Annotated in this window: 58 protein-coding genes and 1 rRNA gene (1 of these 59 running past the window's edge); 29 read left to right on the plus strand and 30 right to left on the minus strand. The window is 30.8% G+C overall.

The genetic code is table 11. The annotated features are described in order from the left end of the window. The first annotated feature begins 146 nt into the window (after nt 1–146). Together rrf and Q4Q39_RS14175 are read left to right on the plus strand one after the other, a co-directional pair. Nucleotides 147–254 (plus strand): 5S ribosomal RNA (gene rrf / locus Q4Q39_RS14170). 240 nt (nt 255–494) lie between these two features. Further along, nucleotides 495–989, plus strand: coding sequence for a DinB family protein (locus Q4Q39_RS14175; RefSeq protein WP_303283176.1), 495 nt, complete (start codon nt 495–497; stop codon nt 987–989). Here the strand turns inward: Q4Q39_RS14175 and Q4Q39_RS14180 are convergent. The 6 genes from Q4Q39_RS14180 to rplS form a co-directional block, all read right to left on the minus strand. After that, nucleotides 986–1222: a DUF6095 family protein gene (locus Q4Q39_RS14180; RefSeq protein WP_303283177.1), complete on the minus strand. Its 237-nt coding sequence runs from the start codon at nt 1220–1222 to the stop codon at nt 986–988. The genes Q4Q39_RS14175 and Q4Q39_RS14180 overlap by 4 nt on opposite strands. Further along, on the minus strand, nt 1212–2030 hold the full coding sequence (murQ, locus tag Q4Q39_RS14185) for an N-acetylmuramic acid 6-phosphate etherase (protein WP_303283178.1): 819 nt from the start codon (nt 2028–2030) through the stop codon (nt 1212–1214). Before murQ ends, Q4Q39_RS14180 begins: the two co-directional genes overlap by 11 nt. 162 nt (nt 2031–2192) lie before the next feature. Further along, nucleotides 2193–3011, minus strand: coding sequence for a DUF4249 family protein (locus Q4Q39_RS14190; RefSeq protein WP_303283179.1), 819 nt, complete (start codon nt 3009–3011; stop codon nt 2193–2195). 4 nt (nt 3012–3015) lie between these two features. Further along, nucleotides 3016–5391, minus strand: a complete 2376-nt coding sequence (locus Q4Q39_RS14195) for a TonB-dependent receptor (protein WP_303283180.1) — start codon at nt 5389–5391, stop codon at nt 3016–3018. A 77-nt stretch (nt 5392–5468) separates the two neighbouring features. Then, complete coding sequence (locus Q4Q39_RS14200; RefSeq protein ID WP_303283181.1) at nt 5469–7679, minus strand: NADP-dependent isocitrate dehydrogenase; 2211 nt, start codon at nt 7677–7679, stop codon at nt 5469–5471. Nucleotides 7680–8537: 858 nt separating this feature from the next. After that, nucleotides 8538–8888, minus strand: coding sequence for a 50S ribosomal protein L19 (rplS, locus tag Q4Q39_RS14205; RefSeq protein ID WP_303283182.1), 351 nt, complete (start codon nt 8886–8888; stop codon nt 8538–8540). A gap of 248 nt (nt 8889–9136) precedes the next feature. Here rplS and Q4Q39_RS14210 point away from each other — a divergent pair, with 248 nt between their 5' ends. Beyond that, a complete protein-coding gene (locus tag Q4Q39_RS14210) occupies nt 9137–9319 on the plus strand; it encodes a hypothetical protein (RefSeq protein WP_303283184.1) in 183 nt (60 codons plus the stop codon). Here the strand turns inward: Q4Q39_RS14210 and trmD are convergent. The 4 genes from trmD to Q4Q39_RS14230 all read right to left on the minus strand — a co-directional run bounded on the left by trmD (nt 9316) and on the right by Q4Q39_RS14230 (nt 13874). Beyond that, on the minus strand, nt 9316–9999 hold the full coding sequence (gene trmD / locus Q4Q39_RS14215; RefSeq protein WP_303283186.1) for a tRNA (guanosine(37)-N1)-methyltransferase TrmD: 684 nt from the start codon (nt 9997–9999) through the stop codon (nt 9316–9318). The two genes, Q4Q39_RS14210 and trmD, sit on opposite strands and share 4 nt — an antisense overlap. A gap of 142 nt (nt 10000–10141) precedes the next feature. After that, nucleotides 10142–10750: a tRNA (guanine-N1)-methyltransferase gene (locus Q4Q39_RS14220; protein ID WP_303283188.1), complete on the minus strand. Its 609-nt coding sequence runs from the start codon at nt 10748–10750 to the stop codon at nt 10142–10144. 130 nt (nt 10751–10880) lie between these two features. After that, a complete protein-coding gene (locus tag Q4Q39_RS14225; RefSeq protein WP_303283190.1) occupies nt 10881–12329 on the minus strand; it encodes a glyceraldehyde-3-phosphate dehydrogenase in 1449 nt (482 codons plus the stop codon). A gap of 135 nt (nt 12330–12464) precedes the next feature. Further along, complete coding sequence (locus Q4Q39_RS14230; protein WP_303283191.1) at nt 12465–13874, minus strand: trypsin-like peptidase domain-containing protein; 1410 nt, start codon at nt 13872–13874, stop codon at nt 12465–12467. A 148-nt stretch (nt 13875–14022) separates the two neighbouring features. On the opposite strand from Q4Q39_RS14230, the gene dapF reads away from it, so the two are divergent. The 5 genes from dapF to Q4Q39_RS14255 all read left to right on the plus strand — a co-directional run bounded on the left by dapF (nt 14023) and on the right by Q4Q39_RS14255 (nt 18034). Further along, nucleotides 14023–14796, plus strand: a complete 774-nt coding sequence (gene dapF / locus Q4Q39_RS14235) for a diaminopimelate epimerase (RefSeq protein WP_303283192.1) — start codon at nt 14023–14025, stop codon at nt 14794–14796. After that, a complete protein-coding gene (locus tag Q4Q39_RS14240; RefSeq protein WP_303283194.1) occupies nt 14793–15317 on the plus strand; it encodes a GNAT family N-acetyltransferase in 525 nt (174 codons plus the stop codon). Before dapF ends, Q4Q39_RS14240 begins: the two co-directional genes overlap by 4 nt. A gap of 1 nt (nt 15318) precedes the next feature. After that, nucleotides 15319–16362, plus strand: a complete 1044-nt coding sequence (gene mltG, locus Q4Q39_RS14245; protein WP_303283196.1) for an endolytic transglycosylase MltG — start codon at nt 15319–15321, stop codon at nt 16360–16362. Then, nucleotides 16362–17273, plus strand: a complete 912-nt coding sequence (locus Q4Q39_RS14250) for a DUF2279 domain-containing protein (RefSeq protein WP_303283198.1) — start codon at nt 16362–16364, stop codon at nt 17271–17273. The genes mltG and Q4Q39_RS14250 overlap by 1 nt, the downstream gene beginning before the upstream one ends. A 110-nt stretch (nt 17274–17383) precedes the next feature. Beyond that, a complete protein-coding gene (locus Q4Q39_RS14255; protein ID WP_303283200.1) occupies nt 17384–18034 on the plus strand; it encodes a lysozyme family protein in 651 nt (216 codons plus the stop codon). A gap of 6 nt (nt 18035–18040) precedes the next feature. Here the strand turns inward: Q4Q39_RS14255 and Q4Q39_RS14260 are convergent, their stop codons facing one another. Genes Q4Q39_RS14260 through dnaA form a run of 3 tightly spaced genes read right to left on the minus strand, consistent with a single transcriptional unit; the run spans nt 18041 to nt 20662 of the window. Continuing rightward, nucleotides 18041–18757, minus strand: a complete 717-nt coding sequence (locus Q4Q39_RS14260) for an SAM-dependent methyltransferase (protein ID WP_303283201.1) — start codon at nt 18755–18757, stop codon at nt 18041–18043. Nucleotides 18758–18769: 12 nt separating this feature from the next. Then, nucleotides 18770–19222 (minus strand): low molecular weight protein-tyrosine-phosphatase, encoded by a 453-nt coding sequence (locus Q4Q39_RS14265; RefSeq protein WP_303283202.1) that lies wholly within the window; start codon nt 19220–19222, stop codon nt 18770–18772. A 12-nt stretch (nt 19223–19234) separates the two neighbouring features. Further along, the gene (gene dnaA / locus Q4Q39_RS14270; protein WP_303283203.1) at nt 19235–20662 is read right to left on the minus strand and encodes a chromosomal replication initiator protein DnaA; all 1428 of its coding nucleotides are present in this window, start codon (nt 20660–20662) and stop codon (nt 19235–19237) included. Nucleotides 20663–20852: 190 nt separating this feature from the next. Between dnaA and Q4Q39_RS14275 the strand changes: the two genes are divergently transcribed. Continuing rightward, nucleotides 20853–21251 carry an acyl-CoA thioesterase gene (locus Q4Q39_RS14275; protein WP_303283204.1) on the plus strand — a complete coding sequence of 133 codons (399 nt, stop codon included), beginning with the start codon at nt 20853–20855 and terminating at the stop codon, nt 21249–21251. Here Q4Q39_RS14275 and Q4Q39_RS14280 read toward each other — a convergent pair. From Q4Q39_RS14280 to Q4Q39_RS14295, 4 genes are read right to left on the minus strand one after another with little or no spacing between them, the layout of a single operon-like run. Beyond that, nucleotides 21248–21859 (minus strand): IMPACT family protein, encoded by a 612-nt coding sequence (locus Q4Q39_RS14280; RefSeq protein WP_303283205.1) that lies wholly within the window; start codon nt 21857–21859, stop codon nt 21248–21250. The two genes, Q4Q39_RS14275 and Q4Q39_RS14280, sit on opposite strands and share 4 nt — an antisense overlap. Nucleotides 21860–21902: 43 nt before the next feature. Next, on the minus strand, nt 21903–22517 hold the full coding sequence (locus Q4Q39_RS14285; protein ID WP_303283207.1) for an HAD family hydrolase: 615 nt from the start codon (nt 22515–22517) through the stop codon (nt 21903–21905). Further along, entirely contained in the window at nt 22510–23514 is a 1005-nt protein-coding gene (gene ribD / locus Q4Q39_RS14290) for a bifunctional diaminohydroxyphosphoribosylaminopyrimidine deaminase/5-amino-6-(5-phosphoribosylamino)uracil reductase RibD (RefSeq protein WP_303283209.1), read from the minus strand. The genes Q4Q39_RS14285 and ribD overlap by 8 nt, the downstream gene beginning before the upstream one ends. Before the next feature lie 4 nt (nt 23515–23518). Further along, nucleotides 23519–23974 carry an LEA type 2 family protein gene (locus Q4Q39_RS14295; protein ID WP_303283210.1) on the minus strand — a complete coding sequence of 152 codons (456 nt, stop codon included), beginning with the start codon at nt 23972–23974 and terminating at the stop codon, nt 23519–23521. Between the two features lie 55 nt (nt 23975–24029). Here Q4Q39_RS14295 and Q4Q39_RS14300 point away from each other — a divergent pair, with 55 nt between their 5' ends. Both Q4Q39_RS14300 and prmC read left to right on the plus strand, forming a co-directional pair. Continuing rightward, on the plus strand, nt 24030–24521 hold the full coding sequence (locus Q4Q39_RS14300) for a GNAT family N-acetyltransferase (protein ID WP_303283211.1): 492 nt from the start codon (nt 24030–24032) through the stop codon (nt 24519–24521). Continuing rightward, a complete protein-coding gene (gene prmC / locus Q4Q39_RS14305) occupies nt 24518–25390 on the plus strand; it encodes a peptide chain release factor N(5)-glutamine methyltransferase (RefSeq protein WP_303283213.1) in 873 nt (290 codons plus the stop codon). The genes Q4Q39_RS14300 and prmC overlap by 4 nt, the downstream gene beginning before the upstream one ends. Here the strand turns inward: prmC and Q4Q39_RS14310 are convergent. Continuing rightward, on the minus strand, nt 25380–27845 hold the full coding sequence (locus tag Q4Q39_RS14310) for a beta-mannosidase (RefSeq protein ID WP_303283215.1): 2466 nt from the start codon (nt 27843–27845) through the stop codon (nt 25380–25382). The genes prmC and Q4Q39_RS14310 overlap by 11 nt on opposite strands. A 320-nt stretch (nt 27846–28165) precedes the next feature. Here Q4Q39_RS14310 and ligA point away from each other — a divergent pair, with 320 nt between their 5' ends. Then, on the plus strand, nt 28166–30163 hold the full coding sequence (gene ligA / locus Q4Q39_RS14315; RefSeq protein ID WP_303283217.1) for an NAD-dependent DNA ligase LigA: 1998 nt from the start codon (nt 28166–28168) through the stop codon (nt 30161–30163). A 108-nt stretch (nt 30164–30271) separates the two neighbouring features. Then, the gene (locus Q4Q39_RS14320; RefSeq protein WP_303283218.1) at nt 30272–31009 is read left to right on the plus strand and encodes a hypothetical protein; all 738 of its coding nucleotides are present in this window, start codon (nt 30272–30274) and stop codon (nt 31007–31009) included. Between the two features lie 7 nt (nt 31010–31016). Here Q4Q39_RS14320 and Q4Q39_RS14325 read toward each other — a convergent pair whose 3' ends face one another. Next, on the minus strand, nt 31017–31400 hold the full coding sequence (locus tag Q4Q39_RS14325; protein ID WP_303283220.1) for a DoxX family membrane protein: 384 nt from the start codon (nt 31398–31400) through the stop codon (nt 31017–31019). Between the two features lie 181 nt (nt 31401–31581). Here Q4Q39_RS14325 and Q4Q39_RS14330 point away from each other — a divergent pair, with 181 nt between their 5' ends. Beyond that, the gene (locus tag Q4Q39_RS14330) at nt 31582–32331 is read left to right on the plus strand and encodes a hypothetical protein (RefSeq protein ID WP_303283222.1); all 750 of its coding nucleotides are present in this window, start codon (nt 31582–31584) and stop codon (nt 32329–32331) included. On the opposite strand, the gene Q4Q39_RS14335 is transcribed toward Q4Q39_RS14330, so the two are convergent. After that, entirely contained in the window at nt 32328–33245 is a 918-nt protein-coding gene (locus Q4Q39_RS14335) for a bifunctional metallophosphatase/5'-nucleotidase (RefSeq protein WP_303283224.1), read from the minus strand. The genes Q4Q39_RS14330 and Q4Q39_RS14335 overlap by 4 nt on opposite strands. A gap of 118 nt (nt 33246–33363) precedes the next feature. Next, on the minus strand, nt 33364–34131 hold the full coding sequence (locus tag Q4Q39_RS14340; protein WP_303283226.1) for a 5'-nucleotidase C-terminal domain-containing protein: 768 nt from the start codon (nt 34129–34131) through the stop codon (nt 33364–33366). A 57-nt stretch (nt 34132–34188) separates the two neighbouring features. Between Q4Q39_RS14340 and Q4Q39_RS14345 the strand changes: the two genes are divergently transcribed. From Q4Q39_RS14345 to Q4Q39_RS14405, 13 genes are all read left to right on the plus strand, one after another. Next, the gene (locus tag Q4Q39_RS14345; RefSeq protein WP_303283228.1) at nt 34189–34707 is read left to right on the plus strand and encodes a DUF6913 domain-containing protein; all 519 of its coding nucleotides are present in this window, start codon (nt 34189–34191) and stop codon (nt 34705–34707) included. Nucleotide 34708: 1 nt separating this feature from the next. Next, nucleotides 34709–35587, plus strand: coding sequence for a 4-hydroxy-tetrahydrodipicolinate synthase (dapA, locus tag Q4Q39_RS14350; RefSeq protein WP_303283230.1), 879 nt, complete (start codon nt 34709–34711; stop codon nt 35585–35587). A gap of 208 nt (nt 35588–35795) precedes the next feature. Continuing rightward, the gene (locus Q4Q39_RS14355; protein WP_303283232.1) at nt 35796–36635 is read left to right on the plus strand and encodes an outer membrane protein assembly factor BamD; all 840 of its coding nucleotides are present in this window, start codon (nt 35796–35798) and stop codon (nt 36633–36635) included. A gap of 12 nt (nt 36636–36647) precedes the next feature. Continuing rightward, the gene (locus Q4Q39_RS14360) at nt 36648–36977 is read left to right on the plus strand and encodes a DNA-directed RNA polymerase subunit omega (RefSeq protein ID WP_303283233.1); all 330 of its coding nucleotides are present in this window, start codon (nt 36648–36650) and stop codon (nt 36975–36977) included. Between the two features lie 8 nt (nt 36978–36985). Continuing rightward, nucleotides 36986–38197 carry a bifunctional phosphopantothenoylcysteine decarboxylase/phosphopantothenate--cysteine ligase CoaBC gene (coaBC, locus tag Q4Q39_RS14365; RefSeq protein ID WP_303283234.1) on the plus strand — a complete coding sequence of 404 codons (1212 nt, stop codon included), beginning with the start codon at nt 36986–36988 and terminating at the stop codon, nt 38195–38197. Further along, nucleotides 38190–39077 carry a type IX secretion system protein PorD gene (gene porD / locus Q4Q39_RS14370; protein ID WP_303283235.1) on the plus strand — a complete coding sequence of 296 codons (888 nt, stop codon included), beginning with the start codon at nt 38190–38192 and terminating at the stop codon, nt 39075–39077. Before coaBC ends, porD begins: the two co-directional genes overlap by 8 nt. Nucleotides 39078–39144: 67 nt before the next feature. Continuing rightward, nucleotides 39145–40797 (plus strand): DNA repair protein RecN, encoded by a 1653-nt coding sequence (gene recN, locus Q4Q39_RS14375; RefSeq protein ID WP_303283236.1) that lies wholly within the window; start codon nt 39145–39147, stop codon nt 40795–40797. Between the two features lie 58 nt (nt 40798–40855). Beyond that, nucleotides 40856–41674, plus strand: coding sequence for an enoyl-ACP reductase FabI (locus Q4Q39_RS14380; RefSeq protein WP_303283237.1), 819 nt, complete (start codon nt 40856–40858; stop codon nt 41672–41674). 64 nt (nt 41675–41738) lie between these two features. Further along, entirely contained in the window at nt 41739–42746 is a 1008-nt protein-coding gene (locus Q4Q39_RS14385; RefSeq protein ID WP_303283239.1) for a glycosyltransferase family 2 protein, read from the plus strand. After that, nucleotides 42743–43702: a YbbR-like domain-containing protein gene (locus Q4Q39_RS14390; protein WP_303283240.1), complete on the plus strand. Its 960-nt coding sequence runs from the start codon at nt 42743–42745 to the stop codon at nt 43700–43702. Before Q4Q39_RS14385 ends, Q4Q39_RS14390 begins: the two co-directional genes overlap by 4 nt. Beyond that, on the plus strand, nt 43699–44283 hold the full coding sequence (coaE, locus tag Q4Q39_RS14395; RefSeq protein WP_303283241.1) for a dephospho-CoA kinase: 585 nt from the start codon (nt 43699–43701) through the stop codon (nt 44281–44283). The genes Q4Q39_RS14390 and coaE overlap by 4 nt, the downstream gene beginning before the upstream one ends. 116 nt (nt 44284–44399) lie before the next feature. Then, complete coding sequence (locus tag Q4Q39_RS14400) at nt 44400–45941, plus strand: sensor histidine kinase (RefSeq protein WP_303283242.1); 1542 nt, start codon at nt 44400–44402, stop codon at nt 45939–45941. A 3-nt stretch (nt 45942–45944) separates the two neighbouring features. After that, nucleotides 45945–46649 (plus strand): response regulator transcription factor, encoded by a 705-nt coding sequence (locus Q4Q39_RS14405; RefSeq protein WP_303283243.1) that lies wholly within the window; start codon nt 45945–45947, stop codon nt 46647–46649. A 53-nt stretch (nt 46650–46702) separates the two neighbouring features. Here the strand turns inward: Q4Q39_RS14405 and Q4Q39_RS14410 are convergent, their stop codons facing one another. The 6 genes from Q4Q39_RS14410 to Q4Q39_RS14435 all read right to left on the minus strand — a co-directional run bounded on the left by Q4Q39_RS14410 (nt 46703) and on the right by Q4Q39_RS14435 (nt 52837). Further along, nucleotides 46703–47227, minus strand: a complete 525-nt coding sequence (locus tag Q4Q39_RS14410) for a nuclear transport factor 2 family protein (RefSeq protein ID WP_303283244.1) — start codon at nt 47225–47227, stop codon at nt 46703–46705. 36 nt (nt 47228–47263) lie between these two features. Continuing rightward, nucleotides 47264–47917 carry an alpha/beta hydrolase gene (locus tag Q4Q39_RS14415; RefSeq protein WP_303283246.1) on the minus strand — a complete coding sequence of 218 codons (654 nt, stop codon included), beginning with the start codon at nt 47915–47917 and terminating at the stop codon, nt 47264–47266. Next, on the minus strand, nt 47918–48250 hold the full coding sequence (locus Q4Q39_RS14420) for a hypothetical protein (RefSeq protein ID WP_303283248.1): 333 nt from the start codon (nt 48248–48250) through the stop codon (nt 47918–47920). 6 nt (nt 48251–48256) lie between these two features. Then, nucleotides 48257–49513 (minus strand): dihydroorotase, encoded by a 1257-nt coding sequence (locus Q4Q39_RS14425; protein WP_303283250.1) that lies wholly within the window; start codon nt 49511–49513, stop codon nt 48257–48259. Further along, nucleotides 49510–51432 (minus strand): BatA domain-containing protein, encoded by a 1923-nt coding sequence (locus Q4Q39_RS14430; protein ID WP_303283252.1) that lies wholly within the window; start codon nt 51430–51432, stop codon nt 49510–49512. Before Q4Q39_RS14430 ends, Q4Q39_RS14425 begins: the two co-directional genes overlap by 4 nt. A 397-nt stretch (nt 51433–51829) precedes the next feature. Continuing rightward, complete coding sequence (locus Q4Q39_RS14435) at nt 51830–52837, minus strand: glycosyltransferase family 2 protein (protein ID WP_303283254.1); 1008 nt, start codon at nt 52835–52837, stop codon at nt 51830–51832. Between the two features lie 98 nt (nt 52838–52935). Here Q4Q39_RS14435 and Q4Q39_RS14440 point away from each other — a divergent pair, with 98 nt between their 5' ends. After that, complete coding sequence (locus Q4Q39_RS14440) at nt 52936–54828, plus strand: M61 family metallopeptidase (RefSeq protein ID WP_303283256.1); 1893 nt, start codon at nt 52936–52938, stop codon at nt 54826–54828. A gap of 133 nt (nt 54829–54961) precedes the next feature. On the opposite strand, the gene Q4Q39_RS14445 is transcribed toward Q4Q39_RS14440, so the two are convergent. From Q4Q39_RS14445 to Q4Q39_RS20635, 3 genes are all read right to left on the minus strand, one after another. After that, nucleotides 54962–55726: a TIGR02757 family protein gene (locus tag Q4Q39_RS14445; RefSeq protein WP_303283258.1), complete on the minus strand. Its 765-nt coding sequence runs from the start codon at nt 55724–55726 to the stop codon at nt 54962–54964. Between the two features lie 342 nt (nt 55727–56068). Continuing rightward, nucleotides 56069–56731, minus strand: a complete 663-nt coding sequence (locus Q4Q39_RS14450) for an ABC transporter ATP-binding protein (RefSeq protein WP_303283259.1) — start codon at nt 56729–56731, stop codon at nt 56069–56071. 53 nt (nt 56732–56784) lie between these two features. Then, nucleotides 56785–57027 (minus strand): DUF5916 domain-containing protein, encoded by a 243-nt coding sequence (locus Q4Q39_RS20635; RefSeq protein ID WP_367892719.1) that lies wholly within the window; start codon nt 57025–57027, stop codon nt 56785–56787. Nucleotides 57028–57230: 203 nt separating this feature from the next. Between Q4Q39_RS20635 and folE the strand changes: the two genes are divergently transcribed. Next, nucleotides 57231–57671, plus strand: partial view of a GTP cyclohydrolase I FolE gene (gene folE / locus Q4Q39_RS14455; RefSeq protein ID WP_303283260.1) — the 5' portion only. Its footprint extends 147 nt past the window's final position; 441 of the gene's 588 nt are visible here — the first part of the coding sequence; the start codon lies at nt 57231–57233; its stop codon lies beyond the right edge, outside the window.

Genomic DNA, 57671 nt, shown 5'->3' on the forward strand with positions numbered 1-57671 from the left:
TTATAGTTATTTATGTATCGGATGGCCTTCAAGGTCTTTTTTCAATATGTTAAGATATTTGCGCGCAGCGCAGTTGACAGTGTCCGGTCACAGTTTGCAGTATTAGGTTACTGAAAACTGATTACTGGGACTGCTAACTTAAAACTTAAGGTGGTTATAGCGATGGGGCTCACCTCTTACCATTCCGAACAGAGAAGTTAAGCCCATTAGCGCCGATGGTACTACATTCGTGGGAGAGTAGGTCGTTGCCTTTTTTAGAAACCCTTCATAGAAATATGAAGGGTTTTTTGTTTTTATACACGTTTGTTATTACTGCGAAACCGAGAATCTCAAACATTGTACTTATTTGATGAATTCACTACTGTCTAACACACTTCATTCATAAGGACGATTTGATATTTAGGATTTTTTATTTTTATATGTAAGGAATTGATGCTTTGAAGACTAATGGAAAATTATTCTTTATTACAGTTTATTTAACTATTTTAGTATCCATGGACATAATTATTAAATCGACCCTTAATACATTACAAAAATCTCAGTATTTATTAGATAAGTTAGACGATGCTATACTAAGTAATGCATCCGTGTCACCTTATAATTCAAGTATTGGGTCTCATTTAAGACATATTTTAGATTTTTATGACTGTATTCTAAATATAGAAGAGAACAGTGTAGATTTAACAGCTAGAAAAAGAGACACTAAAATTGAAACCTGCTGTAATTCTGCTAAAGATTATTTATTGAGCTTAATGGAAAACCTTAATGGTTTAAGAGGTGATCTCAATAACACTATTCGTGTAATTGATGATTTAGGTCTTGGAAAAATAGAAATAACATATACTTTATCTGCTTTATTAGCTCAAGCTAATAGCCATACCATACATCACTATGCTATTATAAATTATATTTTAGATAGATTGGGAATAGTAATTAACGATAGTGATTTTGGTTATAACCCAACAACACCAAAGGAAACAGCATATTAGTCTTGTTTTTTAAACATACTATCTAATATAGTATTTAGTCCTTTAAAAGCTAAATATACGGCTAATGCACAAATAATAATAGCTACAATTAGTATAGGAATGTATAAAGGCTTTTCTTGATTACTAAAAGCTATATGAAGGAGTATTGGACCTAAAAACATAGCTGCTAAAGAAGCTCCCATAGTTTTTAACCCTTTTACAAGGATATCCTTATTGGTTCTTTTAGTTTCCATTATTATAATTTTTGATAGCTAAACGTACACTACCATATTTTGTTAATAATTGCTGAGCTTCATTTTTTGAGATTTTTAATTCACTCATAATCATTTTTGCTCCTCTATCAACTAGCTTATTATTGCTTAATTGCATATCTACCATTTTGTTTCCTTTTATATGTCCAAGTTGAATCATGGTAGAAGTTGTGATCATATTAAGAACTAATTTTTGGGCTGTACCAGCTTTCATTCTAGAACTTCCCGTAACAAATTCTGGACCTACTATTACTTCTATTGGAAATTTTGCTGTTAGAGATAGTGGGCTATTAAGATTGCATGTAATACATCCAGTAACGATATTATTTTTATTACATGTATCCAGCGCAGCTATAACATATGGTGTTGTTCCAGAAGCAGCAATACCTATTACTACATCGTTTGAATTTACATTATGTTTTTGAAGATCGTCCCATCCTTCGGTAAGAGAGTCCTCTGCAAATTCTACAGCGTTTCTAATGGCTGTATCTCCACCTGCAATAAGACCGATGACTAAGTCGTGAGAAACCCCAAACGTTGGTGGACACTCTGATGCGTCTAAAATACCTAAACGTCCACTTGTACCTGCGCCTATGTAAAATAGTCGTCCACCTAATTTAAGTTTTTCTACTATCTGTTTTACTAATTTTTTAATTTGAGGTAGTGCTTTTTCAACAGCTAATGGTACTGCTTTATCTTCGTTATTTATATTGATAAGTAATTCATTAACACTCATCTTTTCCAGATGGTTGTAATGGGAATCCTGCTCTGTGGTTTTTGTAAAACTCATAGGATCAAAAATATGAATTAATCCCCAGTTTTAATCATAAAGAATATCTTCAACTTCAATTTTTTTATCATTTATAAAATCATAAAGAGTGAGTTGTCTTAAGATTACTATATCTTTTTTTAGAAATGCGTACCTTTTTGTTGCTACTTCTTTTTTACCAAATCACTCAATTATATAAGAGAAAACAGAGGTTTCTGAAACTCTAAAATAGCCAAAAGGATAGTTGTCTGGGTTTGTTTGATTTATACAATTTCCTCTTACAGTTGCAGGTTGGGTTTCAAATGGGTCGCCAGATTCATTATCAGTTTGTTGTAATAAAATATTTAGAAATTCGAAATTACGTTCAGATATCCCAGAACTCATAATTTTTAATTCATCACCTGTTTCGAGATCTTCACCTGAAAAAAATGCGAAAATTTGATTGCCATCAGTAAACTCATCATCATAAACTTCAAGGTTTATAGAGTTTTTTTTAATAATTAAAAATTCAAATAAATAAAAGTTTTTAATATTTGAAGGGTCATTGTAATATGCTTTTATTTCGGTTTCATCACCAGAAAAACCACCATCGTTTTTTTGTTCCACAAATTCTATTGGGGTTACGGGTATTAAAGTTTCAGTAGCTGTATACGTTTCATTATTATAAACAATCGTTAGATTGTAAGTGGTATTTAATATTGGTAGGAAATTATTATTTATGTAAATACCTGAATTTTCTATTTCATTAAAAACAAAAGTACTATTATTTGAATCTGTAACTGTTACTGTAGCTCCAGTTGCAGGGGGAACTATACTATCAAAAAATGGAGCTGTTAAACTTAATTTAATGGATTGATTTTTTCCATCTGTTCCTTTAACCCAACTTAAAGATGCATCGATGACTAATCTTGGTTCTGCAGTATTCAAATCTATATCCACGACGTCTTCACAGGATGCTAATGAAAACATATAAAAAATGAATAGGTACTTAATTTTTTTCATAATCTTAAAGTTTAAAATTATAAGATATTGATGGTATGATTCCAAAAATAGCCAATCGAGAAGCTTCATTTAATCCAGTTTCTGTATTTTGACCAAAGGATATTGAAGCGGCATTTCTACGGTTGTATATATTGTATATACCGAACACCCAATAACTTTGAAAGCGTTTACTTTTCTTAGGTTTTGGCGTATAGTTAAACGAAACATCTAATCTATTATAAGATGGTAATCTATCTGAATTTCTATCATTGTAATTAGGTACGGTAATACCATTGAATATATATTGTCCATTTGGAAACGTAGCAGGTTGACCGGTTTGGAATAAAAAGTTAGCATTTATTTTCCATTGATCACTCCATTTGTAGCTTCCTGTAAACGAAATATCATGAGTTTTATCAAAGGGTGTTTTGTACCAATTACCATTATTAATACCTAATTCGGATGCTGTTCTTCCTGGTGTTTGCTGTTCAGATTTTGAGAGTGTATATGCTAGCCAACCTTTAAATTTTCCTTCATTTTTACGAAGCAAGACTTCTAATCCATAGGCTCTTGATCGTCCATTTAATATAACTTGTTCAATAGCATTATTGGCAATTAAATCAGCACCATCTATATAATCTATTCTATTTTTTACTCTTTTATAAAAACTTTCCAATTCTAGAGAATACCTATTGTCTTTAAAGTTTTTAAAATAACCGATGGCGTATTGATCGAGTAATTGTGGTTTTATATACTTTCCACTAGGTGTCCAAATATCTAAAGGTGTGGGAGAGTTGGTATTTGATAATAAATGTAAGTATTGACTCATTCTATTATAACTCAATTTTATAGAGTTCTCAGAATTTAATTGATATGCTAGAGAAGCTCTGGGCTCTAAATTAAAAAAGCTAGCAATAACATCACTTCGCTTAAAGCTTTCTGTGCCTATTGGTGGCGCTTTTTCGTAAATCTGAAAATTTTCATTAAATACAACGGCATGATCGTTTTCATAAATATTAAGTTCATCTTGACCCAAACGGTGAAAAGAACTTAAGCGTAAACCATAAGATAACGCTAATTTGTCCGATAGTTTATGTTCTGCATCTAAGTAAATCGCATTTTCGAAAGCGTATTTATCAATTAATTTAAACGGGTTAACTCCAGAAGATTCTACAGTTGGATTTATATCTCCTGGGTTGAATGTATAATAAATACTATTCAAGCCATATTGTAGTTTTATTTTATCATTGATATAATGCTTGAAATCATATTTTAAATTAAAATTCTGAATACCAGAAACCCAATCAAATTCAACAAAATTTAATTTTAAATCATAGTAATAATCAGAGTAAATTAAGGATAGGTTAGAGAAAATTTTGTCTGAAAATAAATGATTCCATCTAAAATTTAAAACAGAGTTTCCATAAGTGTTTTCAAAAGTATCTTCAATTCTAAAAACATCTCGGCCAAAATATCCGGATAAGTAAATGTTATTTCTATTATTTAATTTATAACTTAATTTAGTGTTTAAGTCGTAAAAATATGCAATATTATCAATGTCAAAAAGGGGCAAAAATATGTGTGCATAACTTGATCTACCACCAAAAAGAAAAGATCCTTTTTCCTTTTTTATTGGACCTTCGGCTAATAGTCTACTAGAAACAATACCGATACCTCCATTCATATGGAATTCTTTATTATTCCCTTCTTTTTGATACATATCTAATACAGATGAAACTCTGCCGCCATACCTTGCAGGAATTCCTCCTTTATACAATCGAAGGTCTTTGATAGCATCTGGATTGAAAACAGAAAAGAAGCCAAATAAATGGGATGAATTATAAACGATGGCTTCGTCTAAGAGTATTAAATTTTGATCTGCCGAGCCTCCTCTAACATTGAACCCTGAAGATCCCTCTCCAGCATTAGTAACACCTGGGAGTAATGTAATGGCTTTAATAATATCTGCTTCCCCTAGAACTACGGGGATTTCTTTTATGGTACTTGATGTGAGTTTATTAACACTCATCTGGGGTGTTTTTATATTGAGTTTTTCAATATTTTCAGTAATAACGATCTCATCTAGGTTTTCTGAAGATTCTATTAGGCTGAAGTTTTTAGTAATATCTTCTGAAAGTATAATGGTTTCAGACTTTGCTGTAAAGCCTAAATAACTGATTATAATTTTATACTTCCCTTCTGGTAATGTAATGGAATAAAACCCATATTCATTTGTAGTAGTTCCTGATTGAATCTCAGGAAAGATAATATTAACACCAATTAGGGTTTCGTTACTTTTTTCTTCTGAAATAGTCCCACTCAGCGTAAACTTTTGTTGAGCTTCTGTTGATAGAATATTAAAACATAACGTGAAAATAAACCATAATAATAGGTGTTTCATGTAATAGCTTTTTTTTATAAAAGTATAAAAAAAAGCCCCTAAAAAGGAGCTTTTAAATATTCTTTATGATAATATGATTATTGCAAAATAGAATTTAATGTTTTGCTAGGTCTCATAACTTGATTAATAAGCGCTTCATTAGGCTCATAATAACCGCCTATGTCTGTAGCACTTCCTTGAATATCATTTAGCTCTTTTACAATGGTAGTTTCATTATCTGCTAATTGCTTTGCTATCGGCGTGAATTCTGTTTTTAATACATCATCTTTTGTTTGATTCGCTAATTCTTGTGCCCAATACATAGCTAAATAGAAGTGACTTCCTCTATTATCTAATTCACCAACTTTTCTAGAAGGCCCTTTTTTGTTTTCTAATAACTTTTCGGTAGCATCGTCTAAGGTTTCACCTAAAATTTTTGCTTTTGCGTTATCATTTACTTCGCTAAAATGCTCTAATGATACAGCCAAAGCTAAAAACTCACCTAAAGAATCCCAACGTAAGTGATTTTCTTCTAATAATTGTTGTACGTGTTTTGGAGCAGAACCACCAGCTCCGGTTTCAAATAAACCACCACCATTCATTAAAGGAACTATAGATAGCATTTTTGCACTTGTACCAACTTCTAATATTGGAAACAAGTCTGTTAAATAATCACGTAATACGTTACCAGATACAGAAATAGTATCTTTTCCTTCTATAATTCTTTCGCAAGTAAAGATTGTTGCATCAACAGGAGATAAGATTCTTAAATCTAATCCGTTTGTATCGTGATCTTTTAAATAACGATTTACTTTTTTAATTAATTGAGCATCATGCGCTCTATTTTCATTCAGCCAAAAAACGGCAGGTGTTTGTGATGCTCTAGCGCGAGTTACTGCTAATTTTACCCAGTCTTGAATAGGAGCGTCTTTAACTTGACACATTCTCCAGATATCTCCTTCTTCTACGGTATGCTCTAATAATGTGTTTCCTGAAGCATCAATAACACGAACAGTCCCTTCTGATTCTATTTCAAAGGTTTTATCATGAGATCCATACTCTTCAGCTTTTTGCGCCATAAGTCCAACATTAGGAACCGTTCCCATTGTAGTTGGATCAAAAGCGCCATGTTTTTTACAAAAATCGATGGTAGCTGCATAAATACCAGCGTAACTACTGTCTGGTATAACAGCTTTGGTGTCTTGAAGTTTGCCATCTGCATTCCACATTTGACCAGATGTACGAATCATTGCTGGCATAGAGGCATCAATAATAACATCACTAGGGACGTGTAAGTTTGTAATACCTTTATCACTATTTACCATAGCAATAGCAGGACCGTTTTGATAAACAGCAGCAATATCTCCTTCTATTTCTTTACGTTTGTCATCTGGAAGTTCTTCAATTCTACTTAAGAGATTACTAACTCCAGAATTTACATTAACATTTAACTCTTTTATTATATCACCATGCTTTTCAAATACACTTTTATAGTATGATCTCACAGCATGACCAAATATGATTGGATCACTAACCTTCATCATAGTCCCTTTCATATGTAAAGAAAAGAGCAGGTTATTATTTCTGGCATCAGCAATTTGTTCATCTAAAAATAAAACAAGAGCCTTTTTGTTCATAACCGTAGAATCGATTATTTCTTCTTCTAATAAAGCAATATTATCTTTTAAAATAGTAGTATTACCATTATTATCTGTATGCTGTATTTTTACACTTGTAGCTTCTGGTATGGTTACCGATTTTTCGTTATGTGCGAAATCTCCAGATTGCATTGTGGCTACATGCGTTTTAGAATCACTAGTCCATACGCCCATAGAATGTGGGTTCTTTTTAGCATAATTCTTTACAGCTTTAGGCGCACGTCTATCTGAATTTCCTTCACGAAGAACAGGATTAACGGCACTACCTTTAATTTTATCGTAACGAGATTTAATATCTTTTTCAGAATCGTTTTTTGGAGTATCCGGATAATTAGGAATATCAAAACCTTGCGACTGCAACTCTTTTATAGCTCCTTTTAATTGAGGAATGGATGCACTAATATTAGGTAATTTTATAATATTAGCTTCTGGTTTTTTAGCCAATTCTCCAAGAAAAGCAAGATCGTCTGAAACACGCTGATCTTCATTTAAAAAATCAGGAAAAACAGCTAAAATCCTGGCTGCTAAAGAAATATCTTTGGTTTCAATATTGATTCCTGAAGATTTAATAAAAGCTTTAACAATAGGTAAAAATGAGCGTGTTGCTAGAGCTGGTGCCTCATCTGTTTTGGTATAAATAATTTTGGACATTGGTGTCTTTTTTTTGAATTATTATAAAGCTAAAAACACGTATATAAGTAGATTCGTTTTTAGCCTTGCGAATATACGAAAATGCATGATTAAAAATGTTTAAATATTGTATGAAAAACAATTAAAAAGGAATAGTTTTAATGGAATTGTAAAAAAATATGCAGATAGTAAGGATTTAATAAAAAACAGGAGCTGAAGTTGTAAAATAACAAAAGCCATATCACGGAAGAATAAATCTTCTCTGACATGGCTTTCTTTGAAATAATATAACGTGACCTAATTAGTATTGCTACTAAATCAATTTAAATTTACATTTAAATTTTTTCAATTCAAGTGCTATTATTTCAACGAAACAGATTAGTAATTTCAATATGCATTGACCTATTACTAAGCATGTTTCTTTTAATTGTTTTTCTTGATCCTATTAACTATGCTTTTCGTTTTCACGTTAAGCTTGTTGATAGCATTGCCCATATTACAACATTCACTTTCGATTCTGTTGTTTTTTAAGCTTTCAATTACACTAGTTGCTAACTACTTTCGTATTTAGGACTTTTTGCAATATCATGGTTTTTAGCTTACACACGCATACACGTGGCTCTAAAAAACCTCAAAAAACAATTATATAATAAAGAACGTTACCTTATTAAGAATAATATAAATTTATGTTGCCACAAAACCAACCAAAGGTTGTTATTATTTCTATGTTGCTAATATAAGACCAGAAACTAAATAAACAAACTTTTCAAAGCATTAGATATCAACGATTTATGAACCATACTTATTAACTTTTGTTAATAAAAAAAGCCTTGATATAGATCAAGGCTTTTAAATAATTGCTTTTGCAATAAATCGTTATTAATGTCTACGCTCTTTAATTCTGGCTTTTTTACCAGTAAGGCCTCTAAAGTAGTAGATTCTTGCTCTACGTACTTGACCACGTTTGTTAACTTCTATTTTTTGTAATGCAGGTAAATTAATTGGGAAAATACGTTCAACGCCAATTGATCCTGACATTTTTCTAATGGTAAAAGTTTCTGATGTTCCAGATCCTCTTCTTTGTATTACAACACCTCTAAAAAACTGAGTTCTTGTTTTACTTCCTTCTTTAATTTCGTAATAAACAGTAATTGTATCACCAGCTGAAAATTCTGGTAAATCTTTTCTTGTTACAAATTCGTCTTGTACAAATTTTACTAAAGATTCCATATCTTTAAATTTAATTATAATTAAATCAGAACAACATTCACGATTCTCGCCAGAGGTTAACCCGAAATTGGCTGCAAAGATAGTTAATTATTAATAATGAACAATTAATAATTATATTTTTTATGTGATTCCTTTTATGCTTAAAAAGTTAAGCTATCCTCTCTCTTTTCTACTGCAAAATGATATTGTGAAGCTAGATAGTTATTGTTTTTTATTAATTATATTTATTTTACTAAAACTAAATTTATATGATGTTAATTCTTCTTGTATACAATCCAACTCTCGAAGAATGGCTTGTTCTTGGTGGAGGCGTTTTTTTTATTTTATTAATAGCTTATTTATTTACCAAGTATACCAAATATGGAGGAGGGAGTAATTATGGTATAACGGGAGAATTTGATGATGATTTTGATCATTTAAATGATGATTAGGATTCATCCTCCAATAAATCTGGTCGTTTATCTTTAGTTCGTTGATATGCCTGTTCTTCACGCCATTTTTCAATTTCAGGGAGGTTTCCACTAAATAATAATTCTGGGACTTTCCAACCTTTGTAATCGCGAGGTTTTGTATAGATAGGCGGCGCTAATAAATCATCTTGAAACGAATCCGTTAAGGCTGAAGTTTCATTTCCTAGTACCCCAGGAATTAATCGTATTACAGCATCACAAAGTACGGCTGCCCCTAATTCACCACCAGATAGTACGTAATCACCAATAGAAATTTCTCTAGTTATAAGATGGTCGCGTACACGTTGGTCTACTCCTTTATAATGACCACATAGAATAATTATATTTTCTTTTAAAGATATTTGGTTAGCAATACCTTGTTTTAATGTTTCGCCGTCTGGCGTCATATAAATAATCTCGTCATATTCTCTTTCTGCTTTAAGGGCAGAAATACATGTATCTATAGGTTCTACCATCATTACCATACCAGCACCGCCACCAAATTGCGTATCATCAATAGATTTGTAATTATCTGTAGTATAATCTCGTAAATTATGAAAATGAACTTCTACCAGACCAGCTTGAATAGCGCGTTTTAAAATTGAGGCTTCAAAAGGGCTTTTAAGTAATTCTGGTAAAACAGTAATAATATCTATACGCATAGGGTTGTCTTAAGAATTGCAAAGATAATTTAATTGTTTGTTATTTTGGATTGTCTTTTTACGAGCCATTTGTTAAACCATAACCAAAAAAAAATCTGTAAGTTTAATTACAGATTTTTAAGTTTATTCTTAGAAAGAATTTTTACAACCCTTTTTGTTTGTTTATTTCATCTTGTAGCTGACGTCTTACTTTTTGTTCGCGTTCCAATGCTGTTTTACGATGTTCTTCAAATTCTTCTTCAATCTCAGCTAGTGCATGTTTAGCACCTTTAGTAATAGCATTACTATTTTTGAATTTATAAATAAAGAAAAGTAGAAGTGCTAATAAACCAGCAATAATACTCCACATAAGCACGTTATAACCAGTTTTACTCATTTGCATACCAAACAGCGCCATATTGTCTTTCTCTGTATTGGTTTTGTCTAAGTCGCTTTGTGTATTATTAAGATTTAATTTTAAATCCGAAATCTCTTTATCTTGTTTTTTAACAATAAGTCTGGTATCCACAAGATCTTTACGTACAGCTTTCAAAGAATCAAGTGTATGTGCTTTAAGTGTGTATAACCAATTTTTCTTTACAACCTTATAGTCTTGATATTTATTAGACTTTCTTATTACAAATTCAAACTGACTATCTATTGTTCCGCTATTTAAAGAAAGATTGTCTGTTTCTTTTTTTATTTGAGAAAATGAGGCTGATGAGAAAATAAAAAATACTACTATAAGAGAGACTTGCTTAAAGGAATTCATTTACGATTGGTTTAAATAGTTTACGAAGTTATAAAATATTGTTTATATACGGTTATAAATAAGTAAAAAGCCTCATTTAATGAGGCTAATTTATATACGATTAAAAATTCAATTTAGATGCTCATTAATATTAATAATATGTATAACGTCTTACTTTAGCAATATATTTTGCAAGTCTAATAACTTGGTGACTATATCCATACTCGTTATCATACCATATATACATTACAATATTTTTACCGTCTTTACGCACTATAGTGGCTTTACTATCGTAAATAGAAGGTGCTGAGCATCCAACAATATCACTAGATACTAACTCATCACTTAGTTCAAATTTAATTTGTTCTACTAAATCACCTTCTAAAGCATATTTCTTTAAAATAGTATTGACACTATTTAAGGTTGTCTTGGTTTTTAATTCTAAATTTAAAATTGCCAAAGATCCGTTAGGAACTGGTACACGAATAGCGTTTGATGTAAGTTTTCCTTCTAAACTAGGTAAAGCTTTAGCAACAGCGCTTCCTGCTCCAGTTTCTGTAATAACCATATTAAGACCTGCGGCACGTCCACGACGGTATTTGCTATGAAAATTATCTACTAAATTCTGATCGTTTGTATAGGCGTGAATTGTTTCTAAGTGACCAGATTTTACACCAAATGAATCTTCGATGGCTTTTAAAACTGGTGTGATAGCATTTGTAGTACAAGATGCTGCAGAAAAAATATTAACTTTATCAGGGTTGTTTTCTGTATGGTTTACACCATAAACAATATTTGGGATTTCTTTTCCAGGAGCAGTTAGTAATACTTTATCAACTCCTTTAGATTTTAAATGCCTGCTTAAAGCTTTTTTATCTCTAAAAGCGCCAGTATTATCAATTACTAAAGCTCCTTTTATTTTGTACTTAGTATAATCAATATCTTCTGGAGCATTTGCAGAAATAATATTAACAGTGGTTCCATTAATAATTAAAGCGCTGTTTTTTACATCAACAGAAACGGTTCCTGAAAAGTCACCATGTACAGAATCGTTACGCAATAAAGACGCTCGTTTTTCAAGTATTTTTTCATTAATCTCACCACGAGTTACGATGGCTCTTAATCGCAGTTGGCTTCCTTTGCCCGTACGTGTCATAAGTTCACGAGCGACTAAACGTCCAATTCTACCAAAACCATAAAGAATAACATCTTTAGGAAGAATGTCTCCATTTTTACTAGCATCTTTTAATTTTCTAGCAACAAAAGCGGTCGCATTATTATGCTTGTTTTCCTCTAAATGAAATTCATAAGTAAGTTTTCCAATATCCAATTTAGCAGGAGGAACATCAAGCGTTTTAATAGCTTGTGCAATTTCTACTGAATCAAAAATGGAGATAGGTTTTTGTACAAATTTACCAGCATATTCATGTAGGTTTAAAATTTGACTCACATTTCTATCGATAAGTTGATTTCTAAAAATTACTAGTTCTATGGACTTATCGTACCAAAGATCACTTATAATTTTAATAAATTCTACGGTAGCTCTTCGACGATCTGCTTGAAAGGCTAACTCATTTTCATAAGCTTTGTTAAAAGACATTGTAAAATAGTTTAGTTAAATTTTTGGCAAAAGTATCATATTTCAAACGTTTTCGTAGCGTATTTTGATAAAAAAATAACCCTTCAAAAAATCATTGTTTTTTTGAAGGGTTTAAATACCGAGGTAATACTTTATTTATCTGAAGTTGTAGCGTTCTTTTTCCCCCTTAGAATTTATAAGCTCAATTCTTAAGGATCCCAAAGATTTATCTTGTAAAGCGTTTTGCACATCGTCAACTGAGTTTACTTTTATATCATTAATAGATGTAATAATAGAACCTTCACTTACACCATTATTCTTCCAATACTCAGCGTATTCTTGGTCAAGCTCAATTATTTTCACACCATTAGGTGTATTGAATTTCTTTAAATCTTCTTGTTTAGCATTTTTTATACGCCCTACTAAAGGCATTTTGAATGTTTCATTCTTAATTAGAGTTACAGGAACTGTTCTTAACGTACCATTTCTTGAAAGTGTTAAGTTTACTACATCGTTAGCTCTTTTTGCACTAATATGACCAATTAAATCTGAAAACTTGGAAACTTTAACATTATCAATCTCTTTTATAATGTCTCCTTTTTTAACTCCGGATTTTTCAGCTCCAGAATCTTCAACAATACTACCTACATAAACACCTTGTGTATCATCAATACCTAATTGTTCAGCAAATTCACTATTTAAAGTGCGGCCACTTATACCTAAAATACCATTTTGCACATTTCCATACTCCATAATATCCTCAATAACTCTACGAGCAATATTACTTGGTACGGCAAAGGAGTAACCAACATAAGAGCCAGTTTGTGAAGATATAGCAGTGTTAATACCAATAAGTTCGCCATTAGTATTAACTAGGGCACCACCGGAATTACCAGGATTTACTGCAGCATCGGTTTGTAGAAACGATTGCGTATAACGTCCAGAAGGATCTAAATTTCTGGATTTCGCACTAATAATTCCAGCTGTAACCGTAGATGTTAAATTAAATGGATTCCCAACAGCTAGAACCCATTCACCAATTTTAACTTCATCCGAATCAGCAAATGTTACATAAGGTAAATCTTCATCTGTATCAATTTTTAAAAGTGCTATATCTGTTTTTGGGTCTGTACCAACCAATTTGGCTTCATAAGTTTTATTATTATTCATTGTTACCGATAATTCATGTGCATTTTTAATAACATGATTATTTGTTATAATATAACCGTTAGCATTGATTATAACACCAGAGCCTGTACCTAATTGAGGACGCTGGGAACGTCTGCCAAAAAATAAATCCTCAAAAGTCATCTGTCCAGAGCTAATCGATACATTTTTTACGTGTACCACAGCATTAACTGTGTTTTCGGCAGCAGTTATAAAATCTGAATTTTCATAGGCTTTTAATGGGCTATTAATGTTTCCCGTTGGTAAAAAGGTAGGAATAGAGTCTGTAGCAGTTACTACTATATTTTTGTTTTCTTTTTCTAAAAATAGTTTATAAGCACCAAGGGTTAAAACACCTCCTAATGCAGAAACCAATACTAATGATAAAAACTTTTTCATAAATGTTAAATTTAATTACAATGTATTAACGACTAAAATTAATTATTTATTGAATGGCTAATTTCGTTTTAACGATTTTTAACGCCTATTTTAACGACTATTTAACAATCAAAAATACCGTTTAATATTTATATCTTTGTGCTTTATTATGCAACAGACTTTTTATAAATATCAAGGAACAGGAAACGATTTTGTGATGATTGATAATCGTCAACAAACTTTCGACAAAAATAATACCAAACTAGTAGCGACACTTTGTGACAGACGTTTTGGCATAGGAGCTGACGGACTTATTCTATTAGAAGACCATAGCGATTTAGACTTTAAAATGGTTTATTATAATGCCGATGGAAATGAAAGCTCTATGTGTGGTAATGGTGGACGTTGTTTAGTTGCATTTGCCAAACAGTTAGGAATTATAGAAAACATGGCAGTTTTTGAAGCGATTGATGGATTACATCACGCCACTATAGATGGTGATATTGTAAAGCTTCAAATGGTAGATGTTGATAGAGTTGAAAAGCATGAAAATCATGTCTTTTTAGATACAGGGTCGCCACATCACGTGCAATTTGAAAATAAAATAGATGCCTTTGATATTAAAACAGAAGGATCTAAAATTAGATATGGTGAACCATATAATGAAGCAGGTAGCAATGTGAATTTCGTAAAGAAAGTTAGTGATCAAATTTTTACAGTTAGAACTTATGAGCGAGGTGTAGAAGATGAAACATTATCGTGTGGTACGGGTGCTACTGCCGTTGCTTTAGCAATGCATGCTATTTATGAAACAACAGATAACCTTATAACACTTCAAGTACCAGGAGGAGAGTTAAAAGTGTCTTTTGAAGTTGATAATGGACTCTATAAAAATGTATGGTTAATCGGGGCTGCTAAACTTGTTTTTAAAGGGACTATATGATTACTTTAAAAGGCGAAAATATATACTTACGCGCTTTAGAACCAGAAGATTTAGAATTTATTCATATTATTGAAAATGATGAGTCTATATGGGAAATAAGTAATACAATTACACCGTATTCTAAATATTTAATAAAACAGTATTTAGAACAAGCTCATAAAGATATTTTTGAAGTTAAACAATTACGTCTGGTTATTTCGAGTTATAAAGAGGAGTCATTAGGAATGATTGATTTATTTGATTTTGATTTTAAAAACGGTAGAGCCGGCGTTGGTATTTTAGTTAAAGAGATAGGTGATAGAGGAAAAGGCTATGGTTATGAAGCTCTTAAACTATTAATAGATTATAGTTTTACACATTTAGGTTTACATCAGTTATATTGTAATATTTCTGAAGATAATGAAACAAGTATAAAACTTTTTACAAATCAGGGATTTAAAAAAATAGGACTTAAAAAAGATTGGATTCATACCAATGGTTCTTATAAAAACGAATATTTATTTCAGCTTATAAATAATTAACATGTACATTAAAAAGATACTTATTACAATTGTTATTATTGGATTGGTAGTTGCTGCGTTTTTTGCAAATTTTGTATATAAAGCCATGCTAAAACCAAATACGAAGTTTAATAATGAAATGGCATACATCTTTATTCCTTCTAATGCAGTTTATGAAGATGTTAGAAACCAGTTAATACCCTTATTGGATGATATAGATTCTTTTGATGATTTAGCAGAGCAAAAGAAATATACAGTTAATATTAAAGCTGGAAAATTTGCCATTAAAAATGGAATGAGTAATAATGATATTATTAATTCTATTCGTAGCAAGAACATACCAATTAAAGTATCTTTTAATAATCAAGAAACTCTTGAAAAGTTAGCAGGGCGTATAGCAGTTCAAGTTGAAGCAGATAGTGTCTCTTTGTTAAATGCAATGAAAGACCAAACATTTTTAAAAGAAAACAATTTTAATGGAGCAACAGCTCTTGGGATGTACTTGCCTAATAGTTATGAGCTTTTCTGGAATACTTCTGCCGAATCATTTAGAAATCGTATGCTTAAAGAGTATAACCGTTTTTGGAATGATTCGAGAAAAAATAAAGCAAAAGATATAGATTTGTCCCAAGATGAAGTAATTGCATTGGCTTCCATAGTCTATGAAGAGTCTAAACAGACTTCAGAACAGCCTAGGATAGCTGGTGTTTATGTTAATAGATTAAAAAGAGGAATACCGTTACAAGCAGACCCTACGCTTAAATTTGCGGCTTATAAATTGCCAAAATATAAGAATACTATTATTAAACGTGTTTTAAATGTACATATGGAGATTGATTCTCCTTATAATACATATATGTATGCTGGGCTACCTCCAGGTTTAATTGCTATGCCTGATATTTCGGCAATTGATGCGGTTTTAAATCATGAAAAACATAAATACATATATTTCGCTGCAGATGCGAAACGTCTTGGTTTTCATAAATTTGCTAGAACTTTAGCACAGCATAACGCGAATGCCAGAGAATATCACCGTTACTTATCATCTCAAGGCATTAATAAATAGTGAAGCGTTTTATTATAAACCATATTCTGTTACTCACATTATTGTCTTCGCTGTCTTATTCACAATCTAAGCTAGATAATTTTTTAACACCTAGTGACACACTTAATAAGCCCAGAAGAAACGCTGTTGTTATTTCAGAGGCTTCTATAGCGAGTTTAAGTTTATTAGGATTAAATCAACTTTGGTATGCTGATTTTGATCGTTCAAAGTTCCACACTGTTAACGATAATAATGAATGGCTTCAAATGGATAAAATTGGTCACGCTTTTACAGCCTATCAGATGGGAAGGCATGGCGCACAGTTATTAAATTGGAGCGGTGTAAGTAAAAAAGATCAGCTAATTTATGGGGCAACTTTAGGCTTTGGTTTTTTAACAGCTGTTGAAGTGTTAGATGGATATTCGCAAGAATGGGGTTTTTCATGGGGTGATATTGCGGCAAACGGAGCAGGAGCTGGTTTGTATATTGGACAAGAATTGCTGTGGAATGAGCAGAGAATTGCCTTAAAATATTCTTTTCATCAAACTAGGTATGCGAAATTAAACCCAGAGAAGCTTGGCGAAAACTTTTTAGAAGAAATATTAAAAGACTATAACGGACAAACCTATTGGTTAAGTGCTAATCTACATTCTTTTTTTAAAGAAAGTAAAATCCCAAAATGGTTAAACCTGGCGGTAGGTTATGGAGCCGACGGGATGCTTTATGGGTCGAAAGATATTGACAATCAAGTGTTAACAACTAATCATAGGGTGCGTCAATACTATTTAAGTTTTGATGTAAATTTGAATGCGATTAGGACAAATTCAAAATTTTTGAGAGCAGTTTTAGACGTTTTTAGTATGGTTAAGTTACCATTCCCTACATTAGAAATCAATAAAAATAAGTGTGTATTTCATCTATTCTACAACTAAAAAATGCACATAATCGATTAATTTTGAAATAATTAAAAAAAAGCCTAATTTTGCACGCTGAAATTTGAAGGGGTATTTTACATTAAAATACACTGAAAAAATTTAAAATTATGGTAAAGAATATTGCAAGTTTTATTACCCTCGCACTTACAATATGTTTTATATTAAGTGTATCGTTTTCATCCGATGAAACGATTGATTTAAGTAAGTATTCTACAAAGGGATTAGACTTAAATTATACGGTACGTGATAATACAAGTAAAGACTTTAGTTTGTTAGCATCAAACGAATCGTTCTCTCCTTACTTAGGTAAGTCGTTTGTAGGATTTAAAGAAGCCTTAGCTTTTAAAGAATCTGGAGGTGATTATTTTTCTGTGAACACATATGGTTACTTAGGCAAGTATCAGTTTGGGAAATCTACTTTAAGAATGATTGGAATTAAGAATTCCGATAAATTTTTAAAGAGTCCTAAGCTGCAAGAGCGAGCTTTTATTGCTAATGCTGAGCGTAATAAATGGATTTTAAGGCGTGATATTAAGAATTTTGTTGGAAAACGAATTAATGGTATTATAGTGACAGAATCTGGTATTCTAGCTGCAGCGCATTTAGCGGGTCCAGGAAATGTGAAGAAATATTTGAGAAGTTATGGTTTAGATAACTTTGCAGATGGTTATGGTACGACTGTGCATGAATACATGAAGCGTTTTTCTGGATATGATACTTCTTTTGTGAAGCCAAATAAAGAAGCAAAAGCTATTTAATAAGTATTAGCTTTTATGAATAATAAATATTGTAGGTCTCTTATGTAGGTCTACAATATTTTTTTTCCATTCATTTGCGGTTTGCGTTTTTATAAATTCTGTACTTAAGGTAATATCACATGCTACAGATATGTCTGTGTTTTTTTCTAACGTATGGCACAAGTCTTCTAGCATCTTATTGTTTCTGTATGGCGTTTCTATAAATAGTTGAGATTGATTATGCTCGAAAGAAAGTCTTTCTAATCGTTTAATCTCACTTTTTCGTTCACCTTTGTCAATAGGTAAATAACCATTAAAGGCAAAGCTTTGACCATTCATGCCAGAACTCATCATAGCCATTAAGATTGATGAAGGTCCAACCAGAGGTACTACTTTAATGTTTTTTTGATGTGCTAATTTTACAATGTCTGCACCGGGGTCTGCAATACCAGGGCACCCAGCTTCAGATAAAAGCCCAATATTAGTACCGTTTAAGCAAGGAGATAAAAAACTAGGTAGTTCATTTGCATCTGTAAATTTGTTTAAATGAAACATATTTAAGGATGGTTGCGATTTATCAGGAGTTATTTTTTTTATAAAGCGCCTAGCTGTCTTTTCATTTTCAACAATATAGGTGTCAATTTGTTTAATTAAATACTTGACTGATGCAGGTAAAACTTCTAAAGGATCATTATCCCCTAAAGTTGTTGGGATTAAATATAATTTACCTTTAGCTGTGCTCATAAAAAATTTTATTTAAGTCAGAGTTTTTTTTGCGATTATATCACAAGCTTCATCTAGCATTTTGTATACATTTTCAAAACCATCTTCACCTCCGTAATAAGGATCTGGCACATCATAATTTTGATTTGGATATACTTCATTTAAAATGAATTTTACTTTCGCACGGTCTTCATCATTTCTAGCTAACGAAATAACATTTCTGAAGTTTGATTCATCCATCACATAAATTAAATCGAACAAATCAAAATCTGAAGTTTTAAATTGTCTGCCTTTTAAGTGAGAAATATCCAATCCGTATTTTCTAGCAACAGCAATAGAACGCTTGTCTGGAGAACTACCTGCATGATAATTAGCCGTGCCAGCTGAGTCTATGTGAAAATCACTTGAAAGTTTAGATTTTAAAATACCTTCGGCTAAGGGAGAACGGCAAATGTTTCCCAAACATACCATCAGAATGTTAGTCATTGGATGTAAATTTTAAACAGAAAGCTTCTTAGAGATGTCTTCAACATATTTTCTAAACTGTTTATCTGTTGAAGATAAATTATCAACCGTTTTGCAAGCATGTAAAACAGTTGCATGGTCGCGTTTGCCTATTTGAGAACCAATACTTGCTAAGGAAGCTTTAGTGAATTTTTTTGCGAAAAACATAGCTAATTGACGTGCTTGAACGATATGTCGCTTCCTAGTTTTAGATTGTAGTGTGTCAACATCCATTTGGAAATAATCTGATACTACTTTTTGTATATAATCTATTGAAACTTCACGTTTAGTGTTCTTTACAAATTTCTCAACTATAACTCTAGCCAAGTCAATCGTAATTTCTTTTTTATTGAATGAAGACTGTGCTATTAATGAGATTATAGCCCCTTCTAATTCTCTAACATTAGTTTTAATATTTTTGGCTACGTATTCAATAATATCTTCTGGCATTTCAACACCATCTCGATATAATTTATTTTTAAGAATAGAAACTCTGGTTTCAAAGTCAGGTGTTTGTAATTCAGCAGAAAGTCCCCATTTAAAACGAGATAATAAACGTTGCTCTATATCTTGCATATCAACAGGAGCTTTATCGCTAGTTAAGATGACTTGCTTTCCATTTTGATGCAAATGATTAAATATATGGAAAAAGACATCCTGTGTTCCTGTTTTGCCAGAAAAGAATTGAACATCATCAATAATTAATACATCAATAATTTGATAAAAATGAATGAAGTCATTTCTGTTATTTTTCTTGACAGCGTCTATATATTGTTGTGTAAATTTCTCTGCAGAAATATATAAAACCGTTTTTTCAGGATATTTATCTTTTATATCGACACCGATAGCATGTGCTAAATGTGTTTTACCTAGACCAACACCTCCAAAAACTAAAAGAGGATTAAAAGAGGTGCCTCCTGGTTTTGCAGAAACTGCTAATCCAGCACTACGCGCTAAACGGTTGGAATCTCCTTCTAGAAAGTTTTCAAAACTATAATTAGGATTAAGTTGAGATTCAATCTTAACATTTCTAATGCCAGGAATAACAAAAGGATTTCTTAGTTCTGGACTTTTATTATTAAAAGGAATGTCAACGTCTTGAGACTTTACCGAGCTTCTATTTGAACTAGGGATTTTTTCAGTAAAAGGTTGTTTATTGCCATACGTGTTTTCCATTTTTATAATGTAAACAAGTTTAGCAGTCTCTCCTAATTCCTTTGTAAGTGAAACCTTAAGGATTTTTACATAATGCTCTTCAAGCCATTCGTAAAAGAACTTACTAGGGACTTGAATGCTCAATGCATTATCTGTAAGCTTAACGGCTATGATAGGTTCAAACCAAGTTTTGTATGCTTGCGGTTGAATGTTATCCTTTATAAAATCTAGACAATTATCCCATACCGATTGCGCAGTTACACCCATTAGTTTACTAGTCGTTATTTATTAGTTAGTTTTATAATAGAGAGAGTGAATTTCCCCCTGACCCAATTTACTTGCGGCAAATATGTGAACAAAATTCTTAAAAAAAAAATGATTTACTATTGAATTTCTAGAAATTTTTCCCCATGTTTAAGCTTATGCCGAAACTACGAAAAAAAAATTAATTATCCCTATGAAAATCGACGAAATACAAATAAGAGTGAGATATGGTGAAACTGACCAAATGGGAGTCGTGTATCACGGCAACTACGCACTATACCTTGAAATGGGAAGAGTAGAGTGGTTAAGAAAATTAGGAATTTCTTATAAAATGATGGAAGAAAGTGGGATCATGTTACCAGTAGTTTCTTTGAGTATAAACTATAAGAAATCAGCTAGTTATGATGATGTAATTAATGTAAAAACTCAACTAAAGAAAACTCCTACGGTTAAGATAGAATTTGAATATGAAATCACCAATAAAGCAGGTGAAATTTTAACAACTGCTAGCACAATTTTGGTGTTTATTGATACGAAAACGAATAAGCCTACAAAAGCTCCAAAATATCTTTTAGACCTTTTAGAGGATTAGAGTTTTTTTATGTTTATTTCGAATAAGTGGTTAAAAATTTCAAAAATAGATTGCGCATCCTTTTTTCTCACCGAAATAATGATTTTACAATCCATTTCTAATACTTGATTGATCATATTTAAGTTTTTCTCTTTAATAATTCGCATGACTTTATTCATATTCTTATAATCAAACGAAATGAGGTAGTCTATATTTATTGTTTTTTCTAAAATATTTGAATGCTCCAGTACTAATTGTGCTGTTGTTTTGTAAGCATTTATGAGTCCTCCAACTCCCAGTTTAACGCCTCCAAAATATCTAACCACGACAATTAAAATATTGGTAACATCAAAGGATTGTATTTGTCCATAAATTGGCATACCAGCAGAATTGTTAGGCTCTCCATCGTCATTGGCGCGATAAGTCATGGTTTCTGTTCCTAATTGATAAGCGTAACACCAATGTCTGGCTGCATGATGTGTTTTTTTTAAGACTTCAATATGGGATTTTACATCGTCTTCTGTTAAAACTGGAAAGGCATAACCATAAAACTTACTATTTTTATCTTTATAAAGTTTTTCTTCCGAAACCTTAAGGATTGTTTTATAGGTGTCTTTTATAGCATTCATTTTTACAATAATAAGGGTTTAAAAAGACGGTCTTGGTTTAAGATTAATCAAAATAAGTTTTTTTTATGGAGAATAGGTCTACAATGTCTTCTGTTTTAGGATCGATATTCCAAACGTTAAGACCTAAATCTTTTGCTGTATCTATATTGTCTGTATTATCATCAATAAAAAAACATTCGTTAGCCTTTAGTTTATGTTCGCTTAATACATGCTTGAAAATATCTTGATTCGGTTTTCTTAAATGGATTTCGTGCGATAGATAGAACGCATCAAAATAGTTTTTAAATGTTTCGTAAAAGAGGATATGTTTTTTTATCCAATTAATATGAAGCTCATTCGTATTGCTTAATAAAATGAGTTTGTATTTTGAATCTAATTTAAGTTGTTTTAAAAAATCTAAGCGTTGTACAGGGAAATCTTTTAGCATAAAATTCCAAATATCGATTAGCTTGTCGGTTGAAAGTTTCGGGAAGTTTTCAGTGTAAAATTCTAGAAATTCATCAGTAGTAATAAGACCTTGTTCGTAAAAGCTGTTGAAAGCAATCATTTCTTTGGAAAAAGCATCAATCTCATAAGATTTGAGAGCATGTTGCATGTGACCATCTAGATCTAAATTGATAAATACATTTCCGAAATCGAAAATAATGGTTTTAATCATTTTTATAAATTTTAAGAATGTCGGATACGATTTTTTCTTCAGAAATTAGTTTACCTGAAAACTTAGGAGCTTTTAGACCTTCTTTAAATTTGGTGTTTCCAGTAAAAACTCTTGCTTCGTCCCATATATTTGCATCGATGAAGGTTTGCAGTGTTTTTTGACCGCCTTCTATAATTACAGATGTCATGTTATTTTGATATAAAATATCACAGATTTGTTGAGCTATATTTTTGTTGAAATCAATATTGTTTTTACTTATCGTTATTGTTTCAGCTTCATTATTAAAAATTGAAAGTTCTTTTGATAGTTTTTGGTCTTTATCTAATACAATTCGAATAGGATGATTCCCTTTCCAGTCTCTAACAGTTAGACTAGGGTTATCCTGTAAAGCAGTATTTGTTCCGACTAAAATAGCCTGTTCTTGAAACCTCCATTTATGAACCAATTGTCTTGAATATTTATTAGTAATCCAAACGGGTTTTTGTTCTTTTTTGCTTTTTGGTGCTATAAAACCATCATTGGTTTCTGCCCATTTTAAAATAATGTATGGACGCTTTTTATTGTGAAATGTAAAAAAGCGTTTATGATGTTCTTTGCATGCCGTTTCTAAAACTCCAACAGTGACATGGCAATTAGCGTCTATGAGCTTTTTAATCCCCTTACCTGCAACTTTTATATTGTCATCTATGCAGCCTATAACCACATTTGGAATTTTATGTTTAATAATAAGGTCGCTACATGGAGGTGTTTTTCCGTAATGTGAACAAGGTTCGAGTGTTACATATATGGTGGCTTCATTTAGTAAGGTTTTGTCTTTAACAGAATTTATAGCGTTCACTTCTGCATGATTACTACCATAAGAACTGGTGTAGCCTTCTCCTATGATTTTGTCTTTGTGAACAATAACGCAACCGACCATAGGATTTGGTCTAGTAGTACCTAAGCCATTAGTGGCGATTTTTAAACATCGTTTTATGTATGATTCGTTGGTAGTCAATTATTTATAATTTAATCTTTACATTTTCAGTTTTGTCAATATTATAAATAAAAGAAATCCCTAAAGCTTTATATGTGATATCGCCTTTATATTGCACTTTAATCTTTTTATTAAATAAACTACCAAGTAATCCGCTAAGATTTTTATCGCTAAAAATGCTATCGGTTGGAATATTCGCTTTCAACGGAATTGAAAATTCTTTTTTCGCAGGTACTTTAAAGCTTTTAGTTGATACTGTGGCCATTTCATTATCATTAACAAAAACCTTTATTTCATCAGTTTTCAATTCGCCTCCAATATCATTTGGGTTTATAAAAAAAGCGTCGGCAGTTAAAGTTATATGTTTTGAGTTTGACTCCTTGACTTTAATATTTTCAACGTATAAAAACTCAGGTTTTTCACTCACTGAGCAGCTTGTTAAGGCAAATAATATTGTTGATAAAATAATGATGTTTTTCATTCTATTTTTTTTAGTTTTAAGTATCTTCACTTATATAAAATACATCCTTTTAAAAGTGAGTAAAGATACTATAGTTATTCGAGAAATTCAGTTTGGAGATAATGAACAAATAGAGCAAATTATTAGAGATTGTTTTCACGAGTTCAAAATCCCTTTAGAAGGCACGGCGTATACAGATGAAGAAACTCCAAAGATGTTTGAGTCTTATCAGAATAGTAATGATGTTTACTATGTTATTGATGATAATGGTGAGATTTTAGGGGGTGGAGGTGTAAAACCTCTAAAAGATTTTGAAACTGATGTATGTGAAATTCAAAAGATGTATTTTTCCCCAAAAGTGAGAGGTAAAGGTTATGGTAAATTAATGTTTGAAAAATGTTTGAATTTTGCTAAGGAATTGGGGTATAGACAATGTTATATAGAATCTGCACCGCAACTTAAAGCGGCTATTCATATTTATGAAAGTTATGGTTTTAAACATTTGGAAGCGGGGTTAGGTAATACAGGGCATTATTCTTGTGGTGTCTGGATGATAAAGGACTTATGATGTTAAAAGAGATTCGGGAGGTATTTCATAAAGAGCTAGATGCTATTTATGTTAAGGAAGAGATAGATAGTTTCTTTTTTATATTAATTGACGCTTATTATTCAGTAACTAGAATGCAATTGGCCTTAGAGCCTGATTATAAGGTCGATGATCAAGAGCCAATTCTAAAGGCTTTACGATTATTGAAACATGAAGAGCCTATACAATATATATTAGGAGAAACAGAGTTTTATGGATTGTCTTTTAAGGTAAACAGTCATGTACTAATTCCAAGGCCTGAAACAGAAGAACTTGTTGATTGGGTTTTAAAAGAAGCTAACAATAAACAGCAAACAGAAGACAATTATACACTATTAGATATTGGAACGGGTAGTGGGTGTATTGCTGTTTCATTGGCTAAAAGATTGCCAAAAGCAAAAGTATATGCTTTGGATGTTAGTAAAGAAGCTCTTAAAATAGCTAAACAAAATGCTGATTTGAATCATGTTACGATTGAATTTATTGAAGCAAGTATTTTAAATACAGAAACTATTAATTCTGGATTTAAAAACTTAAAATTTGATATTATTGTATCTAACCCTCCTTATATTAGAGAGCAAGAGAAGGAGCTGATGAAGCCTAATGTTGTAAATAACGAACCGCATTTAGCTTTATTTGTTAAAGATGAAAACCCTTTACAATTTTACGAAGCTATTACGGAATTTGCCCTAAGTAGTCTAAAAGACACAGGATTATTGTTTTTTGAAATAAACGAATATTTAGGTAATGATATGATTCAATTACTTAAAAAGAATGACTTTAATGATATAAAATTAAAACAAGATATCTTTAAAAAAGATAGAATGATAAAAGCTATGCTTATGGATTAATAAAATCATTCAACGTTTTTATATTTAAACGATCTATAGATTGCGCATCTGTTTTAAATGTTACTGTTTTAGTCTCGTTTGGTAATAAATCAAAATAGTTATCATTAAAAAAGCCTTTCTCGTTAGTAAATAAAAAAACATCTTTTTGTAACACATCACTAAATAATTCTATGTTGAAACCAGTGTCTGTTTTGGTTATTTTTTCATTAATGCTACCTTTTAGTAGCTTTAATGCTTTTGGTTTCGTTAAGTAGAATATTGAAGATGATTCATTAAAAGTCGAAACAAGAGTCGTTTTTGTAATGTCAATATCTTTTATGGGTAAACTATAAAATTGCTCGCTGCTGCTTGCTTTCGCTGTTATTGTTAAAGAATCAAGCCAGATAGTATTGCCGTTAAAGTCTATTAATTTTAATGTTAACTTATTTTTAATGTCTTTAAGCTTATCATTAACTATAAACGTTTTAATAGTATCATTTTTTAACCTTGAAGAGGTTAAAACATCTTGAAAGGATTTTTTAGTTTTATAGTGTAATGCCTTCCAATTTCCAAAATTATCTAAACTAGACCAAGAAGCCACAGGCCAACAATCGTTAAGCTGCCAATATAAGGTGCCCATATTGTATGGCATAGCTCTACGTTGAGCTTCAAAACCTTTAGTCATCCCATAAGCTTGCAATATGTGGCTCATGTAAACATAGTCTTCGTCATTTGCAGGCACTGGATAATCTCGCTCCATGTATTCTCTTATCAATTTAAAACCTCTGGGGTGTTTTTGATGGGTCGCAAAAGCATCAGAGCTTATGTCTATGCTATCTTTTTGAGTTGCATATTTTATGGACTCGTAACTTGGGAAAGATTGGAAGCCAAATTCACTCATGAATCTCGGTATGCTGTCCTCAAGATGTTCAAAAGGATAAGCGCTATGCCAAATCCACCAATCATGAGCATCTCCTTCCTTTAAAAATTTTGGGTGTCTACGTCCGTGAAGAGGTGAGCTTGCCCAGTAAGATGTTTTATCTGAAAATTGGTTGACTACATTTGGCAAAATATCATCAAAAACTTTAAGGTAGTTGTTCCAGATTTCTTTTTTTTCAGATTCTGGACGGTCTTCTTGCCACCCCCAATTATGCCATGCTTCATCATTTTCATTATTACCACACCAAAGAGCAATGGATGCATGATTGCGTAATCTTATTACATTGTCTACAGCTTCTTGCTTTACATTGTCTAAATAATCAGCATCTCCGGGGTACATGGCACAAGCAAACATGAAGTCTTGCCATATCAAAATACCTTTTTCATCGCATAAATCATAAAAAACATCATTTTCATAAATACCACCTCCCCAAACTCTAAGCATATTCATATTGGCTTCGGTGACGGCGTTTAAAAGTTTGTTGTAATGTGAATTTGTTATCTGATTCTGAAAACTATGTTGTGGTATGTAATTGGCACCTTTCATGAAAACTGGTACGTCGTTTAATTTAAAGTAAAAAGACTGTCCGATACTATCCTTTTCAGTAACTAATTCAATAGTTCTTAATCCTTTTTTTACAGTATAGATATCTAAGATTGTATTTTCTTTCCTAAGTACAAATTTAAGGTTGTATAAATAAGGAGTGCCAAGGTTGTGTGTCCACCAGCGCTTAGGATCTTTAATTTCAAATTCGAATGAAGATGTATCTTTTGCATCGTAGGTTTTATTTAATTTATTGTTAATATAAATATCGACTAAAAGATTTTCTTCAGCCTCGTATTTGTATTTTATGTTTGCAGAAAGTGATGCGATAGAGTCATTAATATACTTTTGTTGTACATATACATCTTTAATGTTTAAGTCGTTCCAAGCGGTTAAATAAACAGGTCTCCAGATCCCTGAAGTATTAAAAACCGGCCCCCAATCCCAGCCATATTGATATTGCGCCTTTCTGGTAAAGATTCTATTTCCTGCAGGAAGCTCGTATGGTAACTTAGCTTTCTCTTTATCTTCGAAAACGGTAGTGTTTTTAAAAATAATTTTCAATATGTTTTCAGACTTTAAAAAAGGTTTTACATCTGTTTCCCATTGTCTAAATGCATTATTTGTTTTAAGGATTAAACTGTCGTTTAGATATATAGAAGCGTATGTGTCTAGCCCTTCAAATTTAAGATCAATATGCTTTTTTTGAAGTATTTCTTCATTTAAATTGAATGCTGTTTTGTATTCCCAATCCTTTTCAGAAATCCATTGTAATTTCAATTCGTTATCCTTAACAAATGGATCTTCAATTAGTTTATTGTTAAGCAAATCGGAATGTACTTCTCCAGGAACTTTTGCATCTAGCCAAGTCGTGTCAATGGTGTTTTTAAAACTCCAATGATCATGTAGCATAATTTTTTTAGGAGTATCTTCTTTAGGCTGACAGCTAAACGCAATTATAGGCAGTATTATGTAAATATAATGATACTTCATTTTTAAGCTGTTTAATATAGATTGTATTTATTTCTAGTTTGGGAACTGTTTTAATTAAAGATAAAACTATGAGTTAAGAGATATGCTTTGTGAAAATAATTAAGCATAACCTAAAACATTTGTTGCATTATCTGTACAAATTTCAAAAACTAGAGACGAACTGTTTTTAGTTAATGATATTCATAATTAATACCTGATAAATAAACGCTGCATTATAAAGAGGACATTGAATAAAAAACTAATAAATTTTGATCTTTGTGATAATTTCTTGATGCTCATTTTAGTATCTTAGGAGCTTTAAAAAAATCTATTACTTTTTAATGAAGACCAAGGAATTAATTGAAAACCTAAGAACAGAACTTCGTGAGCATAACTATAATTATTATGTTTTAGATACTCCCACAATATCAGATTATGATTTCGATATTAAGCTTAAAGAGTTACAGGAACTAGAGGCAAAACATCCTGAATTTTTTGATGCTAGTTCCCCTACATTGCGAGTAGGAGGTGAAGTAACTAAAAATTTTGAAACTGTAGTGCATGAACACCGAATGTATTCTTTAGATAATTCTTATTCAAAAGAAGATTTACTAGATTGGGAAACTCGTATTAAGAAATTAGTTGATGGCGATATCCAGTATACTTGTGAATTAAAATATGATGGCGCATCAATTAGTTTAACTTATGAAAATGGCAATTTGCTAAAGGCTGTAACTCGAGGAGATGGCGTTCAGGGAGATAATGTAACAGCTAATATAAAAACTATAAAATCTATACCGTTACAGCTTAAAGGAGAGGGGTATCCTATAAAATTTGATATAAGAGGTGAAATTGTATTGCCTTTTGATGGTTTTAATAAAATGAACGAAGAACGTATAGAGATAGGAGAAGAACCTTATAGGAACCCCAGAAATACCGCTTCTGGAAGTTTAAAGCTTCAAGACAGTGCAGAGGTGGCAAAACGTCCATTGGAATGTTTTCTGTACAATATAACAGGTTCAAATTTAAATATTAAAACACAATTTGATAGCTTAGAAAAAGCAAGAGCATGGGGGTTTAAAGTGCCAAATGCAGCAAAACTTGTTAATTCTATTGATGAAGTTTTAGAATTTGTAGATTATTGGAATGTAAACCGCCATGATTTACCCTATGAGACTGATGGCGTTGTTATAAAAGTAAATAGTTTACAACAGCAAGAAGAGCTAGGTTATACTGCAAAAGCACCGAGGTGGGCGATGGCTTACAAGTTTAAAGCGGAGCAAGTTTCAACAATATTGGATAGTATTACGTATCAAGTAGGACGTACAGGAGCCATAACTCCTGTTGCTAATTTAAAACCAGTAGAATTAGCAGGAACGACTGTTAAAAGAGCTTCTCTTCATAATGCAGATCAAATAGAGAAATTGGATATACGAGTAGGAGATGAGGTATATGTTGAAAAAGGAGGGGAAATTATTCCAAAAATCCTTGGTGTAGATTTTACTAAGCGAATTCATTCCTCAGAACCAACAAGATATATCGCTCATTGCCCAGAGTGTGGAACAGAGCTTGTAAGGCAGGAGGGAGAAGCACAGCACTATTGTCCAAATTATAATGGTTGTAAACCGCAAATTATAGGGCGAATTCAACATTTTATATCTAGAAAAGCTATGGATATTGAAGGGTTGGGTGGTGAAACTGTGGCACTTTTGGTGAATGAAGGATTGATTTCAGATTACTCAGATTTATATGAATTAACCAAAGACCAGGTCATTCCTTTAGAACGTATGGCTGAAAAAAGTGCAGATAATTTGATTCAAGGTATAGCACTTTCTAAAAACATTCCTTTTGAGCGTGTTCTATTTGCTTTAGGGATTCGATATGTAGGAGAAACAGTTGCTAAAAAGTTGGCAAAACATTACAAGAATATTGAAGCAATAGCAAATGCTACAGAAGAAGATTTGGTAAATGTTGATGAGATAGGAATAAAGATCGCGGAAAGCGTTAGTGTATTTTTTGGAGCAGAAGTTAACTTAAATATGGTTAATAGGCTTAAGCAATTTGGACTTCAATTAGAATTATCGGAAGAGCAATTAATAGGGCAAACTAATATACTGACAGGAGATGTTATTGTTGTCTCTGGTGTTTTTGAAAAAGTATCTAGAAATGAGCTTAAAAAACTCATTGAGGATAATGGTGGTAAGGTAAGTAGTTCTATTTCTTCTAAGACCAGTTATATAGTTGCTGGTAGTAATATGGGGCCAAGCAAAAAGGAAAAAGCAAATAAACTAGGGATATCTTTAATCGATGAAAATGAATTCTTACAAAAAATAGAATAAGTCAACTCAAAAATCGACGAAAAGCATTTTTTAATCGATAAAAAGCATTTTTTTATTATTTAATTGCAAAATTTGTCTATATTTGTTGACGAATCAAAAATCGCTATTATGTACAAGTCGAAAGTCTTGGTGGGATGTGTTTTATTAATGTATGTTTTGTTCGTTGTTTATGAATTTAATGGCAACGAAACTATTTCGTATTGTTTAGATTGTTTAATCACTCCGTTAATAGCATTAATATATGTGATTTTTGCCAAAAGGAAGAATATATTCTTTGTATTATTCATTTTATGTTATTCAATTTCAGACTTATTAGGGGTGGTTAGTTCTTATATACCAGAAGATGAAATAAGTAATTTTGGAGATTTAGAATATTATATTGGTAATTCATTGTTTATAATGGCCTATGTGTTTTTAGTTATTAAGATTAGTAAATCGCTAAATCTATTTTATGTACTTAAAAATTTTAAAATTCATTTAGTTGTTTTAACAATTTTAAATATATACTTGGTCTATGTTTTACAAGTCATACTGAATCCAAATATAAGCACACCAAATGAATACTATCTAGAAATGGTATATAATATTGTTATGCTTCTATTGCTATCTGTGGCGTTATTGAATTATTTTTACAGAGATAACAAGAAGTCTTTATATCTATTTATAGGATCATTGTGTATTGTTTTTTCAGAAGTCATGCAAGTGGCGTATTTTTACATAGCACAAAGAAGTTTACTTAATTTTATTTCTACCACGCTCACGCTTGTTGCCTTTTATTTTTTCTATCAGCAATCAAAATTATTAAATGATTTGAATGAAGAAGAAAGATATATGGTAATAGAATAAACTGTTGTTATACGACCTTTTTAATAAAAGGAATATCATTTCTATGCACGTAAAGAATTACGGCAGAAAGAACAAACGTAACTATTGCGGTAACAAATAAAATACCTCCATCATTATTTACTTCAATTCCAAGCTGTGTTAAATGCATAAGTATGGCACCGCTTATTACGCCTAAGGTTAAAGAGGCTCCCATCCAGACCGTTTTTGGGATAAGTAATAATATGCCAGCGATAAGTTCCACAATTCCAATACCTATTCTGCCATAAGGTTCTAAGTTAACCTGACTAAAAATATAAACACTATCAGGGTGTGCTGTAAATTTAAAACGCAATGTTTGTATTAAAATAATGGCTACAATTATTCTTAATGCTAAAGGAAAAAATTTTTTCATTTTGAGTAAAGTTTATATACTTGATTTTTAGACGTTTTATTAACAGATACTTAACATTTACAAGTCCGATTTTAATAGATAAACGGTAATTTTTTAGTTAAACATCGATAAAAAGGTTGTTTTTATCGTTAAAATAAAATTATATTTTTATATTTGGAATAACCTACTAACCGCTTAAACCATGAAAAAGAGTCTTAACCTAACTTTTGATAAAGTGTTTCTTTGTGCTTTATTAGGATTAATAGCAATAAGCTTTTTTGTCGCTTTTACTCAGGATTCATTACTGTTAAAGTCAACAATGGCTTTGTTTATCCCTGTTTTTTTAATGTTCTACCTAATTAAACATAAAACTTTAGGAGTTATTTTTATTTCTTTTTTATTGTTTTCGTTTCTAGGTGATATTTCTTTAACGTTTTTTTCGGATGAAACATTAATTAAAGTGTCTAGTATTCTTTACTTTTTAAGCTATTTATATTTAATCGTTATAATTATTCCAAAGTTTAAGTTGTTAAAAGTAGACAGATTAATAGGAGTATATCTTTTTGGTGTTTTTATAATAAATATATTTTTCTTGTATACCTTATATAGTTTACTAAAAGTTATTATTCCAGACCAAACGGAAGTACTTTTATTTGGTTTAAAAAGCTTGTCTCTAATTATATTAGCTTTTATTTCTTTTGGAGTTTATCTAAATACACAGACAAAGCAATCGATATTGTTTTTAGTAGCCACAATTTTTATAGCGCTTTCTACTATTTTAAATTATATAAATCTTTATTATTTATATCATTGGAGTTTTGAAATGCTCCACAGAACCCTTTATGCGGTAGGACTGTATTTTATTTTTAAATATATTATAGTTGACAATAAACACAAAAGAACTATCTATAAATTAAAGCAAAGATATTCCTCAGACAATATTTTAGCTTAGACAATTATAGACGTCCCGTTTGCTGAAATATTTTTGTTTGAATCAAAATGAAAATCAATTTTTCCAAGATTAATACCGTAGCAACCAACCTGGTTAACGAGCACATTTTTGTCTTCAATATTTTTTACGATTGTTGGTTTCGATAAAAAAGTATGTGTATGTCCGCCAATAATTAAGTGTATGTCTTTAGTGGCCTTGGCTAATTTTAAATCGCTTATTTTATTTGGATCTTTTTTGTAGTTATATCCTAAATGAGATAAACAAATTATCAAGTCGCAATGTTCTTCTGTTTTTAATATTCTAGACATATCTTGAGCAATCTCAATAGGATCTATATACTGGGTTTCTTTGTACATGGATGGATCTACTAAACCATTTAATTCAATTCCAAGTCCAAAAACACCGATTTTAAGATTGTTTTTTTTGAATACTTTATATGGTTTTGTGTGTGTATTCATTATCGTATTAGAGAAATCGTAGTTAGCGGAAACAAATTGGAAATTTGCATGTTCTAATTGTGTATATAAACCATCAATACCATTATCAAAATCATGATTACCTATAGTGGCGGCGTCATATTTTAGCTTGCTCATTAACTTAAATTCCAGTTCACCACCATAATAGTTAAAATAGGGGGTGCCTTGAAAAATGTCACCTGCATCCAGTAGTAATGTATGTGGGTTTTCATTTCTTATAGATTCAATTAAGCCAGCTCTTCTAGCAACACCTCCTTTATTTGCGTTTCTACCATCTTCAGGTCCGAAAGCGTCAATATGACTATGAACATCGTTAGTATGTAGAATCGTTATTTTTTTTGATGCAGTAACTGTTGTAAAAGACTGTAAGCCTAGACCACCAAGAGTTACTAGTGCCGTTCCAGCTGAAGCCTGTTGTATAAAATCTCTACGTTTCATGTACTTTATATTTTATTAGTGAAACTCTATTTTGAAAAGCTGTGAAGCAATGCCTTCAAAAAAGATAGTTGAGCTAATCCCGCTAGATGCTGAACTTATTTCAGCATCTAGCGGGATCTCATTTAGCGCCTTTTATTTGAGTAAATCTATCATCAATTACTGGGCTAATAGTGTCTACCTTTTTAAAATTGTCAATTAAAGCATTTCTAATTTTATAATTTAAGGGATATAAACTATCGTTCGGTTTAAAAAATGTCATATTGTCACCGCCGTTATATAGATAGTCATTGGTGGCTACATAATATATTTTATCAGACTCGATGCTTTTACCTTTTATTTTAGCTTCCACTATATCATTATTTTCGGTGATTGTTAATTTGAGTTTGGATATGGGGTGAGCTCTCTTTTTTCTAATTAAATGATGAACTAAACTGTCCATTTGCTTCCCTTTTAAAGCAACTACAACGATGCTGTTTTCAAAGGGCATTATTTGATAAGCAGTTCTTTTTGTTATATGTCCTTTTGATAAAATAGATCGAATTCCACCATGGTTAAGTAATACCATATCGATATTTTTACCAGTTCTTTTTTTAAAGATCGGATTGGCTTCATTGTAAACCGCATCGGCCATAAAGTTACCAATAGCCGTATTTAGTTCTCCATCACTTTTAGAATAAGTATTAACAGAATAGGCTAAAACACTATCTAGATCCTTTTGAATATTATCTCTAAAAGGTTTTATATAGGCCTCTATTTCAGAATCAATCGGTAGCGTATCGGTAATTGGAATTTGCTTTCCTTCAATTTTTATTAATTCTAATTTGGACTCTTTACAGTTATAAAAACTGAAAATATATAACAAAAAAATAAAATGTGTTAACCTCATATATAAACAGATATTTTGAATGTACTTTTGCTACCTTTGCGCAAAGTATAAAGATAAATGATTTTAAAAGGTTTTAAAGAAAAATCTAACGTAAAGCACTTGAACAAATTGTTATCAGAACGACAAGTAAATGTTACTGATAAGAAGATTGAGAGTTTAGGCGTTATCTTAAATATTGATGAAATTGATGACTTTAAACTATTTAGGGTATTTGCTGATTTTTTAAAAATCCGCGAGAATAAGTTAAAGATCATAGCTTTTTCTGAAAACGATAAGGATACTTTGACGTCATGGGATGTTTGTTTCAACCCTAAAGACTTTGGCTGGAAGGGTGTCATTAATAATATAGAATTGCAAACATTTTTAGATACTAAATATGATGCATTAGTTAGTTACTATACAAAAGATGTTTTAGAACTTAAGATGATGACTGCAAAATCTAAAGCACAGTTTAAAATTGGTATTGTGCAAAGTGATGAACGCTTAAATGATTTAATCATTAAAACGAAACTAAAAGAGTTTGATGTATTTAAAGAAGAGACAATTAAATATCTAACCATATTAAATAAAATTTAGAATGAAGAGTAAGTTTTTAGGAACTGGGGTTGCCTTGGTTACGCCTTTTAACTCAGATTTGAGTGTAGATCACAGTGCCTTAGCAAATATTGTTAATTTCAATATTGACAATGGCACCGATTATCTTGTAATTTGTGGTACAACAGGAGAAAGTGTAACACTTAGTAAGAAAGAAAAACAAGAGGTAATTAAGACTATTTCTGATACAAATAAAGGTCGGTTACCTATGGTTTTGGGAATAGGAGGAAGTAATACATTTCAAGTTACAGAAGAAATAAAAACAACAGATTTAAGCAATATCGATGCTGTTTTATCTGTATCACCATATTATAGTAAACCAACTCAAGAAGGCCTTTATCAGCATTTCAAAGCAATTTCTGAAGCTTCACCCGTAGATATTATTTTGTATAATGTCCCAGGTAGAACATCAAAGAATATTGAGACAGAAACAACAATTCGCTTAGCCAACGATTTTAAAAATATAATAGCAGTTAAAGAAGCAGGAAACAATGTTTCTCAGTATTTAGAGTTAATAAAGAATAAACCAGAAGATTTTTTAATTATTTCTGGGGATGACGATTTAGCATTGGGCATTGTATTAGCAGGAGGCGCAGGTGTGATTTCTGTAATAGGGCAAGCGTTCCCTAAAGAATTTTCAGAGATGATACGTTTAGGTTTAAAAGATGAAGGAAAAGAAGCGTACAAACTTCATTATAAACTAATGGATGTAATAGGCTATATTTTTGAAGAGAATAATCCAGCAGGAATTAAAGCTGTTTTTGAAGCCTTGAATTTATGTCAAGATAGTGTTAGATTACCACTAGTCCCTGCATCTGATCAATTAAAAGAAAAGATAAGAACTTTTGTAAATAGGTTTTAGGACTGTTAAATAATACTTAAACCTTATGCTTGCTGACTTTTAGCAGTTAATTTAGCTTTGAAATAATATTTTTTAAATCCATATTAATAACTTAATTTTGCATTCTGTTAAAAAATCTATGAAATTAGCATAGCTAAAGTTTCGGTATTATTCGAGATATTTATAGTACTAATGACATTTGATGTTTTAAAACAGAGAAAGATAACAAATGAAAAAGCTTTTTTACATATTAATACTATTTGCCGTTTTTAGCAGTTGTAGTGAATACCAAAAGATATTGAAATCTGAAAGTATTGCTGATAAATTTAAAAAGGGAGAAGAACTTTATAACGAAGGTAAATTTTCGAAAGCCAATAGGCTTTTTGCTCAAATTGTACCAAAATATAGAGGGAAGCCACAAGCTGAAAAACTAATGTATTTGTATTCTAGTTCATTTTATAAAATGAAAGATTATTACGTTTCAGGATACCAGTTTGAGCGTTTTGTTGCGAGTTATCCGAAAAGTGAGAAGTTAGAAGAAGCTTTTTTTTTAAGTGCAAAAAGTTATTACATGTTATCTCCTGTTTATAGCAAAGATCAAAATGAGACAAAAGAAGCTATAGAAAAGCTTCAAGAATTTATAAACTTGTATCCAGAGTCTGAATATCTTCCTGAAGCAAATAAATTAGTTAAAGAGTTAGATTATAAGCTTGAGAGAAAAGCTTTTGAAATAGCTAAGCAGTATAATAAAATAGCAGTTACTTCGGTAGATTATAATGCGTCTATAAAATCGTTTGAGAATTTTGTTTTTGATTTTCCAGGGTCTTCTCTACGCGAAGACGCTATGTTTTATAGACTAGATTCTGCTTACAAATTAGCTATCAATAGTTTTGAAACTAAAAGAACATTAGAAGGTATTATACCATTAAAAAAGAATCGTTTAGAAACAGCAAAAGAATATTATTTTTCATTTAAAAAAGGATATACTAGTTCTAAATATATAGAACAGGTTAATACAATAGGAGAGTCCTTAGATGAAGAATTAGCAAAATATAGCACTAAAAGTTAAATAACAATGACAATGGATTTAAAAAAAACCAATGCTCCAGTTAATACAGTAACGTACGACAGAAATCAAGTTGATGAACCAACAGAGAATATCTACGAGTCAATTTCTATAATTGCAAGACGTGCAGAGCAAATTAACACAGAGATTAAAAAAGAGCTTATTGATAAGTTGGAGGAATTTGCAACGTACAATGATAGTCTTGAAGAAATCTTTGAAAATAAAGAGCAAATTGAGGTTTCTAAATTTTACGAAAAATTACCAAAACCTCATGCCTTAGCTGTTCAAGAATGGTTAACAGATAAAATTTATTTTAGAAATACTGAGGAAGATTCTCAGGAATAATTTTTAAAATGTCAATACTAAGCGGCAAAAATATACTATTAGGCATCACTGCTGGTATTGCCGCTTATAAAACTGCTTCATTAGTAAGGTTATTTATAAAAGCAGGCGCTAACGTAAAAGTAGTTATGACGCCAGCGTCTAAAGATTTTATAACGCCTTTAACCTTATCTACACTTTCAAAACATCCTGTATACTCATCTTTTACAAATGAAGATGATGATAATGCTACTTGGAACAATCATGTCGATTTAGGCCTTTGGGCAGACGTTTTTGTAATCGCTCCTGCCACAGCAAATACGCTTTCTAAAATGGCCAGTGGGACAAGTGATAATTTCTTATTAGCAACATATCTATCTGCAAAATGCGTTGTATATTTTGCACCAGCTATGGATTTGGATATGTATAAACACCCAAGTACGATTGCTTCTTTTAAAACGTTAAAGGAATATGGTAATATTATGATTCCAGCTACAAGTGGTGAATTGGCAAGTGGTTTGGTTGGAGAAGGAAGAATGGCAGAACCTGAAGATATTATTGGTTTTATTGAAAATGATATTTTAGATAAACTCCCTTTAAAAGGAAAAAAAATACTTATAACAGCAGGACCAACTCACGAAGCTATTGATCCTGTTCGTTTTATAGGGAACCATTCAAGTGGGAAAATGGGATTTGAAATAGCCAAAGCAGCAGCAAATCTAGGCGCTGAGGTTATTTTGGTAACAGGTCCAACACATCAAAAAGTATCACATACTTTAATACAAACCATACCAGTTGTTAGTGCACAAGACATGTATGAATCTGTACATTCATATTTTCAAGATGTAGATATAGCTGTGCTTTCGGCAGCAGTAGCAGATTTTAAACCAAAAGAAGTAGCCTCTCAAAAAATAAAAAAGAACCAACCAACGTTAACTCTAGAGTTAGAAAAAACAAAAGACATTTTAGCTTCTTTGGGAGCCATTAAGAAGACCCAGTATTTAGTTGGCTTTGCACTGGAAACTAATGACGAACTTGAAAATGCAAAAGGAAAATTAAAAAGAAAGAATTTAAATTTAATTGTTTTAAATTCGTTAAATGATAAAGGTGCTGGTTTTAAAAGTGATACCAATAAAGTTACTTTTATTGACAATAAAGAAGTTATTACAGAGTTTAAATTAAAATCCAAAGCAGAAGTCGCCAAAGATTTATTAAATAAAATTATAGAACAAATACATGCGTAATTTTTTAGTTGTTTTAATATTTTGTCTTGGAATTAAAGGGTTTTCGCAAGAACTAAATTGTAATGTTGTTGTAAATGCTCAACAAACAGGTAACGAAAATTTTCCAATTTTTAAAACCTTAGAAAAACAATTAAAAGAGTTTATTAATAATACTAAATGGACTAAAAAAACATTTAAAGTACAAGAACGTATCGATTGTAGCATGATTATAAATGTTACCAATTATACTGGAGAAGCATTTCAAGCCTCTATTCAAGTGCAATCATCACGACCCGTTTTTGGTTCGTCGTTTACTACACCAGTTTATAACTTTAATGATAAAGATTTTAATTTTAGGTATTTAGAATTTCAAAATCTAATTTTCAACCCTAATCAATACGAATCTAATTTAATATCAGTATTAGCATATCATGTATATATGATTTTGGCGTTGGATGCTGATTCTTTTTCTAGAAAAGGCGGAGATACTTATTATACACAAGCGCGAGTTATTACAAACTATTCGCAGCAAACTAATTCTAAAGGATGGAAACTAGAAGACGGTTTACAAAGTAGATTTGCACTTATAGATAACATACTGTCTCCAACTTTTAAAGAGTATAGAGAAGTTTTATATGCATATCACAGAGACGGCTTGGATATTATGGGAGAGAACCCAAAAGAAGGAAAAGAAAAAATAGCTGCTTCTTTAAATTTATTTAAAGCTATGAATAGTCGTCGACCTAATTCTTTTATTTTACGTACGTTTTTTGATGCTAAAGCCGATGAAATTGAACAAATCTTTAGTAGTGGACCTAATGTGAACATTACCAGTATTATGGAAACACTCCAAAAAGTAGCGCCAATGCACAGTAGTAAATGGCAAAGGATTAAGTTTTGAATTATTCTATATTTAAAAACGCTTTTCATTATATTTATTTCTGAAAATTTAAGAACAAAAAATAGCCTTGTTAACATCACTTTCAATAAAAAATTACGCTTTAATAGATACACTTCATGTTGATTTTGATAGAGGTTTATCTATTATTACTGGAGAAACTGGTGCAGGTAAATCTATTCTTCTTGGAGGACTGTCATTAATTCTAGGGAAGCGTGCCGATTTAAACAGCTTAAAAGATACTACCCAAAAATGCATTATCGAAGCAGTTTTTGATATTTCCGATTATAAATTAAAATCGCTTTTTAAAGTCGAAGATCTAGACTATGAGCCGCAAACTATTATCCGTAGAGAGATACTACCTTCTGGAAAGTCAAGAGCGTTTATAAACGATTCTCCAGTTAATTTAAGTAGTTTGCAACTGCTAGGTGAACGTTTAATAGATATTCATTCACAACATCAAACCCTAGAACTTACCAGTAATGAATTTCAGTTTCAAGTCATTGATGCGCTTGCTGGCCATGATAATGCTTTGCAGAATTATAAAGAGACATTAAAATCCTATAAAGGTCTTCAAAAGGAATTAAAAGAGCTTTTAATTTTTCAAGCTGAAGCGATTAAAGAACATGATTATAATTCGTTTTTATTAAATGAATTAATAGAGGCAAATTTAGTTGATGGCGAATTAGAAACTTTAGAAGAAGAATATGAAACCCTTAATAACATTGAAGGGATAAAAGAAAAATTAGATGAAGCCCATCATTTATTAAGTGAAGAAGAGGTAGGAACTTTATCTACATTAACAGCATTAAAGAATGCATTTCAAAAACTCGCTGGGTTTTCATCTAAGTATGAAGGTATATTTAATAGAATAAGTAGTAGTTTAATAGAAATGGATGATGTGTTTAGTGAAGTTAATACCTTGCAAGATACTTTAGAAGTAGATCCTGATAGATTACAGACAGTTGATTCAAAATTAAAAGTGCTGCATAATTTGATGCAAAAACATGTAGCTGGTGATATATCAGAATTAATTAAAATAAAAAATGAGCTTAAAGAAAAAGTATCGGTAACTGAAAACTTAGAAGATACCATTCAGAAAAAACAACTAGAAATTGATTCTAAAACAGCTGAATTAAATACTATTTCTAAAAAAATTCATGAAAAGCGAATCGATGTTATTCCAAAATTAAAAAAACAATTAGAAAGTATTTTAATTGGTTTAGGAATGCCAAATGCTCAATTTAATATAGAAATAATTTACAGTGATGATTTTTTTGCAAATGGAAAAGATGAATTATCATTTCTGTTTTCGGCTAATAAAGGAGGGCATTTCAATGAACTTAAAAAAGCAGCTTCTGGAGGTGAATTGTCAAGAATTATGCTCGCTATAAAATCAGTGTTATCAAAATATATAAAATTGCCGACCATTATGTTTGATGAAATAGATACAGGAGTTTCTGGAGAAATATCAAATAAAATGGGTGATATCATGTTGCAGATGAGTAAAACTATGCAAGTATTTTCTATCACACATTTACCACAAATTGCGGCAAAAGGACATTCGCATTATAAGGTTTATAAAGAAGATATAAATAATACAACTCGAACAAATCTTTTAAAACTAAACCATGATGAGCGAATTGTAGAAATAGCTCAAATGTTGGGAGGCGTAGAAATGTCTTCATCTGCTATTGCACATGCCAAAGAATTGCTGAATTAATTAGTATCTTTGTGCGCTGATTAAAAAAACGAACAACTAAACATATAAACCTAGAAGTATGTCATATAATTTATTAAAAGGAAAAAGAGGGATCATTTTTGGAGCATTAGATTCTAATTCAATTGCTTGGAAAACTGCAGAACGTGTGCATGAAGAAGGAGGGACATTTGTGCTTACAAATGCACCAGTAGCGATGCGTATGGGGCAAATAAATGAATTAGCTAAAAAAACGGGTTCTCAAATTATTCCAGCAGATGCAACTTCTGAAGAAGATTTACAAAACTTGGTTGAAAAATCAATGGAAATTCTAGGAGGTAAAATAGATTTTGTATTACACTCAATAGGGATGTCTATTAATGTTAGAAAAGGAAAGCATTATACAGACCAGAATTATGCTTGGACACAAAAAGGAACTGATGTTTCTGCAATGTCTTTCCATAAAGTCATGCAAACGCTATACAAAGCAGATGCTATGAATGAATGGGGAAGTATTGTTGCTTTAACTTATATGGCTGCGCAACGTGTTTTTCCAGACTATAATGATATGGCTGATAATAAGGCCTATTTAGAAAGTATTGCTCGTAGTTTTGGATATTTCTTCGGACGTGATAAAAAAGTACGTGTAAACACCATTTCTCAATCTCCTACACCAACAACTGCTGGAAATGGCGTAAAAGGTTTTGATGGATTTATCGCTTATGCAGATAAAATGTCACCATTAGGTAATGCAACAGCATTAGATTGTGCTAATTATACAGTGTCTTTATTCAGTGATTTAACCAAACTTGTAACACTTCAAAACTTATTTCATGATGGTGGGTTTTGCAATATGGGGGTTAGTACCGCTGTGATGGATGCTTTTATGAAGGAAGACTAAAAATATTTTAAATATTGAAAACGAGCCACCTTTAAAACGGTGGCTTTTTTGTTACATTTGTTTTATGCAATTACAGTTTTCTTTTATAATTCCTGTTTACAATCGTCCTGACGAAATAGAAGAGCTTTTACTGAGTTTTGAAAGCCTAGAAGGACATACTCCTTTTGAAATTGTTATCGTAGAAGACGGCTCAACAATATCGTCTAAAGAGGTCGTTGATATTTATAAGGATAAGCTGGATATATCTTACTTTTTTAAAGAAAATTCTGGACCAGGAGATTCTAGGAATTTTGGTATGCAAAACTCAAAAGGAAACTATTTTATCATTTTAGATTCTGATTGCATTTTACCAAAAAATTATTTAGCAGAAGTTGAAAAAAGTTTAAAAGAGAATTATGTTGATTGTTATGGAGGTCCTGACGCAGCACATAGTTCATTTACAAACCTTCAAAAAGCTATTAATTTTTCAATGACATCGTTTATTACTACCGGTGGTATAAGAGGAAATAAAAAAAGTGTAGATACATTTCAACCAAGAAGTTTTAATATGGGACTTTCAAAAGAAGCCTTTATAGCATCAAAAGGTTTTGGAAGAATACACCCTGGAGAAGACCCTGATTTATCTATTAGACTTTGGAATTTAGGTTTTAAAACCAAGTTAATCCCGGAAGCTTTTGTATACCATAAACGTCGCATTTCATGGAGTAAATTTTATATGCAAGTACATAAATTTGGGTTGGTGCGCCCAATTTTAAATATATGGCATCCATCAACAAAAAAAATCACCTATTGGTTTCCTACTATATTTTGTGTAGGCTTTCTAATATCATTACTACTTGCTTTTTTTAATTTTAAGTGGGGCTTAGTAGCCTATATGTCGTATTTTGTAATAACATTGATATTAGCTTTAATAACGACAAAAAGTATAAGCGTTTCTATACTTTCTATAGTAGCTGTTATTATTCAGTTTTTTGGATATGGTTATGGGTTTTTTAAGTCGACGATTGCAGTTTCTATACTTAATAAAAATCCAGAAACTTATTTCCCAAAATTATTTTTTAAATCGAAATGATAAAAAAATTAAAATCAGAAATACTAGCTTCAATAAAAAATAAAAGAATCAATGTGTTTCTTTTATTTTTATTGTTTGCCTTTATTATTTTAATATTTACTAAGCTATCAAAAGAATATACAAACACCATTGCTTTCGGTATTGAAAAGTCTAATATACCTGAAGAAAATGTGATTTTAAATGATTCTGTAGTATTAAACATTACTTTAAAAACCCATGGGTTTAAGTGGCTTAAATATTATATGTCTAAACCAAAAGTAAAGATAGACTTCAGTAAGGATGTCGATAAAAAAGAGGGGGTCTTTTTGTGGAATAAATCTAAATCATATTTAGATAATACTCAATTCGATGAGCAAGTAGAACTGCTTAATATTTCTCCAAAAGAAATAGCTTTTAGATATGATGTTAACTTGGTCAAGAAAGTACCAATAAAAATAAATGCAACTGTTAATTTTCATCCGGGCTATGATGTAGCAGATAAATTAATTTCAGATCCTGACTCTATAGAAATTATTGGGCCTAATGTGTTAGTGTCTAAGATTAACCGCTTAGAAACAGAAGACATTATTTTTAATGATGTAAAATCAAATTTATTAGAAACGACGAGTCTTAAGTTACCTGAAAACACGTCCGATTTAAAGTTTTCTGCGAATAGTGTTATCATAAAAGCTGATGTAGAAAAGTTTACTGAGGGAACATTAAAAATACCAGTAAATATTATTAACGTTCCAAAAGGAATGAGGTTAAAATATTTTCCAAAAGAAGTCAACGTCTCATATTATATTAGCTTGAGTAATTTTAATTCAATAACTAATAAAGATTTTAAAGTTATTTGTGATTATACAAAGGTTATTGGCAATCAGTCTCTTTTAGTGCCGGAAATAGTAAAATCCCCAAAAACAGCTAAGAATATTAGAATCAATCAACAACGCATAGAATTTATAATTATAAAATGATTATTGTAGGACTTACAGGAGGTATAGGTAGCGGAAAAACAACTGTAGCTAAAGAATTTGAAGCCTTAGGTGTACCTGTTTATATAGCTGATGCCGAAGCTAAAAACCTTATGAATAAGTCCAAGATTATTAAAAGAAAACTGATTCAATTATTTGGAGATAACGCTTATATTAATAACAAGTTAAATAAACAATTTATCGCAGATATTATCTTTAATAATAAAGACTATTTGCAAAAAATGAATACTATTATTCATCCTAGAGTTGCTAAACATTTTGAAAAATGGATGTTAAAACAAGACGCTTCTTATGTTATAAAAGAAGTAGCAATTCTATTTGAAAATGGCGGGCATAAAGCATGCGATTATATTATTACTGTTACTGCCCCAAAAGACTTGCGTATAAAACGTCTTTTAATACGTGATAATACAACGAAAGATAAGATTGAAGCCATTATGAATAACCAGTGGACAGATGAAGAAAAAATAAAATATTCGCAATATATTATTGAGAATTCTGACCTTGAAATAGCTAAGAATCAAGTTGTTGATATTCATAATGACATTCTTAAAAGAATTTAAAAAACACGTGATTTTAACGTTTTTGTTAATGTAAGGTTAAAAGCGAAGCGTTATAAATGTTAAAATGCTAATTTTGAATGGTGAGCAAAAGAATATTCATCCTATTAACTATACTAATGAGTTTATCGCTTATTGGTATTATTTCTATTCAAGCTTATTATATAAATGATTCTGTAGAAAACGAGAAAGAAAGATTCAAGTTTATTGTTTTAGGAGCCCTAAGTAACGTTTCTAATACTATTGAAGATAATGAGTCGGAAAAATATTTTTCAAAATACTTAAGCTTAGACAAGGATAAAAAAGTAGATGAAGAAGCTGTTTCTCAGCTGTTAATTTATCAAAAGAATAACAGTACCAAAGAAATGCTCATTTATAGTAGTAATATTTTTGAAGAAAATTATAAATTATCTTCATCGCTCCTTGACATTGGTTTGGATATAGATAGTATTGGACTTAAGAATATAATAAGTAATTCAAGTGCTGAGATTTATAGTAATTTTGATTTGTCTGAAAAAGACATTTTACAAAGTCCCATTTCAAAAATTATTAGAAGTGGGAGCATGGATGATGCTCAGAGGTTAAGCTTTGAAAAGAGTTTTAAAGAGATTTCTAAAAGAACACCCGTTCATAAAAGAGTTTCTGAGGAAGAAATCCGAAAGTTATTATCTGAAAAGCTTCTAAAAAATGATGTAGATATAGACTTTGAATTTGCAATTTACGACAATGATTTAGCAACAAAGGTTCGCAGTGATGGTTTTGAATATGATATAGAATCTACTTATAGTATACCTATTTTTTACGACGAGAATAACCAAAGCCTTTATAAGCTTTTGGTCAATTTCCCTGATGATAGAAAGTTTATTTTATCATCAATTTTAGGAATGATATTACTGTCGATAGTTTTTACTTCTATTATAATAATAGCGTATTCAAGTGCGTTGTATCAACTTTTGAAACAACGAAAAATATCTGAAATAAAAACAGATTTTATTAATAATATGACCCATGAGTTTAAAACACCTATTGCCACTATAAATTTAGCATTAGATGCCATTAAAAACCCAAAAGTTATAAACGATAAAGATAGAGTTGTACGATATCTTACCATGATAAAGGAAGAAAATAAACGTATGCATGCTCAAGTTGAAAATGTACTAAGGATATCTAAATTAGAGAAAAACGAACTTAATATTAGTAAAGATAGGGTGGATTTACATAATTTAGCTGATGATGCTATTACTCATGTAAAACTATTAGTAGAAGATAGACAAGGCTATATAAAAACATTTTTTAAAGCAGATAAATCTTCGATTTTAGCTAATGAAACTCATTTTACCAATGTGATTGTAAACATTCTGGATAATGCTATTAAATATTCTCCAGATGCACCAAAAATTGAAGTATCTACAGAAAATATAGGTACAAATATTTTATTAAAAGTAAAAGATTATGGTAGTGGTATGAGTAAAACTGCTGCTAAAAGAGTGTTTGAAAAATTTTATAGAGAACACACAGGAAATATTCATAACGTAAAAGGTCACGGTTTAGGTTTAGCCTATGTTAAACGTATTGTAGAAGATCATCAAGGTTATGTTTCTGTAGAAAGTGAAAAAGAAAAAGGAAGCACATTTACGATAAAGCTTCCACTAATATCATAAATTATGGAAGATCAAAAGAAGAGAATTTTATTAGTAGAAGACGACCCTAATTTCGGAACCGTTCTTAAAGATTATTTAATGATGAATGATTATGAGGTGACTCATGCTAAAAATGGAATGGAAGGATTCGAAAAATTCAAAAAAGATGATTTCGATTTATGTATTTTAGATGTTATGATGCCTTATAAAGATGGCTTTACATTAGCTAAAGAAATAAGAGAAAAAAATACAGATGTTCCAATTATTTTCTTGACAGCAAAAACGATGAAAGAAGATGTTTTAAGAGGTTATAAAGTAGGAGCAGACGATTATCTAAATAAGCCTTTTGATAGTGAAGTGCTATTAATGAAAATTAAAGCAATAATACAACGCAAGGCAACCGAAACTATTTCTGATAGCAAACAATTTGAATTTAAAATTGGAGGGTTCGATTTAAATTCTAAATTACGTTTCTTACGCTTTAATGGGGGTGAACCTGTAAAGTTATCGCCTAAAGAAAATGAATTACTACGCTTGTTGGCTTTACATGAAAACGATTTAATGCCACGTGAATTGGCTCTTACTAAAATATGGCGTGATGATAATTATTTTACATCTCGTAGTATGGATGTTTACATAGCCAAGCTACGTAAGTATTTAAAACTTGATGAAAAAGTAGAAATACTAAATATACATGGAGAAGGCTTTAGATTAGTAATAAATACTTAGAAAAATACTCTTTGATCATATAATTCAATCCAGCTTTTAGCTGGATTTTTTGTTTAATATTTCTCGAAGTCATCTACAGCGAAGGTGTTTTGATACAAGGTTTCAGTTTCATTAATTGATTCATTCTCTGAAGAATCATAATCAATTAATATTTTCCAAAGACCATTCTCCTTCCTTAAGATAACATGAAATTTACCATAATATATTTTTTGATTTTCTGTCCTTGGGTTCATAGTAAATTTATAGACACCTCGTTCTGAGGCCATACCATCTTTACAGATTCGTTCTGAAAATCTAAAAGAAATAGTTTGGCTTAAAACAGGATTGCTCCAACGACTCTTATAACCTTCTAGGTATGCTTCTTTATTTCTAATAGATTTGTAATCTCCTCCATTAACTCGAATTAAGTCTTTGCTATGCAAGCTTTCGAATAATTCATAATTTAAGGTTTCGAAAGATTTGGAGAAATTATTCCAAATTTGAGAATTAATTTCTTTTAAATCATTAATGTTTTGTGAAGTAGCCATATTACTGCATAGGAGTAACAGGCTAATAATATAAGTTGATAATCGGTTCATTTTAGTCTTTTTGAGAGCTAAAAGGTACGAAAAATATTATATATTATTAATGAGCCAATTTTTAAACTCATGAAAATTCTGAGGAGCAACACCATGGCCTACAGGAAATTCAGAGTATTGATGCTTTATATTAAGGCTATTTAAAAAAGGAGCGGTTTGTCGTGCCCAATCAACAGGAATCACTTGATCGACACTTCCATGAGAACAATAAAAACTCAAATGCGAGTAATCTTTAGCGGAATCTTGCGGTATAATTTCTTTATAAACATAACCACTTAAAGCTATGATGTTTTTAACTTTTTCAGGATAGGTTAAAGCAACAGCATAACTTAAAATACTTCCTTGGCTAAACCCTAAAAGTGATACATTGTCTTTATTAACAGGATACGCTTCTATGGCTTCATCAATAAATCTGGAAATTAAATCGCGAGACTGTACAGCTTGCTCTTTATCATTCCACTTGCCTTTACCAGCATCAAAGTTAATAGCATACCAAGCATTGCCATATGGTTGCATTGGGTATGGTGCTTTTACTGAAATAATAAAAAGGTCTTCAGGTAATTCACTGGCAAACGAAAATAAATCGTTTTCATCACTACCGTAACCATGCATCATGATTAATAATGGCGCATTTTCGGTTAATGAAGATTTGCGTATTATATGATGTAATGAAAGTGTATTGTTAGTCATTTATTTACCAAGATTTGTAAACAATTTTTGATATAAGGCTCCAAGAAGTGGAACCATTTGTGCTTTTTTTCCAACGGCATTTATAAAGCCATAAATAAAAAGCACTGAAAAAAACAGATAAAAACCTAAAGAGATTGTCCAACTATCAAAGATTCCAATAATATATCCAAGAGCGAAAAATGTAAGCCATAAACCAAGCGCCTGTCTTATATGAAAACTAGCAAACTCACTTTTGTTTTCATTGTTTAAGTAGAAGGCAATAATGGTTCCAAATATTGTTAAATAACTTATTATAGCATTTGTCTTTCCTTTTTCAATGTCTTGCTCTGTCATTATTGTTTATTGATTTAATGAAATTTTATTATTTGAGATAATACCATAAACTTTTCCTTTTAAAGTGGCATTCTCAAAAATGGTATTTTTTGATTTGGAAATGATATCACTTTTAGAAAAGACGTATGTCTCGTCTGGATTAAAAAGGGTGATATTTACTTTGTTTCCAATATTAATAGGTGTTTGTTCTAAGCCAAATCTTATTTTTCCTTTGGTTAAGACATCAATAGTCTTTTTAATGGTAAAAACAGTTTGTAGAGCTCCAAAAGCACTTTCCAGTCCTATGGTTCCATATTCAGCATGATCAAATTCCACCTTTTTTTGTTCAACATCAATAGGATTGTGGTCACTTGTAACCATATCTATAGTGCCATCTTTTACGGCTTCAATCAAAGCGTTCACATCGTCTTGAGTACGTAGTGGAGGCAATACCTTAAAGTGTGTATTGAAATCTGTTAATACAGCATCAGTAAAGCATAAATTATGTATGGCCACACTACAAGTAACGTCTAGTTTTTTCTTTTTAGCCTCCCTTATAAGAGTAACAGAAGTTGCTGTGGAAATAGTTGGAATATGTAGTTTTCCGCCCGTATATTCTAATAAAAATAAATCACGAGCTATTTGTAATTCTTCAGCTAAAGCAGGATTCCCTTTTAAACCAAGGGTCGTACTCGTTATATTCTCGTTCATAACACCATGTCCGGAAATTTTACTTTCTTGTGGAAACGAATATACCAGCCCATCAAAATTACTAGCGTATTGTAAAGCAATTTTCATAAGATTAGGATTTGAAATAGGCTTTTTATAATCATAAAAAGCGACAGCACCTGCAGACTTCATATCATAAAGCTCTGCTAAATCTTCACCTTTGCTGCCTACAGTAAGTGATCCGATTGGTAATAACGTAACAGCGTTATTTTGCGATTTTGCATTAATAAAAGTGATATCTGAATTAGAATCTAAAACAGGATTCGTATTTGCATTTAGGGCAACAGCTGTAAAACCACCAGAAGCAGCGGTTTTTAATCCGTTTTTTATGGTTTCACGTTCTTCGTATCCAGGTTCACCAAAACATACACTACTATCAAACCAACCTTGAGAAATATGTAAATTCTCTAACTTAACTTCTTGATAATTATTCTTGTTTTTAATGCTGTTAGCAACTTTTACAATCACACCATTTTCAATTAATACATCTTGAGTTGTGTTGTGAAACTCGCTTTTTGGATCTATTATGGTGGCAGATTTTATAAGTATGTTCATTTAAAGTATTTTAAGATGCCCATTTCAATAATCAATAATGCTAGTGCAAAAATAACAAACCATTTCCACAAGGCATTAACTTTTGTTTCACTTTTTAGAATGTTAAAGATATCGGTAATTGAACCACTAACCGTTATGTTTTTTGAAGTTGAAAGATTTCTATAGGTTAAATTACTTTCATCTCTGTTATAATTATAACTAATATTTTTGATGCTTTCGTTTTTATTTTTTATTGTATAGGTGTTAGCTATCGATGGATTTTTAGACGTGTTAATGACCACTTTGTTATTAAAATATTGCTGTCTTGGAATGATATTAATGTCATTTTTCACTAACGATAAAATATCATCTTGTTGCAATTGTGTGTCTACATCAAAAGTGTTTTCTTGTCCAATAGTATAATACAGGTTTGGTGTTTTAAGACTTTGTTTTCCTATATTATAAAGTGTTGGTACAATTAAAGGAGAGTTTGTGAAATTTGAATTTTCACTATTTAAAGCTGCCGTAAATACAAATGCATTATTGTTTTGATATAAAAAAGATTTGCCATCTTCAAATTGTAAAATGGGAGCATTTGTAGATGAAGTACTATAAAAGGTTTTCACTTTTGGGTATTGAAAATTACTTACTCGTTTTTCAAACACACCATTACTATATAGCGGATGTGAATAATTAATAGTAGTAATGCGTTTTTCGGTAAAAAGTAAGTCATTAAAATTTGAACCGTAGTTTACTAATAATTGATTGTAAGATTGTTTATTTATGTTTTTTGAAGGAATAACAATTAAAGTTCCTCCTTGCTTTGTGAATTGCTCTAATGTTGCTACTAATGCATTAGGAATGACATCTAATTCATTTAAAATTATAAGATGCTGTTGATCAATAATATTATAATCTAATTGATTTTCTAAAGTTGCTGTATAATTAAATTCATCATTAGTATAAATACGTTTTAAAAAAGAATCGGTTATTGTATTTATAGAAAGCACATTAGCCTTTGAGCCATTATTAATATTGAAATATAAACTATTGTCAAACTGTAAATTAACATCGTTGATAGAAATTACCCCATTAATGACCTCATTCACAGGAATCGAAAATGTGGTTTCTGCATAATCTTCAATAGCTACCGATGTTTTTGCAATTAAGTTATTATTACTGAATAATGAAACTGGTAAATTTTCAATGGAGTTTCCACTATTTTTTATAAGAGTTTTTAATTCTATAGAAGATGCTGTTCTTTTAGAAATGTAAACACTATCAATAGTAATGTTATTAACATTTATAGGCTGTAGCTTTACTAAATGAAGGTTTGTAAGCGAGTCTACCTTTGGATTAAATATAGATGCATCCTGTTGAAAATCAGAAATAAAAATAAGGTTTTTTAAAGTGTTTTTTTGTTTACTAAATAGGGTCTTGCTTTTTAATAAAGCTGCTTCAGCTGTTAGTTTGGTTGAAGAATAGCTTAATTGTAGTAAATCGTTTTTAAGGGCTTTTATCGTTGTGTTTTTATATGTATTGTCATTAGTCATTAACGATACATTTTCATTTTCATCTACATTACTAATAATATCCTGAATAGCACGTTTTAAAAGTTCTCCTTGATTTCCTTTAGTTTGTAAACTAAAGGAATTATCTAAATAAATAACGGTTTCTTTTTTAGTTTTAAATACGTCAGATTTAGATGTAAATGGTTGCGCAAATGCAAAAACAATAGCTGCAAGAAGCAACAATCTTGTACAGAGAATTAACCATTTTTTTATTTGAGAACTTTTACGAGTTTGTAATGTCGCTTCTTTTAAAAAGGCCACATTAGTAAAAGCAACTTTTTGAAATTTTCGTAATTGAAAAAGGTGAACAATTATGGGAATAAGCAGTAAAAATAAAGCGTAAAGAAGTTCTGGGTGTTTAAACTGCATTCATTTTTATGATTTATCAAAACTACATATTTTTTTTCATTTTTTAATAAAAGATTAAAATGAAACTCTCGCGATTTATCTATTTTATGAATTTAACGATATAATGATATTAGGATAAAACCTTTTGGATTTACCATTGCCTGTTCTTATAGAAAAAAGGATGGGAAGAATAATATTTATACCATTGAAAACTAAAAAAACGAAGATTAACATTTGCCAAGTACCTATTCCTAATGAATTTACATGTAGAATTTTTAAAATTAAGAATATTTATTCCGATTTTTTTAAGCTAATCATGATTAATTTAGTATTATTTGCTGCCAAAATCACTCATGAAATCGTCTTTTTGATAACGATATTTTTACGACATTTTGTCTGATGGTTAATTTTATTGGTATTAGCAGAAGAAAACATAATCGTAGATATTCTTCATGCCTAAGCTATTCATATAATTTTTAATGTCTGTTTGTGCATCTTTATTAGCTACAGTAATGATACTTTGTGGATTCTTAATGGCTTTTAAAGTCTTAAAAGGCTTTAATATGGTGCCATAAATATCTCTTCCTATTTTTTTTGGATTATCACAAATCCACTCAAAAGGAATTCCTTTTTTAATAAGTGTTTTAGCAACTGTTTTGCCTTTGTTTCCAGCACCCCAAACAATAAGTGATTTTTCAGGATTATAGTCTAATTCTAAAAAGTAATATAATTTTATGTCGATAAAATGATTTTCGGCATAATGTTCATGAGTTCTTGAAGTCCGCGAACTATAGTCTCTCCAGTCATGAATAACAGTATCACAAGGAATACATTTATAATTGTGTTTATAAAACCTAAACGCTAAATCGTAATCTTCGGGATATCTATTTGGATTAAAAGCATCACAAGCCATTAAATCATCCCTATGAATCATCCAGCAAGGAGAAGGTATAACACATTCTTTATAAATTTCAGAATAATTATTACCTGTTTTAGTTAAGTTATTCAACCATATTTCATAGTTTTTGTAACCTTCTTTGATCCCTTCATCGCAAAAATAATTAACCAAACCAGTAGCTACATGTTGTTTTCCATGGTTTAATAAATGGTTTACTAATATGTTTAATTTGTTAGAATGCATAATATCATCACTATCCATTCTAGTAATAAATGTTCCTTTACTATGCTTAAAAGCTAATCGTAACGCATCAATAATACCAGTCCCTTTATTTTTTAAAAGTGTTATTCTGTCTTCATTTTTTGCAAATTTTTCAACGATACTAATACTAGAATCTGAAGAAGAATCATCAACTATAAGTAGTTCCCAATTAACATACGTTTGATTTAATATAGAAACTAAACAAGCTTCTATATAGGCTTCTGTATTTTTAAAAGGTATAAGTATACTAACTAAAGGGGTTTGCATAAGACGAATATAATTTATCTTTTTAACATAACCTTAAGAATAGAGCCCGTAACATAGTAGTATTTTTGTGCGTCAATTAGAAAACTAAATTTAATTAGATGAATACTAAGACATTTGCTGCATTATTTGCAGGTATTTTACTAGCTGGTTGTAGTTCTACAAAGAATACAAAAAATGATTTAGCAACAAGTTTGCCAATAGCGACTTCAATAAATCTAGCGAGTATCGATAACGATAAAGCACCAGTAACTATTAATCCTGGGCGTTTTACACAGGAAACTGTAACATATCGTTTACCAAAAGTGATACAAGGTACTTATTCGGTAAGTGATTTTGGTAAGTATGTTGATGACTTTAAAGCTATTGATTATGATGGTAATGAGATGCCAGTAAATAAAGTAGATACTAATACGTGGACTATTAGTAATGCTAAGAAATTAGATAAAATTACTTATTTAGTTAATGATACTTACGATATAGAAGTTAAAGGAGGTATAGGAAAAGAAACTCCTTTTTCACCTTCAGGAACAAATATAGAAGCAGATAATTATGTTTTAAATTTACATGGATTTATTGGATACTTTGATTCGTTAAAAAACAACCAATACAAATTGGATGTTACTGCTTCTGCAGATTTTGTACGGACTTCTGCACTACAAAATGTAGGGACTAAAACTAGTGAAGATGGAAAAAATATAACAACAAGCTATTTTGCTACCAGATATTTTGAAATTACCGATAACCCTATGATGTATGGTAATTTAGACGTTGAAGAATTTCAAGTAGGAGATATAAAAATTGTATTAAGTGTATATTCACCCAATAAAATTCATTCGGCTAAATCTTTAAAGGAAACTATCTTTAAAATGATGCAAGCTCAAAAAACGTATTTAGGAGATGTAAATACGACACCTCGCTATGATATTTATTTGTATTTGTCTGAAGGTAAAGAAGACTCTCCAAAAGGATTTGGAGCATTAGAACATCATACATCTACGGTAGTAGTGATGCCAGAATCAATGCCAAAAGAAGCCTTGGAAGAAAGCATGATAGATGTAGTTTCTCATGAGTTTTTTCATATAGTAACGCCGTTAAGTGTACATTCTGAAGATGTACATTATTTTGATTATAATAACCCAACATTTTCAAAACATTTATGGATGTATGAAGGTGTTACCGAGTATTTTGCAACGTTATTTCAAGTAAATCAAGGTCTTGTTGAGGAAGCTGAATTTTATAATAAAATTATGGATAAAATTCAACAATCAAAAGCATTGAATGATGCTATGAGTTTTACAATAATGAGTGAGAATATTTTAAAAGACCCTTATAAAGACCAATATTTAAACGTGTATCAAAAAGGAGCATTAATTGGTATGTGTATTGACATATTAATGCGTGAAGAGAGTCATGGGAATAGGGGGATTTTATCTTTAATGAAAGAGTTATCAAATAAGTATGGAAAAAACAAACCGTTTGAAGATGATAAACTTATAGATGAAATAGTAGCTATGACTTACCCTTCATTAAAAGAGTTTTTTGATACGCACGTTGTTGGAGATACTCCAATAAATTATAATGATTTTCTAGCAAAGGCAGGTTTAGAGTTTGGAGACGCTAAAATAAAAGCTAATTACATATTAATGGATGGAGCTCCTATAGTGAGTGGAGACCCAGAAAGAGGTGTTATCTTTTTTACAGATATGGTCTTAAAAAATAGTTTTTGGGTAGAACAAGGAGCACAAGCTAATGATGTTATTAAGTCTATTGATGGAGAAGCTTTAACATTTCAAAATGCGAATGAAATATTACAAAATGTTTTTATGTGGAAACCAGGAAAAGATGTTGAAGTAAAATTAGAAAGAGCAGGGGAAGAAATCGTTATAAAAACAACAACAACACAATCGTATACTATGGGTAAGGCGATAATAGAAAAGAGCGATGCTACAGAAGCTCAAAAGGTATTGAGAAAGGCTTGGTTAAAAGGATAATCTGTTTTAGACAGACAACATTTATATTAACGATTGACAAACTACAAGTTTGTCAATCGTTTTTTTATGATAACCCAAGAACTTTACTTTCATAATAGGCTGATTTTTTATAAAAAGCAGGCAACAGAGAATGTTAAAATCCTTCAAAAACACCTAATCCGAACAGCGCAAAATCATATTTAACAGGATCGGTTTTATCCAGTTTTCTTAAAGCTGTATCTAATTCTAACAAGGCTTTTGCATCGTTTTGTTTACGCTGCAATAATCCTAATTTTCTGGCAACATTACCAGAATGCACATCTAAAGGGCATGATAACTCTGATGGAGCAAGTGTTTTCCAGATACCGAAATCGACTCCAGTATTATCATGTCTAACCATCCAGCGTAAAAACATATTAATGCGTTTGGCAGCAGAGTTCTTTAAAGGATCGCTTATATGCTTTTGTGTTCTTTGTAAATGTTCAATTTCAAAGAATGTAGACTTAAATTTTGAGATCGCTACTTGCAATGATTCTGTTTTTACATGCTTTGAAAAAATAGATTCTAATCCTCCATGGTTTTCGTAAATATGTTTGAGTGATTTTACAAACTGGATACTATCATAACCATTAAAAGTTCTATGTACAAAAGGAATTAGTTTTTCTAAATCAGTTTCTGAATGATTTAAAACAAAGTCATAAGGAGAATTATCTAACAAATCCATTAACCGCATAGCGTTATTAATGATACTTTTTCTGTTTCCCCAGGCTATAGTAGCGGTTAAAAAACCTGAAATCTCAATGTCTTCTTTTTTGTTGAATTGATGAGGAATTTGTATTGGGTCGCTTTCAATAAATTTAGGATTGTTATATTGAATGACTTTAGCATCTAAAAAGTCTTTGAGATCTTTTTTATTCAAAATTATTTTTTTTCAAAAGTAAGTATTCTTGCTGAGTACTAATTTGTTTATTTTTTCAATATTGTACGCAACTTTATAGAAATAAAATCATCTAATTAAAGGTGAATTTTACATGTTAAATGTTGATTTATAGTGATTTATGTGTTTTAGCAATAAGGTTGTGTCATTCCGAACGAGGTACGAGGAGGAATCTCATTAAATTGAGATATCTCGTCGCTCATTCTTCGCTCTGTAGATATGACAAAATACTGATTTTCAATTAATTAATTGCTATTTATTTCTTGGAATTTATGTTGAACTCACCTTTAGTTAATTAAGAAGAAAATAAAGGCATTGTTAGTCTTAGACTAAAATTCTCCCATCCACCATAGTTAATTTTCTATCGGCCAGATCTGCTAATTCTTTATTATGAGTGACAATTACAAAAGTTTGCCCGAATTCATCACGTAATTTAAAAAATAAACTATGCAACATTTCGGCAGACTCGCTATCTAAATTACCAGAAGGTTCATCTGCAAAAATTAAATCAGGATTATTTATTAATGCTCTTGCTACGGCTACGCGTTGTTGCTCACCACCAGATAATTCGTTTGGTTTATGATCATAGCGATGCGATAAACCTAAAAAATCTAAAAGCTCCATGGCTCGTTTTTCTGCATCAGCTTTTTTAGTACCTTTTATAAAAGCAGGTAAGCATACATTTTCTAAAGCTGTAAATTCAGGAAGTAATTGATGAAACTGAAATATAAAACCTATATGTTCATTTCTAAACTTAGCTAGCTTTTTATCACTAAGGTCGCTAATATTAGTATCATTTATGTTTAATTCAGATTGACCATTTGAGGAAGCAGAGTCTAAAGTTCCTAGAATTTGTAATAATGTTGTTTTCCCAGCTCCGGATGCTCCGACAATAGAAACGATTTCACTTTTTTTAATATTAATGTCAACACCTTTTAATACGTGCAAATCATTATAATATTTATGAATATTTTTTGCTTGAATCATTTTGACTAATTGGAACGATGAAAATACTACTTTATAGATTTATTAGCAACGATTTAGCTATTACTTTTATTTTTAAACGCATTTTTTTGGGTATTATAATCTATAAAATAAATAAAACGAAGTAAAAAAATATGTTCAATGTGCTGATTTAATAACAAGTTAAGACTCGAAAAGTAGGAATCTTTTGAACCTGTATTTTTATTAAATAATTGATGTCGATAAAGTGCAATAATGTGACTTCCAGTAGCAAATTGACATGAATGCCTAGGGTCTAAACTCCAAGTGTTGAATTTAATGTTTTGTTAAAGGTCATTATTATCCAAAATTATAACCAGGATCTGTAGTTAATTTGATGATTGACGAAAATAAGAGTAATAAGTTTTATTTTGTTTATAAAATTACTTTTGAGAACTTTTAATTCTAATCATTAAAAGTTAAAATTTGCTTAACTTTAAAAATTATGTTTTTTTGTTTAAACTAAGAAAGATACTAAACCGATATGCCATATAAGAAATTTGAAGAGTATAACATACAAGTTACAGATGATGTTAAAAATAGATATAAAAATATTATTAAAGACTTAGGAGAAGATACTAAGCGGGATGGATTATTAAAGACTCCCGAACGTGCAGCGAAAGCCATGCAGTTTTTAACACAAGGGTATCATCAAGATCCTGTTGATATACTTAAAAGTGCTATGTTTAAAGAGTCTTACAATGAAATGGTTATTGTAAAAGATATCGAGTTGTATTCTCTTTGCGAACATCATATTTTACCTTTTTTCGGAAAAGTTCATATAGCATATATTCCTAATGGACAAATTGTAGGATTAAGTAAGTTGCCAAGGGTTGTAGATGTTTTTGCAAGACGCTTACAAGTACAAGAGCGTTTAACAGAACAAATATTAGATTGTATAAATGGTACTTTAAAACCCCAAGGT

The organism is Flavivirga amylovorans, assembly GCF_030540875.1.
Classification (GTDB): Bacteria; Bacteroidota; Bacteroidia; order Flavobacteriales; family Flavobacteriaceae; genus Flavivirga; species Flavivirga amylovorans.

Bases quoted from the DNA above. Each gene is read 5' to 3' on its own strand.
- murQ (WP_303283178.1), bottom strand. From the start codon at position 2,030: ATGAGTTTTACAAAAACCACAGAGCAGGATTCCCATTACAACCATCTG.
- Q4Q39_RS14220 (WP_303283188.1), bottom strand. From the start codon at position 10,750: ATGAATTCCTTTAAGCAAGTCTCTCTTATAGTAGTATTTTTTATTTTC.
- Q4Q39_RS14440 (WP_303283256.1), top strand. From the start codon at position 52,936: ATGAATACTAAGACATTTGCTGCATTATTTGCAGGTATTTTACTAGCT.
- Q4Q39_RS14415 (WP_303283246.1), bottom strand. From the start codon at position 47,917: ATGACTAACAATACACTTTCATTACATCATATAATACGCAAATCTTCA.
- Q4Q39_RS14330 (WP_303283222.1), top strand. From the start codon at position 31,582: ATGAAAAAGAGTCTTAACCTAACTTTTGATAAAGTGTTTCTTTGTGCT.
- Q4Q39_RS14295 (WP_303283210.1), bottom strand. From the start codon at position 23,974: ATGAAAAACATCATTATTTTATCAACAATATTATTTGCCTTAACAAGC.
- Q4Q39_RS14200 (WP_303283181.1), bottom strand. From the start codon at position 7,679: ATGTCCAAAATTATTTATACCAAAACAGATGAGGCACCAGCTCTAGCA.
- Q4Q39_RS14275 (WP_303283204.1), top strand. From the start codon at position 20,853: ATGAAAATCGACGAAATACAAATAAGAGTGAGATATGGTGAAACTGAC.
- Q4Q39_RS14435 (WP_303283254.1), bottom strand. From the start codon at position 52,837: ATGCAAACCCCTTTAGTTAGTATACTTATACCTTTTAAAAATACAGAA.
- dnaA (WP_303283203.1), bottom strand. From the start codon at position 20,662: ATGGGTGTAACTGCGCAATCGGTATGGGATAATTGTCTAGATTTTATA.
- prmC (WP_303283213.1), top strand. From the start codon at position 24,518: ATGATGTTAAAAGAGATTCGGGAGGTATTTCATAAAGAGCTAGATGCT.
- porD (WP_303283235.1), top strand. From the start codon at position 38,190: ATGCGTAATTTTTTAGTTGTTTTAATATTTTGTCTTGGAATTAAAGGG.
- Q4Q39_RS14425 (WP_303283250.1), bottom strand. From the start codon at position 49,513: ATGAACATACTTATAAAATCTGCCACCATAATAGATCCAAAAAGCGAG.
- Q4Q39_RS14400 (WP_303283242.1), top strand. From the start codon at position 44,400: ATGAGTTTATCGCTTATTGGTATTATTTCTATTCAAGCTTATTATATA.
- Q4Q39_RS14450 (WP_303283259.1), bottom strand. From the start codon at position 56,731: ATGATTCAAGCAAAAAATATTCATAAATATTATAATGATTTGCACGTA.
- Q4Q39_RS14180 (WP_303283177.1), bottom strand. From the start codon at position 1,222: ATGGAAACTAAAAGAACCAATAAGGATATCCTTGTAAAAGGGTTAAAA.
- Q4Q39_RS14255 (WP_303283200.1), top strand. From the start codon at position 17,384: ATGGTAAAGAATATTGCAAGTTTTATTACCCTCGCACTTACAATATGT.
- Q4Q39_RS14405 (WP_303283243.1), top strand. From the start codon at position 45,945: ATGGAAGATCAAAAGAAGAGAATTTTATTAGTAGAAGACGACCCTAAT.
- Q4Q39_RS14325 (WP_303283220.1), bottom strand. From the start codon at position 31,400: ATGAAAAAATTTTTTCCTTTAGCATTAAGAATAATTGTAGCCATTATT.
- mltG (WP_303283196.1), top strand. From the start codon at position 15,319: ATGTACATTAAAAAGATACTTATTACAATTGTTATTATTGGATTGGTA.
- Q4Q39_RS14340 (WP_303283226.1), bottom strand. From the start codon at position 34,131: ATGAGGTTAACACATTTTATTTTTTTGTTATATATTTTCAGTTTTTAT.
- trmD (WP_303283186.1), bottom strand. From the start codon at position 9,999: ATGCGTATAGATATTATTACTGTTTTACCAGAATTACTTAAAAGCCCT.
- Q4Q39_RS14380 (WP_303283237.1), top strand. From the start codon at position 40,856: ATGTCATATAATTTATTAAAAGGAAAAAGAGGGATCATTTTTGGAGCA.
- Q4Q39_RS14310 (WP_303283215.1), bottom strand. From the start codon at position 27,845: ATGAAGTATCATTATATTTACATAATACTGCCTATAATTGCGTTTAGC.
- Q4Q39_RS14280 (WP_303283205.1), bottom strand. From the start codon at position 21,859: ATGAATGCTATAAAAGACACCTATAAAACAATCCTTAAGGTTTCGGAA.
- Q4Q39_RS14420 (WP_303283248.1), bottom strand. From the start codon at position 48,250: ATGACAGAGCAAGACATTGAAAAAGGAAAGACAAATGCTATAATAAGT.
- coaE (WP_303283241.1), top strand. From the start codon at position 43,699: ATGATTATTGTAGGACTTACAGGAGGTATAGGTAGCGGAAAAACAACT.
- Q4Q39_RS14410 (WP_303283244.1), bottom strand. From the start codon at position 47,227: ATGAACCGATTATCAACTTATATTATTAGCCTGTTACTCCTATGCAGT.
- rplS (WP_303283182.1), bottom strand. From the start codon at position 8,888: ATGGAATCTTTAGTAAAATTTGTACAAGACGAATTTGTAACAAGAAAA.
- Q4Q39_RS14360 (WP_303283233.1), top strand. From the start codon at position 36,648: ATGGATTTAAAAAAAACCAATGCTCCAGTTAATACAGTAACGTACGAC.
- Q4Q39_RS14265 (WP_303283202.1), bottom strand. From the start codon at position 19,222: ATGACTAACATTCTGATGGTATGTTTGGGAAACATTTGCCGTTCTCCC.
- Q4Q39_RS14335 (WP_303283224.1), bottom strand. From the start codon at position 33,245: ATGAAACGTAGAGATTTTATACAACAGGCTTCAGCTGGAACGGCACTA.
- Q4Q39_RS14240 (WP_303283194.1), top strand. From the start codon at position 14,793: ATGATTACTTTAAAAGGCGAAAATATATACTTACGCGCTTTAGAACCA.
- dapA (WP_303283230.1), top strand. From the start codon at position 34,709: ATGAAGAGTAAGTTTTTAGGAACTGGGGTTGCCTTGGTTACGCCTTTT.
- Q4Q39_RS14175 (WP_303283176.1), top strand. From the start codon at position 495: ATGGACATAATTATTAAATCGACCCTTAATACATTACAAAAATCTCAG.
- Q4Q39_RS14345 (WP_303283228.1), top strand. From the start codon at position 34,189: ATGATTTTAAAAGGTTTTAAAGAAAAATCTAACGTAAAGCACTTGAAC.
- ligA (WP_303283217.1), top strand. From the start codon at position 28,166: ATGAAGACCAAGGAATTAATTGAAAACCTAAGAACAGAACTTCGTGAG.
- Q4Q39_RS14385 (WP_303283239.1), top strand. From the start codon at position 41,739: ATGCAATTACAGTTTTCTTTTATAATTCCTGTTTACAATCGTCCTGAC.
- Q4Q39_RS14355 (WP_303283232.1), top strand. From the start codon at position 35,796: ATGAAAAAGCTTTTTTACATATTAATACTATTTGCCGTTTTTAGCAGT.
- Q4Q39_RS14260 (WP_303283201.1), bottom strand. From the start codon at position 18,757: ATGAGCACAGCTAAAGGTAAATTATATTTAATCCCAACAACTTTAGGG.
- Q4Q39_RS14225 (WP_303283190.1), bottom strand. From the start codon at position 12,329: ATGTCTTTTAACAAAGCTTATGAAAATGAGTTAGCCTTTCAAGCAGAT.
- Q4Q39_RS14430 (WP_303283252.1), bottom strand. From the start codon at position 51,432: ATGCAGTTTAAACACCCAGAACTTCTTTACGCTTTATTTTTACTGCTT.
- coaBC (WP_303283234.1), top strand. From the start codon at position 36,986: ATGTCAATACTAAGCGGCAAAAATATACTATTAGGCATCACTGCTGGT.
- Q4Q39_RS14190 (WP_303283179.1), bottom strand. From the start codon at position 3,011: ATGAAAAAAATTAAGTACCTATTCATTTTTTATATGTTTTCATTAGCA.
- dapF (WP_303283192.1), top strand. From the start codon at position 14,023: ATGCAACAGACTTTTTATAAATATCAAGGAACAGGAAACGATTTTGTG.
- Q4Q39_RS14320 (WP_303283218.1), top strand. From the start codon at position 30,272: ATGTACAAGTCGAAAGTCTTGGTGGGATGTGTTTTATTAATGTATGTT.
- Q4Q39_RS14195 (WP_303283180.1), bottom strand. From the start codon at position 5,391: ATGAAACACCTATTATTATGGTTTATTTTCACGTTATGTTTTAATATT.
- Q4Q39_RS14210 (WP_303283184.1), top strand. From the start codon at position 9,137: ATGATGTTAATTCTTCTTGTATACAATCCAACTCTCGAAGAATGGCTT.
- Q4Q39_RS14230 (WP_303283191.1), bottom strand. From the start codon at position 13,874: ATGAAAAAGTTTTTATCATTAGTATTGGTTTCTGCATTAGGAGGTGTT.
- Q4Q39_RS14285 (WP_303283207.1), bottom strand. From the start codon at position 22,517: ATGATTAAAACCATTATTTTCGATTTCGGAAATGTATTTATCAATTTA.
- Q4Q39_RS14390 (WP_303283240.1), top strand. From the start codon at position 42,743: ATGATAAAAAAATTAAAATCAGAAATACTAGCTTCAATAAAAAATAAA.